This is a genomic window from Collinsella sp. LCP21S3_A3 (genome assembly GCF_052118905.1).
In the GTDB taxonomy this organism is placed as follows: Bacteria; Actinomycetota; Coriobacteriia; order Coriobacteriales; family Coriobacteriaceae; genus Collinsella.
The window spans coordinates 1-57,671 of sequence record NZ_JBQKGH010000009.1 but is presented as its reverse complement, the minus strand read 5'-3'; the positions used below and the strand labels follow the sequence as shown (position 1 = coordinate 57,671).

The 57,671-nt window shown below is 60.6% G+C and carries 46 protein-coding genes, 1 tRNA gene and 1 other RNA gene; 35 read left to right on the top strand and 13 right to left on the bottom strand.

The features are described 5' to 3' along the window. Window positions 1–569: 569 nt before the first annotated feature. Both larA and larD read left to right on the top strand, forming a co-directional pair. Complete coding sequence (larA, locus tag ACTQ0H_RS06220) at window positions 570–1,847, top strand: nickel-dependent lactate racemase (RefSeq protein ID WP_441064054.1); 1,278 nt, start codon at window positions 570–572, stop codon at window positions 1,845–1,847. A 49-nt stretch (window positions 1,848–1,896) separates the two neighbouring features. Beyond that, a complete protein-coding gene (larD, locus tag ACTQ0H_RS06215) occupies window positions 1,897–2,628 on the top strand; it encodes a D/L-lactic acid transporter LarD (RefSeq protein ID WP_441017382.1) in 732 nt (243 codons plus the stop codon). 304 nt (window positions 2,629–2,932) lie between these two features. On the opposite strand, the gene ACTQ0H_RS06210 is transcribed toward larD, so the two are convergent. The 4 genes from ACTQ0H_RS06210 to serB form a co-directional block, all read right to left on the bottom strand. Beyond that, entirely contained in the window at window positions 2,933–3,472 is a 540-nt protein-coding gene (locus ACTQ0H_RS06210) for a TetR/AcrR family transcriptional regulator (protein WP_304211247.1), read from the bottom strand. 2 nt (window positions 3,473–3,474) lie between these two features. Continuing rightward, window positions 3,475–4,404: a LarC family nickel insertion protein gene (locus ACTQ0H_RS06205; RefSeq protein WP_441547940.1), complete on the bottom strand. Its 930-nt coding sequence runs from the start codon at window positions 4,402–4,404 to the stop codon at window positions 3,475–3,477. A 10-nt stretch (window positions 4,405–4,414) separates the two neighbouring features. Continuing rightward, a complete protein-coding gene (gene larB, locus ACTQ0H_RS06200; protein ID WP_427719817.1) occupies window positions 4,415–5,197 on the bottom strand; it encodes a nickel pincer cofactor biosynthesis protein LarB in 783 nt (260 codons plus the stop codon). 117 nt (window positions 5,198–5,314) lie between these two features. Further along, complete coding sequence (serB, locus tag ACTQ0H_RS06195) at window positions 5,315–5,950, bottom strand: phosphoserine phosphatase SerB (RefSeq protein ID WP_427747576.1); 636 nt, start codon at window positions 5,948–5,950, stop codon at window positions 5,315–5,317. 257 nt (window positions 5,951–6,207) lie between these two features. On the opposite strand from serB, the gene aspS reads away from it, so the two are divergent. From aspS to ligA, 14 genes are all read left to right on the top strand, one after another. Further along, on the top strand, window positions 6,208–7,995 hold the full coding sequence (aspS, locus tag ACTQ0H_RS06190; RefSeq protein ID WP_441547939.1) for an aspartate--tRNA ligase: 1,788 nt from the start codon (window positions 6,208–6,210) through the stop codon (window positions 7,993–7,995). A 356-nt stretch (window positions 7,996–8,351) separates the two neighbouring features. Next, on the top strand, window positions 8,352–8,600 hold the full coding sequence (locus ACTQ0H_RS06185; RefSeq protein ID WP_441042500.1) for an HPr family phosphocarrier protein: 249 nt from the start codon (window positions 8,352–8,354) through the stop codon (window positions 8,598–8,600). Window positions 8,601–8,833: 233 nt separating this feature from the next. Continuing rightward, the gene (locus tag ACTQ0H_RS06180; RefSeq protein ID WP_427747574.1) at window positions 8,834–9,076 is read left to right on the top strand and encodes a FeoA family protein; all 243 of its coding nucleotides are present in this window, start codon (window positions 8,834–8,836) and stop codon (window positions 9,074–9,076) included. A 39-nt stretch (window positions 9,077–9,115) separates the two neighbouring features. Continuing rightward, the gene (locus tag ACTQ0H_RS06175; protein WP_006234774.1) at window positions 9,116–9,337 is read left to right on the top strand and encodes a FeoA family protein; all 222 of its coding nucleotides are present in this window, start codon (window positions 9,116–9,118) and stop codon (window positions 9,335–9,337) included. Between the two features lie 123 nt (window positions 9,338–9,460). Further along, window positions 9,461–11,788, top strand: a complete 2,328-nt coding sequence (gene feoB / locus ACTQ0H_RS06170; protein ID WP_441547938.1) for a ferrous iron transporter B — start codon at window positions 9,461–9,463, stop codon at window positions 11,786–11,788. A gap of 178 nt (window positions 11,789–11,966) precedes the next feature. Then, window positions 11,967–12,167, top strand: coding sequence for a hypothetical protein (locus tag ACTQ0H_RS06165; protein WP_427794175.1), 201 nt, complete (start codon window positions 11,967–11,969; stop codon window positions 12,165–12,167). Between the two features lie 102 nt (window positions 12,168–12,269). Beyond that, the gene (locus tag ACTQ0H_RS06160) at window positions 12,270–14,219 is read left to right on the top strand and encodes an FAD-dependent oxidoreductase (RefSeq protein WP_441547937.1); all 1,950 of its coding nucleotides are present in this window, start codon (window positions 12,270–12,272) and stop codon (window positions 14,217–14,219) included. 287 nt (window positions 14,220–14,506) lie between these two features. Then, window positions 14,507–14,911 (top strand): hypothetical protein, encoded by a 405-nt coding sequence (locus tag ACTQ0H_RS06155; RefSeq protein ID WP_441547936.1) that lies wholly within the window; start codon window positions 14,507–14,509, stop codon window positions 14,909–14,911. A 544-nt stretch (window positions 14,912–15,455) separates the two neighbouring features. Beyond that, the gene (locus tag ACTQ0H_RS06150) at window positions 15,456–16,148 is read left to right on the top strand and encodes a GntR family transcriptional regulator (protein ID WP_427719797.1); all 693 of its coding nucleotides are present in this window, start codon (window positions 15,456–15,458) and stop codon (window positions 16,146–16,148) included. Between the two features lie 124 nt (window positions 16,149–16,272). Then, window positions 16,273–17,295 (top strand): LacI family DNA-binding transcriptional regulator, encoded by a 1,023-nt coding sequence (locus tag ACTQ0H_RS06145; RefSeq protein WP_441537587.1) that lies wholly within the window; start codon window positions 16,273–16,275, stop codon window positions 17,293–17,295. A 134-nt stretch (window positions 17,296–17,429) separates the two neighbouring features. Then, a complete protein-coding gene (locus ACTQ0H_RS06140) occupies window positions 17,430–18,767 on the top strand; it encodes a glutamine synthetase family protein (RefSeq protein ID WP_427728639.1) in 1,338 nt (445 codons plus the stop codon). Window positions 18,768–18,817: 50 nt separating this feature from the next. Further along, entirely contained in the window at window positions 18,818–19,480 is a 663-nt protein-coding gene (locus ACTQ0H_RS06135; protein WP_427728642.1) for a response regulator transcription factor, read from the top strand. A gap of 208 nt (window positions 19,481–19,688) precedes the next feature. Beyond that, window positions 19,689–21,149 (top strand): S1C family serine protease, encoded by a 1,461-nt coding sequence (locus ACTQ0H_RS06130; protein ID WP_441547935.1) that lies wholly within the window; start codon window positions 19,689–19,691, stop codon window positions 21,147–21,149. A gap of 448 nt (window positions 21,150–21,597) precedes the next feature. After that, window positions 21,598–23,826: an NAD-dependent DNA ligase LigA gene (gene ligA, locus ACTQ0H_RS06125; protein ID WP_441538842.1), complete on the top strand. Its 2,229-nt coding sequence runs from the start codon at window positions 21,598–21,600 to the stop codon at window positions 23,824–23,826. 155 nt (window positions 23,827–23,981) lie between these two features. On the opposite strand, the gene ACTQ0H_RS06120 is transcribed toward ligA, so the two are convergent. After that, window positions 23,982–25,328: an MATE family efflux transporter gene (locus ACTQ0H_RS06120; protein ID WP_441538844.1), complete on the bottom strand. Its 1,347-nt coding sequence runs from the start codon at window positions 25,326–25,328 to the stop codon at window positions 23,982–23,984. Window positions 25,329–25,536: 208 nt separating this feature from the next. On the opposite strand from ACTQ0H_RS06120, the gene moaA reads away from it, so the two are divergent. The 9 genes from moaA (at window position 25,537) to ACTQ0H_RS06075 (ending at window position 35,366) form a co-directional block, all read left to right on the top strand. Continuing rightward, entirely contained in the window at window positions 25,537–26,592 is a 1,056-nt protein-coding gene (gene moaA, locus ACTQ0H_RS06115) for a GTP 3',8-cyclase MoaA (RefSeq protein ID WP_441547934.1), read from the top strand. A 4-nt stretch (window positions 26,593–26,596) separates the two neighbouring features. Beyond that, entirely contained in the window at window positions 26,597–27,901 is a 1,305-nt protein-coding gene (mobB, locus tag ACTQ0H_RS06110; protein ID WP_441538847.1) for a molybdopterin-guanine dinucleotide biosynthesis protein B, read from the top strand. A 265-nt stretch (window positions 27,902–28,166) separates the two neighbouring features. Then, window positions 28,167–29,453 carry an MFS transporter gene (locus tag ACTQ0H_RS06105; protein WP_441538849.1) on the top strand — a complete coding sequence of 429 codons (1,287 nt, stop codon included), beginning with the start codon at window positions 28,167–28,169 and terminating at the stop codon, window positions 29,451–29,453. A gap of 293 nt (window positions 29,454–29,746) precedes the next feature. After that, window positions 29,747–30,058 (top strand): Asp-tRNA(Asn)/Glu-tRNA(Gln) amidotransferase subunit GatC, encoded by a 312-nt coding sequence (gene gatC / locus ACTQ0H_RS06100; RefSeq protein ID WP_035136890.1) that lies wholly within the window; start codon window positions 29,747–29,749, stop codon window positions 30,056–30,058. After that, entirely contained in the window at window positions 30,058–31,572 is a 1,515-nt protein-coding gene (gene gatA, locus ACTQ0H_RS06095; RefSeq protein ID WP_441547933.1) for an Asp-tRNA(Asn)/Glu-tRNA(Gln) amidotransferase subunit GatA, read from the top strand. Before gatC ends, gatA begins: the two co-directional genes overlap by 1 nt. Beyond that, entirely contained in the window at window positions 31,572–33,248 is a 1,677-nt protein-coding gene (gene gatB / locus ACTQ0H_RS06090; RefSeq protein ID WP_368139013.1) for an Asp-tRNA(Asn)/Glu-tRNA(Gln) amidotransferase subunit GatB, read from the top strand. Before gatA ends, gatB begins: the two co-directional genes overlap by 1 nt. Window positions 33,249–34,136: 888 nt before the next feature. Continuing rightward, window positions 34,137–34,355, top strand: a complete 219-nt coding sequence (locus tag ACTQ0H_RS06085) for a hypothetical protein (protein WP_441547419.1) — start codon at window positions 34,137–34,139, stop codon at window positions 34,353–34,355. Window positions 34,356–34,473: 118 nt separating this feature from the next. Beyond that, window positions 34,474–34,854: a hypothetical protein gene (locus ACTQ0H_RS06080; RefSeq protein WP_441547932.1), complete on the top strand. Its 381-nt coding sequence runs from the start codon at window positions 34,474–34,476 to the stop codon at window positions 34,852–34,854. Continuing rightward, on the top strand, window positions 34,851–35,366 hold the full coding sequence (locus tag ACTQ0H_RS06075; protein ID WP_441547931.1) for a type II toxin-antitoxin system VapC family toxin: 516 nt from the start codon (window positions 34,851–34,853) through the stop codon (window positions 35,364–35,366). Before ACTQ0H_RS06080 ends, ACTQ0H_RS06075 begins: the two co-directional genes overlap by 4 nt. A 59-nt stretch (window positions 35,367–35,425) precedes the next feature. Here the strand turns inward: ACTQ0H_RS06075 and ACTQ0H_RS06070 are convergent, their stop codons facing one another. Then, window positions 35,426–35,860 carry a hypothetical protein gene (locus tag ACTQ0H_RS06070; protein WP_427719414.1) on the bottom strand — a complete coding sequence of 145 codons (435 nt, stop codon included), beginning with the start codon at window positions 35,858–35,860 and terminating at the stop codon, window positions 35,426–35,428. Window positions 35,861–36,099: 239 nt separating this feature from the next. On the opposite strand from ACTQ0H_RS06070, the gene ssrA reads away from it, so the two are divergent. The 9 genes from ssrA to ACTQ0H_RS06025 all read left to right on the top strand — a co-directional run bounded on the left by ssrA (window position 36,100) and on the right by ACTQ0H_RS06025 (window position 47,206). Further along, window positions 36,100–36,463, top strand: a transfer-messenger RNA (tmRNA) gene (ssrA, locus tag ACTQ0H_RS06065). Between the two features lie 789 nt (window positions 36,464–37,252). After that, window positions 37,253–38,419 carry an IS110 family transposase gene (locus ACTQ0H_RS06060; RefSeq protein WP_154518702.1) on the top strand — a complete coding sequence of 389 codons (1,167 nt, stop codon included), beginning with the start codon at window positions 37,253–37,255 and terminating at the stop codon, window positions 38,417–38,419. Between the two features lie 344 nt (window positions 38,420–38,763). Further along, complete coding sequence (locus tag ACTQ0H_RS06055; RefSeq protein WP_441547930.1) at window positions 38,764–39,642, top strand: patatin-like phospholipase family protein; 879 nt, start codon at window positions 38,764–38,766, stop codon at window positions 39,640–39,642. Window positions 39,643–39,799: 157 nt separating this feature from the next. After that, entirely contained in the window at window positions 39,800–40,243 is a 444-nt protein-coding gene (gene rplM, locus ACTQ0H_RS06050) for a 50S ribosomal protein L13 (protein WP_370450665.1), read from the top strand. Between the two features lie 2 nt (window positions 40,244–40,245). Then, window positions 40,246–40,641, top strand: a complete 396-nt coding sequence (gene rpsI / locus ACTQ0H_RS06045; protein ID WP_022094634.1) for a 30S ribosomal protein S9 — start codon at window positions 40,246–40,248, stop codon at window positions 40,639–40,641. A 122-nt stretch (window positions 40,642–40,763) separates the two neighbouring features. After that, entirely contained in the window at window positions 40,764–42,101 is a 1,338-nt protein-coding gene (gene glmM / locus ACTQ0H_RS06040; RefSeq protein ID WP_427795030.1) for a phosphoglucosamine mutase, read from the top strand. Window positions 42,102–42,201: 100 nt separating this feature from the next. Beyond that, a complete protein-coding gene (locus ACTQ0H_RS06035; protein WP_427719420.1) occupies window positions 42,202–42,669 on the top strand; it encodes a PTS sugar transporter subunit IIA in 468 nt (155 codons plus the stop codon). A gap of 272 nt (window positions 42,670–42,941) precedes the next feature. Then, window positions 42,942–43,670: a glucosamine-6-phosphate deaminase gene (nagB, locus tag ACTQ0H_RS06030; RefSeq protein WP_427747557.1), complete on the top strand. Its 729-nt coding sequence runs from the start codon at window positions 42,942–42,944 to the stop codon at window positions 43,668–43,670. A 617-nt stretch (window positions 43,671–44,287) separates the two neighbouring features. Beyond that, a complete protein-coding gene (locus tag ACTQ0H_RS06025) occupies window positions 44,288–47,206 on the top strand; it encodes an AfsR/SARP family transcriptional regulator (RefSeq protein ID WP_441547929.1) in 2,919 nt (972 codons plus the stop codon). A 61-nt stretch (window positions 47,207–47,267) separates the two neighbouring features. Here ACTQ0H_RS06025 and ACTQ0H_RS06020 read toward each other — a convergent pair whose 3' ends face one another. The 6 genes from ACTQ0H_RS06020 to ACTQ0H_RS05995 all read right to left on the bottom strand — a co-directional run bounded on the left by ACTQ0H_RS06020 (window position 47,268) and on the right by ACTQ0H_RS05995 (window position 54,631). Further along, complete coding sequence (locus ACTQ0H_RS06020; RefSeq protein WP_441547928.1) at window positions 47,268–47,567, bottom strand: YhbY family RNA-binding protein; 300 nt, start codon at window positions 47,565–47,567, stop codon at window positions 47,268–47,270. 157 nt (window positions 47,568–47,724) lie between these two features. Beyond that, complete coding sequence (locus tag ACTQ0H_RS06015) at window positions 47,725–48,612, bottom strand: methyltransferase domain-containing protein (RefSeq protein ID WP_441547927.1); 888 nt, start codon at window positions 48,610–48,612, stop codon at window positions 47,725–47,727. Between the two features lie 317 nt (window positions 48,613–48,929). Then, window positions 48,930–50,294, bottom strand: coding sequence for a PFL family protein (locus ACTQ0H_RS06010; protein ID WP_441068017.1), 1,365 nt, complete (start codon window positions 50,292–50,294; stop codon window positions 48,930–48,932). Between the two features lie 108 nt (window positions 50,295–50,402). Then, complete coding sequence (locus tag ACTQ0H_RS06005; RefSeq protein WP_441547926.1) at window positions 50,403–52,961, bottom strand: homocysteine S-methyltransferase family protein; 2,559 nt, start codon at window positions 52,959–52,961, stop codon at window positions 50,403–50,405. Between the two features lie 9 nt (window positions 52,962–52,970). Further along, complete coding sequence (locus tag ACTQ0H_RS06000) at window positions 52,971–53,759, bottom strand: hypothetical protein (protein WP_441547925.1); 789 nt, start codon at window positions 53,757–53,759, stop codon at window positions 52,971–52,973. Further along, window positions 53,759–54,631, bottom strand: a complete 873-nt coding sequence (locus ACTQ0H_RS05995; protein ID WP_441547924.1) for a methylenetetrahydrofolate reductase — start codon at window positions 54,629–54,631, stop codon at window positions 53,759–53,761. The genes ACTQ0H_RS06000 and ACTQ0H_RS05995 overlap by 1 nt, the downstream gene beginning before the upstream one ends. A 495-nt stretch (window positions 54,632–55,126) precedes the next feature. Here ACTQ0H_RS05995 and ACTQ0H_RS05990 point away from each other — a divergent pair, with 495 nt between their 5' ends. Then, the gene (locus ACTQ0H_RS05990; RefSeq protein WP_441547923.1) at window positions 55,127–57,214 is read left to right on the top strand and encodes a glutamine synthetase III family protein; all 2,088 of its coding nucleotides are present in this window, start codon (window positions 55,127–55,129) and stop codon (window positions 57,212–57,214) included. Window positions 57,215–57,409: 195 nt separating this feature from the next. Here the strand turns inward: ACTQ0H_RS05990 and ACTQ0H_RS05985 are convergent. Next, a tRNA-Glu gene (locus ACTQ0H_RS05985) sits at window positions 57,410–57,486 on the bottom strand. Window positions 57,487–57,671 lie beyond the last annotated feature (185 nt).

Here is a 57,671-nt window from a genome sequence, read left to right as displayed (position 1 = left end):
GAGGGTGGTGCCTGGGGCGACGTGCAAAAAACGGAGTTTTCAGCAGCCAAAGATCGATGCATAAGGCCATAGCCGGCCCTCGCTGCCTTTGTTGATGATTTTGCAAGACAATTGGGCCTTGGCGATGCTCATATATGGCTGGTTTCTCGCCGCATGTTATCCAGATGGGACGAGTCATGAGGACAATCTACCTTTTGAAAGACTTTTGACACCAAAATCTTATCTTGCGATGCTGAATATTCGCAAAAATGCACGCTCCGGAGGGGGCTACCATGTTGCGGTTCGAAACCCAATGCGTCATTCTATGCAGTATATTGACCTATTTATGCAAGATAGCTTACACGCGCATGCCACAGGATTGATGTTTGCCTCGGCGCTGCGTAATCCACCCTGCCCATAGCTTCTTTGACAGGAGGCCGCGGTCCCTCTTGGGATCGCGGCCGTTTTGTTGTGGGTCAAATATGAACGTTGTGTTAACGACTCGGTGGACGGTGGCGTTTTTCAGTGAGCGGCGTATCCTTCCAACGGTTTATCTAGTGTGTCAGTTGAAAGGAAGAGGGCGCTCGTCATTGTTTGAATGTGAACTGCCGTTTGACCACAAGACATTGCATCTGGAGCTCGAGGATAAGAACTTCGCGGGTGTGATGGAAGGTCACCAAAACGAGTTTAAGACTGCAAAATCGCAGGAAGAGCTGGTAGAGGAGTCGCTTGCCAACCCTTATGGATCGCCTTCGCTCGAGGAGCTTTGCGCTGGCAAGAAGGATATTGTCATCATTAGCTCCGACCATACGCGCCCCGTTCCCTCGCGTGTGACGATGCCTATTCTGCTGCATCACATCTACTCCGCTGCGCCTGAGGCGCGCGTTCGCATTCTGGTTGCTACGGGTATGCATCGTCCGTCGACGCACGAGGAACTCGTCAACAAGTATGGCGAGGAGATCGTTGCCAACGAGGAAATTGTCATGCACGTCGCGACCGACGACAGCATGATGGAAAAGATTGGCACCCTGCCTTCTGGTGGCGAGTGCATCATCAACAAGATTGCCGCCGATTGCGATCTACTGCTTGCCGAGGGCTTTATTGAGCCGCATTTCTTTGCCGGTTTTTCTGGCAGCCGCAAGTCCGTGCTGCCCGGCATCGCCAGCTACAAGACCATCATGTACAACCACAACGGCCAGTTTGTGAACGATTCCCATTCGCGCGCCGGCAACCTGTGCCACAACCACGTGAGCGAGGACATGTTTGCCGCTGCCGAGATGGCTCACCTTGCCTTTGTGCTCAACGTGGTGCTCAACGGCAAGCACGAGGTCATCGGCTCCTTTGCCGGCGACATTCACAAGGCGCACGAGGCCGGCTGCGAGTTCGTGAAGAGTCTTGCCGGCGTTGAGCCCGTCGAGTGCGAGATTGCCATCACCACCAACGGTGGCTATCCGCTCGATCAGAACGTCTATCAGGCCGTGAAGGGCATGTGCGCTGCCGAGGCCACACTTCCCGAGGGCGGCGTGATCATCGATGTCGCCGGTTGCGCCGATGGTCACGGTGGCGAGGGCTTCTATCACAACATCGCTGACAACGATCCGGCAGAGTTTGAGTGCGCCTGCATCGACCGTCCTAAGGACGAGACCCTGCCCGACCAGTGGACGAGCCAGATCTTTGCCCGCATCCTGGCGCATCACCCTGTGATCATGGTCACCGACCTGTGCGATCACCAGATGCTCAAGGATATGCATATGACGCCGGTCAACACCCTCGAGGAGGCGCTCAAGCTCGCCTTTGAAATGAAGGGTGCCGATGCCAAGGTAGCCGTCATTCCCGATGGCCTGGGCGTTGTCGTCGCTCAGCACTAGCGCGCGGCCTAAACGAATCGTTTGTAACCGACAAGAAAGATAAGGTTTTATGCTTACCAAGCTCCTCTGCGAATTCGGCGCAACGGCCCTCATGATCATCTTTGGCGTGGGCGTACACTGCGATACCGTGCTTAAGGGCACCAAGTATCAGGGCTCCGGCCACATGTTTGCCATCACCACCTGGTCTTTTGGCATCTCGGTCTGCCTGTTTGTCTTTGGCGGCGCCGTGTGCATGAACCCGGCTATGGTGCTTGCCCAGTGCATCGTCGGTCTGGTGCCGTGGAGCAGCTGCATCCCCTTCATGATTGCCGATATGCTCGGCGGCTTTGTGGGCGCCGTAATCGCTTGGTTTATGTATACCGATGAGTTCAAGGCTTCCGAGGGCGTCGTCGACCCCATTGCCCAGCGCAACATCTTCTCGACCAACCCCACCACCGAGGGCACGAACTATGCCCGCAACTTCTTCTGTGAGGCTATCTGCACCTTTGTGTTCATCAGCGCCATCCTTGCTGCCGCTAGCCGCGCCGGCGAGAACGTTCTGATGCTCGCTATCTGCGTCGGCCTGATCGTTTGGGCCGTTGGCATGGGCATGGGTGGCATCACCGGCTTCGCCATGAACCAGGCACGCGACCTTGGTCCTCGCATGGCCTATCAGGTGCTTCCGATCAAGAACAAGGCTGACAACAACTGGAAGTACGGCCTGCTCGTTCCTGGCATCGCTCCGTTTATCGGTGCCGCTCTGGCCGCGCTGTTTGTGCACGGTTTCTTGGGCATGTTCTAGTCCAAGGCCACATAGTTGTCCGCTGGCCGCATGGGGTAACTTCCCAGCGCGTCCTCGGACATGAAAGAACCCCCGCTGCGCACTTCGTGCGGCGGGGGTTCTTTCGTCCTGTGGAATGCGCTGGGAAGTCACCCCATGCGGCCAGCTGCGGGGTCTTTGTTGCGTTCGTACAAGCAACCCAACATATATATCTGAATTTGGATGGGAGGGGCTTGTCGCTGTTGGGGGGCGTTGAAGTGCGAGTGACACGTTGGGATGCGCGGGCGCCTTGGGTTGGGGCGATGCTTTGGGATGAGCCTCTTACTTAGGTGAAGAGGGGTTTTATGGCTGAGAGGTAGTCTTTGGCTACGTCGGCCTTATCTGCTTGAAAGTTGTGCCAGGCCCACCATTGGACGGTGGCTACGAAGCTTGAGGCTATGTGGTGGAGGAGGAAGTTGCGATCCATGGTGCTGGCGGGGCCTGCGGGGTCGACAGGGACGGTTTCGGCTGCGCGCGACATGATGGTCTTGCGGAGACAGTCGGCGAAGACGCGCGAGCCGGCGCCGGCTACGAGGGCGCGTACGCCCTGACGACGATCCCAGAGGTTGTTGAGGATATGCTCGACCTGTACGAGCGGGTCATTGAGGGGTGTACCGTCATCGTCGAGGGCATGGGTGCAGATATCGCACACGAACTCAGCGAGCAGGTCATCTTTGCTCTTGAAGAGGCCGTAGAACGTTGCCCGACCCACATGGGCGCGAGCGATGATGTCGCCGACGGCAATCTTGCCGTAGTCCTCTTCGCGCAGGAGCTCGGAGAACGCCGCAACGATGGCAGCGCGGCTTTTTGCCTTGCGGGCATCCATGGCTATGCGTCCGCGTGAACGAGCAGACAGCGGAGCGTGCCGGAGCAACCCTCGTAGGGGCGTTTGCCGGCGCCGTAGCCGACGGCTTCGATGTGGTAGCGTGAGGGCAGTTGGTCGGACGTGCGCAGCGCGGTGACGATGGCGGCGCCCGTTGGCGTCACGAGCTCGCCGGCGACCGGTGCAGGCGTGAGGGCGATATTGCCTGCCTGGCACAGGTTGACGACAGCGGGGACGGGAATGGGCATGAGGCCGTGGGCGCAGCGGATGGTTCCGTGGCCCTCGGAGAGCGACTCGACCACAACATCCTCAATGCCCAGGTCGTCGAGGCAGATGGCGACCGAGCAGACGTCGACGATGGAGTCGATGGCGCCCACCTCGTGAAACAGGACGGTGTCGGGCGTTTTGCCGTGAGCTTTGGCTTCGGCAGCAGCGAGTGCGGTAAAGATGGCGAGGGCACGACGCTTGGCGCCATCGCTTAGCTGCGAGCCATCGATGATGGCGGTGACGTCCGCCAAAGAACGGTGGTGATGGTGGTGGGCGTGGTGATGGTCCTCGTGGCCATGGCCGTGAGCCTCATGGTCATGCTCGTGCGTATGCTCGTGGCAGTGTTCGTGTTCATGTCCGCCATGGTCATGATGGTGGTGCTCATGCTCGTGCGTGTGCTCGGCAGCTGTTTCGTTGCCAAAGAGCCAGGCCATGTCGTGGTCGTGGTTCTCGAGCTCCTCTGCCAGCTGAACGTCAAAGTCGCAGGCGTCGATGCCATGCTTGTTTGCACGCGTGACGGCGATCGTAAAGCCGTCGACCGGCAGCGTGGCGAGCTGTTCGCGCAGGTGCTCCTCGCTGGCGCCCAGGTCGAGCAGGGCCGCGACGGTCATATCGCCGCTGATGCCCGAGGTGCCGTCGATGATAAGCGTATGCTGATGGTTGGACATGGAATGCTCCTTAACGGGCGCAGGGTGTTCCGGCGCTCAGATGATTGATAAGACTTGCCTGGTAGGCGGCACCAAAGCCATTGTCGATATTGACGACCGAAACGCCGCTGGCGCAGGAGTTGAGCATGGCGAGCAGCGCGGCTACGCCACCAAAGCTCGCGCCGTAGCCCACGCTGGTGGGAACGGCGATGACCGGACAGCTTACCAGACCGCCGATAACGCTCGCCAGCGCGCCCTCCATGCCGGCAATGGCGATGACCACCTGTGCCTGGGCAAGTTCCTCGGCATGCGCGAGCAGACGGTGCAGGCCGGCGACACCTACGTCGTAGAGGCGGTCGACCTCGTTGCCGTAGAACTCGGCCGTCAACGCGGCTTCTTCGGCGACGGGCAAGTCGCTCGTGCCGGCGCAGGCGACAACGATGCGTCCGTTACCGGTAGGGGAGGGCTTACCGCCTACGAGGGCGAGCTGGGCGTTCGGGACATATCCCAGGTCGATACCGTTGTCGAGGAGCTCCGAGGTACGGGTTGCCTTCTCGGCGTCCAAGCGCGTGACTAGGATGCGCTCCTGACCGGCATCGCGCAGCGCTTTGATAATGGCGGCAATCTGCTCGGCGGTTTTACCGGCGCCGTAGACAACCTCACCGGCCCCCTGGCGCACCCCGCGCGAAAGATCGAGCTGCGCAAAACCCAGATCGGCGGTTGGCGCCGTTTGGATGCGCGTAAGGGCGACTGCCGGGGTGACTGCTCCGTCGGCAACATCGCTCAGTAACTGCTCAAGATCTCGCTTATCCATATATCTTCCCTTCGACGGCGCAAAGTCTAGCACTCAAAGGGTATGTTTCCGAACACTAAGACAAAATTGTTCGGAAACTAGATATAGGGAATTTGATTCTGTTGTTAGATGGATCGGCTAGTCACGCAGGATGATATCCATGGCGAGCATCAGGTTGCGCTCGTCGATGGCAAACGGAGCGGCCTCGCGCGTCTTGGGCTTGGCGCAAAATGCGATGCCCGTGCCCGCGGCCTGAATCATGGGGATGTCGTTGGCGCCGTCGCCGATCGCCACGGTATGGGCCATATCGACACCGCACTCAACCGCCCAATCCAGTAGCTGGATAAGCTTGGATTCCTTGGTCACAATGTCTGCCGCCAGCTTGCCCGTGAGCTTGCCGTCTACGACCTCCAGGCGGTTGGCCAGGCAAAAATCGATGCCCGCGGCAGCTACGATCTTGTCGGCGACCTCGTGGAAGCCGCCGCTTACCACGCCGACCTTCCAGCCCTTGCTGTGCGCCGAGCGCACAAGCTCCAGTGCGCCGGGGGTAAACGTCACGCGCTCAAAGGTGCGCTCGAAAACGCTCTCGTCCAGGCCGGCAAGCAGGCCCACGCGCTCCTCGAGCGCCTGCTTAAAGTCGAGCTCGCCGCGCATGGCGCGTTCGGTGATCCGCGCAACTTGCCCGCCCACGCCTGCTTCCTCGCCCAACAGGTCGATGACCTCCTGGTTGATGAGCGTGGAATCGATATCCATAACGATGAGGCGTGCAGTCATGGTGGGCCTTTCCGAGTGCGGTTGTATTGTAGGCACATTGTCGCACGCGGCGCGCCTTGGCGACGGCCAGGCCGCGCCAATTGTTTCGTCTCCGTCAAGTCTTTGAGCGGGAGCCACTTTTTCGCGGTACATCGGCGCGGGTGCGATAAGATAGAACGCCATGTCCGGCTGCGCGGTTTACGCAGGCTGGGCAAATCTGTACGACGCCGCCCGGAACGACACGGGGCGGCACAGATCCATAAAGGAGGATCACTGGTATGAGCCAGACCCGTCCCATCGACGAGCATTCCATGCACACCCATACCTGCGGCGAGCTTCGCCGCGAGAACGTGGGCGAAGAGGTCACCCTCACCGGTTGGGTGAGCCGTCGCCGCGACCACGGCGGCCTTATCTTCTGCGACCTTCGCGACCGCGAGGGCATCACGCAGCTCACCTTCGACCCCGAGCACTCCGACGGCGATGCCTTTAAGATCGCCGAGACCATGCGTCCCGAGTGGCCCATCAAGATTCACGGCATCGTGCGCGCCCGTGGCGAGGAGACCACCAACGCCAAGCTCGCGACCGGCGAGATCGAGGTCCTGACCGACCACGCCGAGGTGCTCAACACCTCCGTCACCCCGCCGTTCCAGATCGAGGACGGCATCGAGACCAGCGAGGACACCCGTCTGCGCTATCGCTATCTGGACCTCCGTCGTCCCGAGATGATGGCCAACCTCAAGCTGCGCTCCGACTTCACCTTTGCCATTCGCGAGGCGCTTCACAACCGTGAGTTCATGGAGGTCGAGACACCCTCCCTGTTCAAGTCCACGCCCGAGGGCGCCCGCGACTTCATCGTTCCCAGCCGTATTCAGCCGGGTAACTTCTACGCCCTGCCGCAGTCCCCGCAGCTCCTAAAGCAGCTGCTCATGGTCGGTGGCGTCGAGCGCTACTACCAGGTTGCCAAGTGCTTCCGCGACGAGGACTTGCGTGCCGACCGTCAGCCCGAGTTCACCCAGGTCGATATCGAGATGTCCTTCGTGGACCAGAACGACGTCATGAGCGCACTCGAAGAGGTCTTGGCCGACGCCTTCGGTCGCATGGGTGTCGAGATGCCCACGCCGCTGCGTCGCATGGACTACTGGGAGGCCATGGACACCTATGGCTCCGACAAGCCCGATACCCGCTATGGCATGCATCTGGTCGATCTGACCGACATCTTTACCAACTCCAAGTTCAAGGTCTTTGCAACTGCCGCAAACGAGGAGGGCTCTGTCGTCAAGGCCATCAACGCCAAGGGCGCCGGTGCCTGGGCACGTGCCAAGATCGATAAGCTCGCCGGCGTGGCCTCCACGTTTGGCGCCAAGGGTCTGGCCTGGATCGCTTTCCGCGAGGACGGCTCCATCAACAGCCCCATCGTCAAGTTCTTCTCGGACGAGGAGATGGCGGCTCTGCGCGAGCGCATGAACGTCGAGCCTGGCGACCTCGTGATGTTCGCCGCCGGCCCGCGCCTGCTTTCTGACGAGATCCTGGGCGGCATGCGCTCTCACATGGCCAACGCACTCGAGATCAAACGCGAGGGTCACGACTTCCTGTGGGTCGTCAACTTCCCGCTGTTCCACTGGGATGAGGACCGCAAGGCCTATGCAGCCGAGCACCAGCCGTTCACTCTGCCGACCGAGACCGACATCGCCAAGATCGAGGCCGACCCGTTGGCTGCCGGTTCCTGCACCTACGACTTTGTCATGGACGGTTTTGAGGCCGGCGGCGGTGGCATGCGCATCCATAACGCCGAGATGCAGATGTCCATGCTCAAGCTCCTGGGCTTTACCGAGGAGCGCGCCGAGTCGCAGTTTGGCTTCCTCATGGAGGCGCTCAAGTTTGGTGCGCCCCCGATGGGCGGTTTTGCTCTGGGTCTGGACCGCGTGTGCATGCTGCTTACTGGCTCCGATTCCATCCGCGACGTCATGGCGTTCCCCAAGACGGCCAGCGGTTCCGACCTTATGTCGGGCGCCCCGAGTGCCGTTTCCGGCGCCCAACTCAAGGACGTCAGCCTGCGCTTGATGTAGACGAGCGGCTACATATTGTCTCTAACGAGGGAAGGACGCGTGCCTTCCCTCGTTTTTTATGCGCGGGCGTTGCGAGGGCATAGGGTGACCGGACGTCGGGGAAGTGCGTCCCGGAATCTGCGTCCAGAATGGGCCGCGCTTTCCCAAAGGGGGCCCTCTGGGAAAGCGCGGCCCAGAATTCGGCAAAATAATGGGGCACAGTTTCCGGTTGAGCCTTCTGGCGGAAACTGTGTCCCATCGTTGACACTCGAAGTGGGATGTGGTTTCCGTCCCGCTCTCGACAAGCATCTAACGCTACAATAACTACCACGTGGCTGGGTTTGGCCGGCCAAATGTGCGATGCTGCGGGAGGGGACATGGTCGAGTTTACAAAGACGATTAAAGATCCGTTGGGACTACATGCCCGCCCGGTTGCGCTGCTCTATGACATTATCGCCAAGCATCGTAGTGACGTGTCGGTCAGCATCGGCGATCGCCACACGGATGGCCGCGATATCATGGGACTCATGGCCCTCTATGGTGAGTGCGGTGAGAGCGTCGTCTTTCATGTTTCGGGCGTGGATGAGGCCTCGTGCGTCACGTCGATCAGAAACCTCTCGCTCTAAGCGTAACAATGTGAAAAAGGGAGAGTCCCCTCTGTTGCATACATTGGTATGACAAGGCACCGCAAAGAGACCGTCTTTGCGGTGCCTTTGTTTAATATGGGAAACTTTTTCGAAAACTGAATAGAGATTCTTTCCAAAAAGTTAACCGTATGTTAGTTTACTAGTTCGAACATAGACGCGGTTAACTTTTATCGCGTCGATGTTGAGGACGAACCGATGTTAGGAGCTCACTCATGTCTTGCGGACCGCAGATGCCGGCCATGCCGCTTTCGATGGTAAAAGCGGGCGAAACCGTGCACGTGTCTCGTGTAAAGGGCAATGAGGACATAAAGCACCGTCTCAAGGACCTCGGCTTTGTCGAGGGCAGCGAGATCCACGTGGTGAGCTCGAGTGGCGCCAATATCATCGTCACGGTGCTGGGCTCACGCTTTGGCATCGATTCCAAGGTTGCCATGCACATCATGACCGTCGGTTAATCTGCAGCATTTCATAAAAACCGAAAGGGGGATAAGAGGATGAAGACGTTGGGTGACGTTAAGGTGGGCGAGAGCTCTACCATCGTCAAGCTTCACGGTGAGGGCGCACTTCGCCGCCACCTTATGGACCTGGGGCTCATAAAGGGCACTTCGTTCAAGGTCGTGAAGGTTGCACCGCTCGGCGATCCGGTCGAGATCAACGTGCGCGGCTACGAGCTTTCCATCCGCAAGGAGGAGGCGGCCGTCGTCGAGGTCCAGTAAGGGCCCACGGCGTATATTTCTGCAGATTAAGTTAGAGTTTTCTAACTTGATGCAGCAACTTTGAAGCACATTATCCAGCCCGCGCGGAGAAAGCAGCGCGGGCGCACAAGGAAGAAGGATTGAATGGCGGATTCTCAGATCCATGTCGCGCTGGCGGGTAACCCCAACTGCGGCAAGACCACGCTTTTCAACCTGATCACCGGCGCCAACGGCTACGTTGGCAACTGGCCCGGCGTCACGGTTGAGAAAAAGGAGGCCAAGCTCCTAAGCGACAAGAACGTTACCATCACGGACCTCCCCGGCATCTACTCGCTTTCCCCCTACAGCCCCGAGGAGCAATGCTCACGCGATTACCTCATGAGCGGCGAGCCCGATGTCGTCGTTCAGGTGGTCGACGCCACCAACCTCGAGCGCAACCTGTACCTGGCGCTTCAGGTTATCGAGACCGGCCTACCCGTGGTCGTTGCCCTTAACATGGTCGACTTGGTCGAGAAGAACGGCGACAAGATCGACACAGACAAGCTCTCCAAGAAGCTCGGCTGTCCGGTCATGATGATTTCGGCCCTTAAGAACAAGGGTATTAAGGAGCTGTTCGAGCAGGTTAAGAAGTCCGCTGCTTCCAAGGGCCAGGTGCCGGAGCACAAGTTCGATTCCTCCATCGAGGACGTTCTGGACCACATCGAAAACAACCTGCCGGCGAGCGTTCCCGCCAACAAGCGTCGCTACTACGCGGTCAAGCTGTTCGAGCGTGATGCGGACGCCTGCAAGCTCATCAACCTCACCAAGGAGAAGGCCGCTCGCGTGGAAGAGCTGGTCGCCCAGTGCGAGCAGGACTGCGATGACGACGCCGAGTCCATCATCACCGGTGAGCGCTATGGCGTCATCGCGCACATCATCGACGAGTGCCTCACCAAGGCTCCGGCCAAGATGAGCACCTCCGAGAAGATCGACCGTGTGGTTACCAACCGTATCCTGGGCCTGCCGATCTTTGTGGTCATCATGTTCTGCGTGTACTACATCGCCGTTTCCACCTTAGGCGGCACGGTGACCGACTTCACCAACGACCAGCTCTTTGGTACCGACGGTTGGTATGTGCTCGGTCAGGGCCGCGACGCCTACGATGCAGCCGTCGAGGCTGCGGGCGACGATGCCGACTCGGTTGACCCGGCGCAGTACGGCCCCTATGTCCCGGGTATCACCACCGTGGTGCACGATGCCCTTGTGGCGGGTGGCACCGAGGACGGCGGCCTGGTCGATTCGCTGGTCTGCGACGGCATCGTCGGCGGTTTGGGCGCCATCTTTGGCTTTGTGCCGCAGATGTTCCTGCTGTTCGTCATGCTGTCCTTCCTGGAGGACTGCGGCTATATGGCCCGCGTCGCCTTCATCATGGATCGCGTGTTCCGCCGCTTTGGCCTGTCCGGTAAGTCCTTTATCCCCATGCTCGTGTCCTCGGGCTGTGGCGTTCCCGGCGTCATGGCCACCAAGACCATCGAGAACGAGAAGGACCGCCGCATGACGGTCATGACCACCACGTTTATTCCCTGTGGCGCCAAGCTGCCGATCATCGCCCTGCTCATGGGTTCCATCATCGGCGATTCTTCCACCACCGCCGCGTGGATCAGCCCGCTCTTCTACTTCCTGGGCGTCTTCGCCGTCATCGCCTCGGGCCTTATGCTCAAGAAGACCAAGCTCTTCGCCGGTCGCCCGACGCCGTTCGTTATGGAGCTTCCTGCCTACCACTTCCCGGCGATCCGCTCTTGGGCACTGCACGTGTGGGAGCGCTGCTGGGCCTTTATCAAGAAGGCCGGCACGGTCATCTTCGCATCCACCGTCGTTGTTTGGTTCCTCTCCAACTTTGGAAGCTACAACGGTTCCTTTGGCTTCCTGCCTGCAATGGACGGCATCCCCGAGGAGTTCATGGACTACTCCGTGCTTGCCATGCTCGGTAACCTGGTCGCTTGGATCTTCGCTCCGCTCGGCTTTAGCACCTGGCAGGCAACTGCGCTGACCGTCTCGGGCCTTGTGGCTAAGGAGAACGTCGTCGCCACCGCCGGCTCGCTGCTGTCCGTGGCTGATGCCGCCGAGACCGACCCGAGCCTGTGGACCGCGTTTGCCGGCATGTTCCCCACCATGGGCGCTTGCGTTGCCTTTGGCGCATTCAACCTGCTGTGCGCTCCGTGCTTTGCCGCCATGGGCACTATCCGCAACCAGATGGATTCCGGAAAGTGGACCGCGATTGCCATCGGTTACGAGTGCGCCTTCGCTTGGGTGATCGGCCTGTTCATCAACCAGTTCTACAACCTGCTTGTTCTGGGGCAGTTTGGTATCTGGACGATTGTGGCCATCGTGCTGCTGGTTGCGATGCTCTTCCAGATCTTTCGTCCTATCCCTGCGCATGCATGGACCGACGAGGACGAGACCAGCACTGCTTCCGCCGCAGTTTCCGCTTAAGTCCGAATAAGGATTAGCCCCTTTCCACGAGCCCGGGTGTCCCAGCGACACTCGGGCTTTTTGGCGGTGGGGGAGATGTGGCGTTTCCGCAGATAAAACCGACCAAAATAAACCTGTCCCTTTTTGGCAGGTGGAGAATGGGGTAAAGTAAGTTATGGTTAACTAGAGGAGGCTTGCTATGGCACCTATCGATATTGTTGTTCTGGCTGTTATCGGTATTGCGTTTGTTGCGGTATGCGTGCGCATCTACCGCAAGGGCACCTGCGCCGACTGTTCTCAGGGTGGCGTTTGCACGGGGCATTGCTCCAACAAAAAGACGTGCGCCGCACTTAAGGGCGTGGACAAAATTGCCGAAGACTTGGGCCGCGGTATTCATTAGCCGACCGGCGTTTGGGCATGTATGACTGCGGATACGGCAGTTGCTGATACGATAGGTGTGTTAGCAACTGCCGCCGAGCGGCTCAAACGAAAGGAACCCTGTATGGAGTCCTGTGCCTACCCGATGCTCTTTAGTCCGATCAAGGTCGGTACGACCGAGGTCAAGAACCGCGTCTTTATGCCGCCGGTGTCCACCAACTTGGCCGATCACGGCTATGTGACCGACGACTTGGTCGATCATTACCGTGCCCGTGCCAAGGGCGGCGTTGGCCTCATCATCACCGAGGTCGTGACGGTCGAGCCCACCTATACCTATCTACCGGGTGACATGTGCTGCTACGACGACACGTTTATCCCCGGCTGGGAAAAGCTCGCCGCGGCCGTCCACGAGTATGGCTGCAAGATCATGCCGCAGCTCTTTCACCCCGCCTACATGGCCTTTAACGTTCCGGGCACGCCGCGCCTGATCGCTCCGTCCTTTGTGGGCCCGTCCTATGCCCGCGAGGCACCGCGTCCTATCACGATCGATGAGATCCACGAGCTCACGCATCAGTTTGGCGACGCTGCCGTACGTATGCAGAGGGCCGGTGTCGATGGCGTCGAGGTCCATGCGGCACACGCCCACGGCATGCTCGGCGGCTTTTTGACTCCGCTCTACAACAAGCGTACCGACGAGTACGGCGGCTCGCTCGACGCTCGCATGCGCTTCTTGCTCGAGGTCATCGCCGAGATTCGCGAGCGCTGCGGCAAGGACTTTATCATCGACGTCCGCATCTCGGGCGATGAGTACACCGATGGCGGCCTGACCCTCAACGACATGATCTACGTCTCGCGTCGCCTGGAAAAGGCCGGCGTCGACATGATTCACGTGTCGGGCGGCACCACCATCAAGCGCGGCTCCGCGATTCCCGCCGCCGGCACGCAGCAGGCCTCGCACGCCGCCTGCTCGCGCGAGATCAAAAAGCACGTCAACATTCCCGTCGCCACCGTCGGACGCATTAACGAGGCCTGGATCGCCGAGGAGCTGATCGAGGACGGCGCTGCCGACATCTGTATGATGGGCCGCGCCAATCTGTGCGATGCCGAGTTCTGCAACAAGGCAGCCGCTGGCAACGCCGACGACATCCGCCCCTGCATCGGCTGCCTGCGCTGCCTGAACGGCATTATGTTTGGCAAGCGCATCTCCTGCACTGTCAACCCGGACGTGGAGCGCGACGAGGCTGGCTACGAGCCTGCCGCCGTGACCAAGAACGTACTGGTTGTGGGCGCTGGTCCTGCGGGCATGGAGGCTGCCTACATTGCTGCTAAGCGCGGCCACAACGTGGTGCTCGTGGATAAGCAGGACGAACCGGGCGGCGAGATGCGCATCGCAGCCGTTCCGCCGGCAAAGCAGGAACTCACCCGCGTGATCAAGTATCAGTACCGTCGCCTGGCCGAGGCCGGCGTAAAGTGCGTCTTTGGCACCGAGCTTACTGCCGAGGACATTCAGCGTGACTACGCCGACTACGAGGTCGTCCTGGCCTATGGCGCCGAGCCTATCGCCCCGGCCTTCATGCAGGGCTTTAAGCAGGTTATGACGGCTGACGACCTGTTGGGCGGCAAGGCTTTCCCGGGCAAGAAGATCGTCATCGTGGGTGGCGGCACCGTTGGCTGCGAGACGGCCGATTACCTGGCCCCGTTGGTCAACGACCTGTCGCCGGCCAACCGCGACGTCACCGTCATCGAGATGACCAAGACGCTCGCCGCCAACGAGGGTGGTGCCGGTCGCGCGGTGCTCATCACGCGCATGCTCTCAAAGGGCGTTCACGTGCTGACCGAGGCCAAGGTGACCGAGATTACCGAGGACACTATCAGCTACGAGAAGGACGGCGAGGTCCACACCATCGCCGGCGCCGATACGCTGGTGCTTGCTATGGGCTATCGTCCCAATACCAAGTTGGCCGACGACCTGGCGGCAGCCGGCGTTACCACTCACGTGCTGGGCGATGCCAACAAGTGCGGCAACATTCGCGACGCCATCGGCGATGGCTACAAGGTCGCCTGCGAGCTCTAGTCAACCCCTTGTTGCATGGGGACAGGTTGCTTTGCACCAACTTGGTGCATGTGAACCTGACCCCATTGCACCATTTGATAAAACGCAAGCGGCGGCCGTCCCGTGTTTGGGCGGCCGCCGCTTGCGTTTTATCAAAGAAAGATCATTGCCGAGCCTTAAATGCCTTTTGTCTGTGTGCCTTCCACAATCATGTTGCGGTTGTAGGCCAGGTGCAGATACATCGTATCGTGATCGATTGAGCCATACGAAAGCGAAATTATGCGTCTTAATTCCGTACGCAAATCAAGATGAAAACCGTTTGCGTCTCGGATAAATCAGTACGCAAACGGTTTTCGTCTTATATCTTGAAGGCCTACAGGCGAAACGATTCGGCAACGGTGGAGGTCGACCGGTTTGAGTATGGCAGGCTGACGCTCGAAGGCAGCAACGTAACGTTCGACGCGCTCACGTCGGCTCGCCAGGACTTGAGTTTTCACACGCTCGAGCATAAGTGTGTTGAACATCTCGGCATTTCTGAGCTAACGCCGGATATTATGCGCACGCTTCGCTTGCTCGGCAAAGACGGCTATACCAACGTTGCGGCGATTTTGGCGGATAAGAATAATTTTCCGGGCATCGACTGCGTCCGTTTTGGTGATACCGAGGATGTAATACTTGGATCGCGAGGCGGCGACAAATATATCCGCAATTGAGCAGGTGGACAGGGCGGTGGCTATGTTTGCACGCTACTACCGTTATGAGCGTATCGAAGGGATGGAGCGCGTCCAAACCGATCGAATTCCTCTCGAGGCGTTTCGCGAAGCTGTCGCAAACGCTTTGGTGCATCGGACGTGGGACGTTCGAGCTATAGCAACCCGCATAGCGCGCCTTGATCATCAACCGTCCGTATTTCGCAGCAACTTATAACAGGCTCGGGGTGCCAATTTGGGGTGCAGTAGTGCTGCGCCACGAAAAGGGCCTATCTACTACGTTTAAGCCTCAGGGGTCAACCATAGTCGGCTTTTTCGAAAATCGACAAGCTGCCTACCTGCGGTTTTGTTTCCACGGTTTTTGGTATGGCCGAGGCTATCCGTGTTAACGTAGTAGATGGGCCACTTTTGTGGCAAAGGGCCGATCTGCGGGCTAGGGCAGCTAAAAGAGCCCCGTCCCAAAAAGACTGATTGGGAGCTGGGACGTGTCGATGCGATAGTATTGCATGGTGGTATTCGACTAACCGAGGGTTTATCCGAGGGCTTTATGGAACAGCACCAGCATAATCAAAGCTTGCAAGATCAGGCATACAATGCACTGCGCTCCAAGATCATCTATGCCGAGCTCAAGCCCGGCACGCGCCTTTCGGCGATTGGTCTGGAAAAGGAGACGGGAATCGGGCGTACGCCCATTCGCGAGTCCTTTGTGCGCCTGCGTGAGCAGGAGCTGGTGGAAACGCGTCCCAAAAGCGGCACCTACGTCTCTAAGATCAGCATGGAGCGCGCCGAGAACGCCTGTTTCTTGCGCGAGAAACTCGAGCGAAGCGTACTCATTAAATGCTGCTCGGTCGCCACGCCCGAGCAAAAGCATCGGCTCGATCAGATTCTTGCCGAGTCCGAGTCGCTCGACCATGGCGAAACGCGTCGTTTCTTTGACCTGGACAACCTGTTCCATGAGACGTGTTTTGAGATTGCCGGCCGTCACATGTTGTGGGATTGGATGAAGAGCGTCAATACGCATTTTGAGCGATACAACTGGTTGCGTATGGTGTCGCAGGATCTAGATTGGGAGCCGATTCGTCGGCAGCATCGCCGGATTCTCGAGGCCATTAAGAGGGGCGATACCGACGCGGCGAGCTATCTGGCCGAGACACACCTGCACCTGATGCCCGAAGAGCAAGGTCCGGTTATCGCCTTACATCCCGATTATTTTGAGCTGTCCAAAGACTCGGCTATCTAGCCCATTATCGCATCTGCTCGAGACGCAAAAACGATGCTGCTCACCTACAGCGTTTTGCAACCGAGAATTTTAAAAAATGCCTAAAATGGCTCAGACTGCCGACAATGGGGAAACGGGGTGCGCTATGGCGCAGATGAGAATCAAGGACATTGCCGTCGAGGCGGGTGTGAGCCCGGCCACGGTCTCGCGCTATCTCAATAACCGCCCCGGGCAAATGACCGAGGAAACCCGTGCTCGCATTGCGGAGGTTATCGAGCGTACCGGCTATCGCCCACGTGCCGCCGCGCGCAATCTGCGCAGCTCGCGTACCAACCTCATCGGCGTGATCTTGGCCGACATCGCCAACCCGTTCTCCAGCGCCATGCTCGAGGGCCTTTCCGCCAGCGCCGCCGCGCGCGGCTGCTCGCTCATGACAGCCATTAGCGGCAACGATCCCGCCAAGGAGGCCGAGTCGCTCACCAGGCTTATCGACGCTGGCGTGGACGGCCTGGTCGTCAATACCTGCGGTGGTAACGACGAGGCGATCGTCGCGGCAGCGGGACGCCTGCCCGTTGTGCTGCTCGACCGCGACGTTGCCGACGGCGGTGTCGATCTGGTGACATCTAACAACCGTGAGCTGGTCGCCGGCTTGGTAGACGCCTTGACCGCCGCTGGCAGCGAGTGCCTGTGCCTGCTCACCGAAGCAAGCGACGACAGCCCCGTCCGTCGCGAGCGCGCCGAGGCCTTTACCGACGAGCTTTCGCGCCGCAGCCTTGCCGGCGAGGTTATCACCTTGGCCGATGGCGGCGCCACGGGCGTCGGCCGCCTGGACAAGACCATCCGCGGCTATGCAGGAAAAGAGCTCGGCCTCATTGCCGTCAACGGCCTGGTTTTCCTGCGCCTGACCGAGGCGCTGGCGCAGCTTGGTCCCTCGCTGCCGGCGGGGCTCAAGATCGCGACGTTTGACGACTATCCCTGGAACCATGTGCTCTTTGGCGGAGTCACCACGGCCGCGCAGGACACCCTCACCATCGCCGAGCGCGTGGTCGATCGCCTCTCCGAGCGTATCGACGTTGTTACCACCACCGTGGGCGATGCCGCAAAGCTGGCGCCTAAACGCATCGAGGTTCCCGGCCACATCGAACACCGCGCTTCGACCTCGCGCTAGCCGCTCGTTCGTAACTGCCTGTTCGCGCACGTTTTTTGGGCGCTTGATACGCTTTAACCCTGCGGAAACATTTTTCTGCGATAGTATCTGCGATATAGACCAGTCGAAACCCGCCCAAAAGAAAGGGGAGCGACATGAACCAGCAGAACATCGATTACGTACTCCGTTCCGTAGAGCAGCGTGACATCCGCTTTGTGCGTCTGTGGTTTGTCGACATTCTCGGCCGCCTCAAGAACTTTGCCATTAGCCCCGAAGACCTCGAGGTCGCTTTTGAGGAGGGTATTGGCTTTGACGGCTCCGCCATCGAGGGCTTTGCCACGCCCGAGGAAGCCGACATGCTCGCGTTCCCTGACGCCTCGACCTTCCAGATCCTGCCGTGGCGCCCGAGCCATAACGGCGTCGCCCGCGTGTTCTGCGATGTGTGCACTCCCGATCGCAAGCCGTTTGCCGGCGACCCGCGCGACGCCCTGCGCCGCATGTTCTATAAGGCCGAGAAGGCCGGCTACCTGCTCAACGTGGGTGCCGAGCTGGAGTATTACTACTTCCCCGACGAGCACACCCCCGAGCCGCTCGACAACGTGGGCTACTTCGACCTTTCGGTGAGCGATGCCGCTCGCGACCTGCGCCGCAACACGGTGCTCACGCTCGAGAAGATGTCCGTGCCCGTGGAGTACACCTTCCACGCCGCCGGCCGCTCGCAGCACGGCATGAGCTTGCGTCACGCCGAGGCCCTGAGCATGTCCGACGCCATCACCACGGCCAAACTCATCATTAAGCAGCAGGCCTACGAGAGCGGTTGCCACGCCTCCTTTATGCCCAAGCCACTGGCGGGCGAGGACGGCAGCGCCATGTTTTTGCATCAGTCGCTGTTCGACCACGACGGCAACAACGTCTTTTGGGGCGAGGACGACGAGAAGTACCACCTCTCCGATATCGCCAAGCACTATATGGCCGGCATTCTGGCACACGCGCGCGAGATCAGCGCCATCACCAACCCCACGGTCAACTCGTACAAGCGCATCACCACGGGCGGCGACTCCGTGCCACAGTACGCTACGTGGGGCCTGCGCAACCGCGCGAGCATGGTCCGCATCCCGGTCTACAAGCCCGGCAAGCAGCTGTCCACGCGCATCGAGCTTCGCAGCCCCGATCCCATGGCCAATCCGTACCTGGTCAACGCCGTCACGCTGGCGGCTGGTCTGGACGGCATCGAGCGCAAGCTGGAACTCCCGCCCGAGGCAACGGCCGAGACGCTCAAGCTTACCGACCGTCAGATGGTCGAGGCCGGCTATACGCCGCTGCCGCGCTCGCTCAAAGAGGCGCTCGACGTGTTTGAGGACTCGCAGTTTATGAAGGATGCCCTCGGCGAGCACATCCACAGCTTCTTCCTCAAAAAGAAGCGCGACGAGTGGCATAAGTTTGAGTCCACGATTACCGAGTGGGAGATCAAGCATTATCTGGCGAACTCCTAATCGCGCCGGCTTGTTCCAGTACGATTGAGCTCATTTCCTTGGAGGTCGATATGTCCGAAAAGAGTGCCCTGTTCATGGCGCGCACGACGCGCTTCCACGAGTTTGCCCGCAGCTTGACGACCACCCTGGGTGTCGAGGTGAGCCTGGCAACCCCCGATTCGCCGACTGCGGCGCATGACTTTGACCTGTTGATCCTCGATTCCGATGGCATCCGCAGCGACCGCATCGATCAGATTGCCAAGTGGCTTGACGATCGTGGCGGCGTCCCCATGTTGGTGATCGTCGACGACGAGGCGCTCGGCACCCTGCGCCTGCCCAATCACGCGCATGCCGACTTTGTATGCCCCACGGCGACGCCCAACGAGCTCAAGGCTCGTGCGCAGCGCCTGATGGGCGAGGAGGAGACCATCACCGCCGACGATGTGCTCAACATCGATAACCTCGAGATTAACCTGGCTACCTACCAGGTGACACTCGACGACGAGCCCATCGACCTGACGCTGATGGAGTACTCGCTGCTGAGCTTTTTGGCGACGCATCCCAACCGTGCCTACAGCCGCGAAGTGCTGCTGCACCGCGTGTGGGGTTTTGAGTACTGCGGCGGCACGCGCACCGTCGACGTGCACATTCGACGCATCCGCTCTAAGGTGGGCCCGCAGATTGCGGCGCACATTACCACCGTCCGCGGCGTGGGCTATCTGTTTAAGGACTAGCTTTTCACCGCAAAGGGGGCAGGCACCTTCGTGGTGGTTTTGCCGCATGCGTGGATCCCTTTCGAGTTTGCAGCAGAACTTAAGCATTCCTTAAAGATTGCGTTCTCATACACGTTCGCCCGCATATTGGGGTACAACTCAACGTGAACAATGATGGCCCGCCACATGTTTGGCGGGCCTTTGGTTATTAGACGAAAGGATCGCAGTCATGAGCGAGAACGATTCCCAGCGTCCCCAGGATGCGGGCAACGCCGGCGAGACCCAGCAGCAGCCGCGCGTGCAGGTGGAGTCGACGCCTGCCGACGGCAACATTCCCTACGTGCAGGCCTACGACACACGGACCGGCCAGCCGCTGGGCGGTCAGCAGGTTGTAAACAAGCACACGGTGGTCAAGACCAAGACCAAAAAGCTGCCGATCTTTATTACGGCGCTCGCCGGCTGCGCCTGCGGCGCCCTGCTGGTCATCGCGCTCATTATGAGTGGCACGCTCAACATTGGCGGCGGAAAGAATGTCGTGACGGCGGGTGCTTCGGGTTCATCGACGCAAAAGATTACGATCGACTCCGAGGACACCACGCTTGCCGAGGCCGTTTCTGCCAAGGCCCTGCCCTCCGTCGTTTCCATCACCGCCACTTCGAGCGGTAGCCAGAATGGCTCGCTTTCGCAGTCTGCCGACGAGTTGGATGGTTCGGGCAGCGTCGGTTCGGGCGTGGTGCTCGATACCGAGGGCCACGTCCTCACCAACAACCATGTGGTCGATGGCTATGACCAGTACGTGGTTACCATGGACGACGGTACCACCTACGAGGCCGAGTTCGTGGGCAACGACGCCTCGAGCGACCTGGCCGTCATCAAGCTCAAGGATGCTGACGCCTCCAAGCTCACGCCGATCGAGATTGGTGATTCCTCCAAGCTCAACGTGGGCGAGTGGGTCATGGCGATCGGCTCGCCGTTCGGCAACGAGCAGTCTGTCTCCACGGGCATTGTCTCGGCGCTCTATCGCTCCACGGCCATGAGCTCTACCAGCGGCAACACCATCTATGCCAACATGATTCAGACCGATGCTGCCATCAACCCGGGCAACTCCGGCGGCGCGCTCGTTAACGACAATGGCGAACTCGTGGGTATTAACTCTCTTATCGAGAGCTACTCGGGCTCCAGCTCGGGCGTGGGCTTTGCCATTCCGGTCAACTATGCCAAGAACATCGCCGACCAGATTATCGACGGCAAGACGCCGGTTCACCCGTACCTGGGCGCCACGCTTTCGAGCGTCAACGCGCTCAACGCCCGCACTAACAATCTCGGCACCGATAGCGGCGCATATGTGGCAAGTGTCGTCGAGGACGGTCCTGCCGCCAAGGCTGGCATCCAAGAGGGCGACGTCATCACCAAGCTGGGTGACGATGAGATTACGAGCGCCGATGGCCTGATTATCGCGCTGCGCAGCCACGAGGTGGGCGAGAAGGTCGAGATCACGCTCGTGCGCGGCAAGGAAGAGAAAAAGGTCACGGTCGAGCTGGGTTCTGATGAGGAGCTGCAGAACCAGCAGCAGAACGACAGTGCGACCGACACCGGCAACGGCGGCATTACCGACGAGCAACTGCGCCAGTACCTGGAAGAACTGCTGGGCCAACAGGGTCAGGGGCAAGGCTACGGTCAGGGTTTCTAACGAGCTGTATCGCACATATCGAAGCCAGAGGGGCTGTTCCGCCAGCGCGGGACAGCCCCTCTTCTCTTATTGATCCGTTGGGGACGGAGGAAAACGGATCATTTAGAAATGGCAAGGGCATGGTTCGGAAGGGCTTGGACAGTTAGTTCAGATTTGTATAAAACGGGTGCGGTCTGAGGCGTGTTTTGAACGGTTTTGAAATGAAAGACGGGCCGAGATGGGTGTCTCGAAGACGGAAGCAAACCTAATTCGCCGTCCAGAACGATTGATTGGGGCGAAAAGACGGTATTTCAGCTCGATTCGGCGCGCGTAATTATACAAATCTGAACTAACTGTCCAACCCTGGTCCGGTCGCTGCCAATTCGGTGCGGTTTGAGACCGCTATTCGGCCCCATTGCGACCGGTGGTACTCTAGTATCCGTTTGAAATCGAGCGAAGGAGTGCCGCTATGGAGCAATCGAGCCTGTTTGGTGACGGCGTGGACATCGATACCGAAACGCCAGCGAGCACGGATACCGCCGCGCCGGCCGATGACCGTGCCCAGGCGGCAGCGCGTGCGGCTGAGTTGCGCCACGAGCTCGATTACCACGCCTACCGCTACTACATGCTCGATGCGCCCGAGATCACGGACGTCGCCTTCGACAAAATGCTCGTTGAACTGCAAGAAATCGAGGCTGCCTACCCCGACCTGGTGACGCCCGACAGCTATACCCAGCGCGTGGGCGGCTACGTGAGCGAGCAGTTTACACCGGTCACGCACATGGCACGCATGTATTCCATGGACGATGCCATGGATCTGGACGAGCTCGACGCATGGCTCCAGCGCACCGAGGATGCGCTCGGTGCCGGTAGCGTTACCTATACCTGTGAGCTTAAGATCGACGGTCTGGGCGTCGCGCTTACCTACCAAAACGGCACCTTCGTGCGCGCGGCCACACGCGGCGATGGCACCACGGGCGAGGACGTGTCGCTTAATGTGCGCACTATCAAGGATGTGCCCATGCACCTATCCGAGCCGGCGCTCGCTCATATGGGCGCCGACCGCGAGCGCACCATCGAGGTACGCGGCGAGGTGTACATGCCCAAGGGCAGCTTTGTTCGCCTGAATGAAGAGGCCGATGCCGAGGGCCGCGACCCCTTCGCCAACCCGCGCAACGCCGCTGCCGGATCCTTGCGTCAGAAGGATCCCAAGGTCACGGCGCGCCGCGACCTGGCCACCTTTATCTATGCCATCGCCGATACCGACCCGCTGCACGTCCACAGCCAGCGCGAGTTTCTGGACTGGTTGCGTAGCGCCGGCTTTAGCGTCAACCCTAACGTGGCTCGTTGTGCCACGCCGGCCGAGGTCCACGAGTTCTGTGCCCAGGCGCTCGAGCACCGCGGCGACTTGGATTACGACATCGACGGCGTGGTCGTAAAGGTTGACAGCTTCCAGCAGCAGCTCGACCTGGGCTTTACCGCTCGCGCACCACGCTGGGCCATTGCCTTTAAGTTTCCGCCCGAGGAAAAGCAGACCATCCTGCGCGAAATTCGCATCCAGGTGGGCCGCACCGGTGTGCTCACGCCGGTCGCCGAGTTCGACCCGGTGACGGTTGCCGGCTCCACCATCGCGCGCGCCACGCTGCACAATATCGACGAGATCCGTCGCAAAAACGTGCGCGAGGGCGACACCATCATCGTGCACAAGGCGGGCGACGTAATCCCCGAGGTCGTGGGCCCGGTGCTCGATAAGCGCCCGGCCGATTCGGTCGACTGGCATATGCCCGAGGTCTGCCCCGTGTGCGGTAGCCCCGTGGTCCACGAGGATGGCGAGGTGGCTTACCGCTGCGTGTCCATCGACTGCCCCGCACAGCTCAAGGAGCGCCTGCTCCACTGGGTGAGCCGCGGTTGCATGGACGTCGATGGCCTAGGCGACGAGATCGTCGACAAGATGATCGCCGCCGGGCTGATTCACGACGTCGCAGACTTCTACCAGCTCACGGTCGACGACATCGCAGGCCTGGACACGGGGCGCACCTATGCCAGCTCCAACAGCAAAAAGGGCGTTAAGAAGGGCGACCCCATTCCGGTAGGCCTCAAGACGGCCGAGAAAATCATCGCCGAGCTCAACAAGTCCAAGAGTCAGCCGCTCGGTCGCGTGCTGTTTGCCCTGGGCATCCGTCACGTGGGCAAGAGCGTGGGCGAGGTCATCGCCGAGCGATTCCTGTCGATTGACAAGCTTATCTTGGCGAGCGAAGAGGATATTGCCGAGTGCGAGGGCATCGGCCTCAAGATTGCGGCGAGCGTCAAGCAGTTCCTGGCCGTGCCCGAGAACCTTGCCGTCCTGGAACGTCTGCGCCAGGCGGGCCTGTCGCTCGAGGTCGATTTGGGCGCCGCGCACGCGCAAGCCGCAGCCGACGCTGGCGTGGCAGGCGAGCTCGCCGACGCACAGCCGCTCGCGGGTCTGACCTTCGTGCTCACCGGCACGCTCGTCAACCGCACGCGCGACGAGGCGGGCGCGGCGCTCAAGGTGCTCGGCGCCAAGGTTTCGGGCAGCGTATCAAAGAAGACGAGCTATCTGGTCGCCGGCCCCAAAGCGGGCTCCAAGCTCACCAAGGCCGAGCAGCTGGGTGTGCCCGTGCTGGACGAGGACGCACTCGAGCAGATCCTAGCTACCGGTGAGGTGCCCCAGGCTTAAGGCATCAATAGTCAAATTGAAGAACCGCCCGAAAGTGCGATGCCTTCCGGGCGGTTCTTACTTTGTTGGGGAAACCGGCATCGTGATCTGCGTCACGTAGGTCGCGGGGTCGTCGCTGATGATGTCGTCAATGAGGGCGATTTCGCGTTGCCCCGCTACGCTGCTAACTTGTCAAAAGCCCCGCGCCGGTTGAGCACGGTAAACGCGACAACACAGATGACTGCCGACAGAATCGACCCGCACGGCGAGGCGATGCCCATGGGAAACAGCGTGTCGGAATAGGCGTTCGACAGCAGCCACGCGCCCGGCACGCGAATGAGTGCCACGGCCAGCACGTTGTGCGCAAAGCCGATGTAGCTCTTGCCATATGCAGCGAAAAAGCCGCTAAAGCAAATGTGGATGCCGGCAAAAATCGCGTCGAAAATATAGCTGCGCATATAGCCGGTGCCGGCAGCGACTACTGCAGCGTCCTTGGCAAAAAAGCCAATAAACGCCGGCGCCACCAGCCACATCAGCACCGTGATCAGGCAGCCGTACACCACCGAGATGGTCATGGCGTCTTTGAGCACCTGACGCGCGCGGTCGCCCTTGCCCGCGCCGGCGTTTTGCGCCGTGAGTGCGCTGACGGTGGCACCCATGGAGCTCGGAACAATGAACAAAAAGCTGATCATCTTTTCGACCAGGCCCACGGCGGCGGCGTCGACCAGTCCGCGATGGTTGGCGATGACGGTGATAAACATAAACGCCACCTGGATGCAGCCGTCCTGCACGGCCACGGGCACGCCGATCTTAAGGATGCCGCCGAGCACCTCGGGCTGGGGGCGCAGGTCGCTACGCTTAACGTGGATGTTCGTGCGGCGGCTCTTAAGCCACACGAGCGCGAGGGCAACGCTTGCCGTCTGGGCGGTTACCGTGCCGAGTGCCGCACCCACGGGGCCGAGTCCCATGTGGCCGATAAACAGAAAATCGAGCGCGATGTTGATGATGCACGCCACGCCGATCACGTACATGGGCGAGCGCGAATCGCCCAGCCCGCGAAAGATGGCCGAGAGGATGTTGTATGCGGCGATAAACGGAATGCCGACAAAGCAGATGCGCAGGTAGGCGGCGGTTCCTTCGACTGCCTCGGCTGGCGTGCCAATAAGTGCCACGATCTGCGGGCACAGTGCGAGCAGGATGACTGCCAGCACTACCGAGACACCCATAAACAGCGTGATGGTGTTGCCGATGGCGGTCTCGGCGCGATCGAAGCGGCGCGAGCCCACGGCGTGGCCGACGATAACCGTCGTTCCCATGGCCAGACCCACGAGCGTCACGGTAATGATATAGAGCGTCTGTGCGCCATTGCCCACGGCGGTGATGCCGGCGGCACCGCTAAACTGCCCCATCATGTACAGGTCGGCCATGCCGTAGAGCATCTGCAAAAAGTACGAGAGCATATAGGGCAGGGCAAAGACCGCGATGGTCTTAAGGACATTGCCGCGTGTGAGGTCGTGTTCCATAGGTGGGGCTTTCTGGCTGGGTCTGTTTCCATACCAGTGTAGTGAAAACCCTACAACGATTGTAGAGTCAAGGTTTGTGTGTTGAGGATGGGCTTGGAAAGCCGGTCTTATTCGAAGCGACCTGTCCTGTCGTACGGGTGTCGGCATGATTCTCTCGTGGGGTATTATGTTTTTCGAAGAATAAAACGCCGCGTGAGGGGAGGGCAGCGTGGACGGGCACGTGCAGCATGACGGTTTTGGCCGCGATATCAACTACCTGCGCATTGCCGTTACCGACAAGTGCAATTTCCGCTGCATTTACTGCATGCCGGCCGATGGCGTGGCGCCCCGTGCACACGACGAGTTACTCAGCGCCGAGGAAATCGCCCGCTTTGTGCGCTTGGTGGCGGGGGAGGGCATTCGCCGCGTGCGCCTGACGGGCGGCGAGCCGCTGGTCAGCCGCCGTATTATTCCGCTTATTCGCGACATCCGCGCGATCCCTCAGATCGAGGACATCTCGCTCACCACCAACGGCGCCCTGCTGCCCAAGCTGGCGCCGCAGCTCAAAGATGCCGGGCTTAACCGCGTCAACATCTCGCTCGACACGCTCGACCCTACGCTCTTTGGAAAGATCACGCGCCTGGGTCGGCTCGAGCAGACCATGGCCGGCATCGACGCGGCGCTGGCTTGGGGCTTTGAGCCCGTTAAGGTCAACTGCGTTGTTGTGCGCCGGCTCAACCAGGATGTGGCGGCCCTCGCGCGGCTCACGCTCGACCGTCCCATCCACCTGCGCTTTATCGAATATATGCCCATCGGCGACGAGCGCACGAGCTCGCATTGCGCTGTGGACCCGCGTGCGCCCGCGCTCAATCCCGAGCTGTGGGACGCGAGCGATACCGTGCCGAGTGACGAGCTGCGGGCGCGCATCAATGCCGGGGCCACCGCGACGGGACTGGGCGAGCTCGAGCCGCTCGACATCAACGATGCTCCTGCCGGCGCGGGCCCTGCGCGCTATTGGCGCTTTCCGGGCGCGGCGGGAACGGTTGGCTTCATTAGCGCCATGTCCAACCATTTTTGTGCGAATTGCAACCGTCTGCGCCTGACGGCCGATGGCAACGTGCGTCCGTGCCTGTTTAGCGATGCCGAGTATTCGGTGCGCGACGCCCTGCGCCGTGGTGATGATATGCAGGTACTTTCGATTTGGCGCGATGCCGTGGCCCACAAACCGCAGGAACACGCGATAATTGAGGGCACGCAACGATTTATGTCCCAAATCGGAGGATGATCATATGGCCAAGAGCAGGTACGCCGACGCCACCAAGGCCGCTCGCAGGGCCGCGATGTCTGCCCACAAAGTCACGGCCGCGGCGAATGCTGGCAACGCCGACGCGTCCGCGCAGCCGACTTCCAGCGCGGCCACCGAACCCGCCCGTGACGCACGTCGCAACGAGCTGACGCACGTGGACGCCAAGGGCGAGGTGCGCATGGTCGATGTGTCCGACAAGGCCGAGACCCATCGCATCGCCATCGCCGAGGGCACCATCCTCATGCATCCCGAGACACAGGCCATGGTGCTGCAGGACCGCGCCAAAAAGGGCGACGTGCTTGCCTGCGCGCGCGTGGCGGGCATCATGGCCATCAAACGCACGAGCGACATCATTCCCATGTGCCATCCGTTGCCCATTACCAAGAGCAAGTGCGACATTGCTCCCATCGCTCCGGCGGGGACGCCGGCCGAGGACGTGCCCGAGGGCTGGGCGCCGGCGCGCGCGGACGGGCAGGTTGGCTTTCACGTACTGGTTACGGCCGGCGTGACGGGCAAGACGGGTATCGAGATGGAGGCCCTGACCGGCGCGAGTGCTGCGTGTCTAACGATCTACGACATGTGCAAAGCGGTTGATCGCGGTATGGAGATCGTCGACGTGCGCCTGTTGCACAAGGAGGGCGGCCGCTCGGGCGTATGGGACCGCGCAGAGCGTCAGGCCGCTGCTGTTGAGGCCGTGGCCACTGACGGTGCCGCACCCGCGAGCGCACCCGTCGCCGTCGCGCCCGCAGCTCCGACCCCGGCCGTCCCCGCGATCGCGTTTATCGGCTACCAAAACTCGGGCAAGACCACGCTCGTCGAGAAGGTCATTGCCGAGCTCACCCGCCGTGGCCTGCGCGTGGGATCGCTCAAGCATCACGGGCACCACGGCTTTGATATCGACGTGCCCGCTAAGGATACCTGGCGCCATCACCAGGCCGGATCCAAGCACGTGGGCCTCATCTGCGCCACGCGCTGGGCGGAGTACGCTGACACGCGCGAGGGGGACGAGATGCCCGCGCGCGAGCTGCTGTCGCGCTACAACGATGTCGACGTGGTGATCATCGAGGGCTACAAGACCGAGGGCTTCGACAACATCGTGGTCGCGCGCTCCGGTGTCGACCGTCTGCGTGGCAAGAGCTCGCTCGACCTGGTCGACGGCCGCACGCTGGCCCTTGCCTGCAACGAAGCCCTGGCACGTCAGGCCTTCGACGCAGGCTTTGCGACCCGAGCCATCAACATCAACGACGCCCGCGCCATCTGCGACCTTATCCAAGACCATCTGGCCTAAAACCTGCCAAAAAGGGACAGGTTTATTTTGGCAGGTTCTATCTGGGCAAACGTCATTTCCACCACAAAGGGTCCAGGCATCTTTGTGGTGGTTTTTGCTTTGGTAGATTTTTGTGACATGCCTTACAATCTACCAAGTAGTTCATGACGGGCGAAAAACGGAGAGAAGGGTCCTGATGCGTCCTTAATGTTTCATGCGGATAGATTGATTTGACAGACGGCGGCGAATGTCCACCGCCCGTATTCGTATGAAACGAGGAGTCTCCGTGCTCGTATCTCTTCTCTCAAAACCTCACCCTTCGTTGTCCGCGCAGGCTAAGCACCTGGTGGCAATGCGCTTCCTCATATATACCGGCTTTCAGACCAGCTACTTCATCGGCGTCATCGGAACGCTCACCTATGCAGACGATGCCTCGGTCGTTGCGACATCGCTGGCCGTCCTGTTTATGAACGTCTTCGTGATCCTGGGATCCTTTGCGGGTGGAGCGGCGCTTGACGCTTGGGGTCCGTGCCGGCATTTCCGGGCGAGTATCTTCGGCACGTTGGCAACCGGCGCGGCGATTATCGCCTTTGGCAGCGCGACCGGAACAGTCCTTGCCGGCGCGGTGCTCCTGGGCTTTGTGATAGGATTCGCCCAGCCCGTCGCCACGTCCTATCCGGCGTATCTCACCGACGACCCCGTCGAGCTCAGAGACATCAACTCCGCCATCACCATGTCCTCCAACGTGAGCATTATCGTCGGCCCCACGCTGGGCGGCTTTGTCGCGGCGGCTGCATCGTCACACGCGGTGTTTTTGCTCATGATGATCTTTACCGTACTGGCGCTCGTCGCCGGTTGGGGCTTTAGGCCGCAAGCAGGTCGCGTCGCCGCGCGCGAAAGTGCTCCCGCGGATAGCAGCACAACGGCAAGTACTGCCGATCAAAGCTCCGACTCCAATAAATTCACCCGCGTCACCTTCGTGACCAGCATCAAGACAGTCTTTACCAACAGCGTCCTCGCCCTGCTGTTCTGCATTATTTTCCTTTCGAACTTTGGCTATGGCGCCTTCGATCCACTGGAGTCATTCTTCTACCGTGATGTTCTGCATGTCGGTGTCGAGTGGATGGGCTGGCTCTCGTCTGCCTGCGGCGTGGGCGCGGTGCTGGGCGCCGTGGTCGCGCTCCGCTTGCCGCCGCACCTGGTCAACCTTAAGACGCTGCTTGTGGCGCTTCTGTCCGTGGGCCTGGGAAGCCTGCTCTACGTGGGAACGCCGTACGTGGGCGTATCCCTCGTCGGCCAGATTGCCCTGGGCGTGGCCTGGGGCTTCGTCAACCCGCTCCACAACACGATCGTGCAAACGACGGCCCCGCTCGAACAGCTCGGTCGCGTCAACTCGGTCATGGGCTTTGGCAACATGTTCGCCGGCGTGGCGCCGCTGGCGATTGCCCCGTGGCTGGCGGCGACGTTTGGCGTGCAGCAGACGCTCATCGGGGCGGGTATGGTCGTGACGGCGGTTCCCGCGGCACTGCTGCTGTTTGGACGCCGGCATTTGGATCGTGCCGCAAAGCAGTAAAAACCATCACAACATTCGATGAAAATCGCGATTTTGCCGAATAACGTCGAATGTTGTGACGGTTTGCGCTCCGGGTCATGCCATCCTGCGGATCCGGCCACCACAACGGGGCCAGGCACCTTTGTGGCGGTTTTCGCTATGGACGGTGCGGTTTCGCTGCAGAACCGCCGGCCCGCCGCCTGCCAACCGCCGCCCTCGTTACGTTTTCGCTGCATTTGGGTAAAGCGCCTGCTCCAAGCCGGCGTTGCCTTGTATACTAGAGCGGTTTAACTGTTATGCGGAAGGGAGCGCCTATGGCACTCAGCGAGAAAGACGTGCGCGGTATCGCCGAGTACGCAAAGATCGCACTGACCGATGACGAGCTCGCCCAGATGACGTCCTACATGAACGATGCCGTCCAGATGCTCGAGCCCGTCTTGCAATATGACTTGCCCGACGTGGAGCCCACGTTCCATCCCATCGGAAGCCTGTCCAACGTGATGGGTGATGACCTGCGCGAGCCCGAGCGCGACCTGCCGCTCGACGTCGCGCTCGAAAACGCCGGCAGCGCGCGCGACCGTTACTTCCGCGTGCCGTCCATTTTGGGAGAGGGGGAGAGCGAGTAATGGCGCAGAGCTTCGATTCCCTTACCGCTGTCCAGATTGCCACGGGCGTTGCCGCTGGCGACTTTACCGCTACCGAGGTGGCCCAGGCCTCCCTTGCCGCCATCGAGGCGCGCGAGGGCGGGGTCCAGGCATTCCTGCAGGTGGCGCCCGAGCTTGCGCTCGAGGCCGCCGCGCGCGTGGATGCCGATCGTGCCGCAGGCAAGCCGCTGCCCCCGCTCGCGGGCGTGCCGCTGGCCATCAAGGACAACATGAACCTTGTGGGCACGCGCACCACCTGCGCTTCCCGCATGCTCGAGAACTACCAGAGCGTCTACACCGCCACCTGCGTCCAGCGCATGCTCGATGCCGGCTGCCTGCCCATGGGCAAGGCCAACATGGACGAGTTTGCCTTTGGCAGCTCCACCGAGAGCTCGGCGTTCCACCGCACCAACAACCCCTGGGATACCGAGCGCGTGCCCGGCGGCTCCTCGGGCGGCTCCGCTGCCGCCGTCGCCGCGGGCGAGGTCGCGCTCTCGCTGGGCTCGGACACCGGCGGCTCCATTCGCCAGCCGGCGTCGCTGTGCGGCGTGGTGGGCTTTAAGCCCACATATGGCGCCGTGAGCCGTTACGGCGTGGTTGCCTTTGGCTCGTCGCTCGACCAGGTGGGCCCCTTCGGCCGCACGGTCGAGGATGTCGCGCTGGCCATGAACGCGCTTACCGGCGCGGGCCACGATCCCTACGACTGCACCAGCCAGGATTGCGCCGTCGATTTTACCGAGCATCTCAACGACAGCATCGAGGGTAAGCGCGTGGGTATCATCCCCGCGTTTATGGAGGCCGAGGGCCTGACGCCCGAGGTCAAGTCCGCTGTTCAGCGCGCCGCCCAGGAGCTGCAGAACCAGGGCGCCGAGCTGGTCGAGGTCGACCTGCCGCACCTGGATGCCGCCATCGCCGCCTACTACGTCATCGGCCCGGCCGAGGCGTTCTCCAACCTGGCCCGCTTCGACGGTATTCGCTACGGCTATCAGGAGGAGGGCTGCGCCAACCTGTCCGACCAGAGCTCGCTGTCGCGCGCCCACGGCTTTGGCGCCGAGGCCAAGCGCCGTCAGATGCTCGGCGCCTACCTGCTGAGCTCGGGCGTGTACGACAAGTATTACTACGCTGCGCAAAAGGCCCGCACGCTCATCACGCAGGACTACGACACCGCGTATGCCAAGGTGGACACCATCCTCATGCCCGCCTCGCCGCGCACGGCCTTTAAGTTTGGCGAGATCAGCGACCCCACGCAGATGTACCTCTCCGACCTGTACACCATCTCGCTCAACATTTGCGGCAACGGTGGTATCTCGGTGCCGCTGGGCTTGGGCGAGGATACTCAGCTGCCCGTTTCTGCCCAGCTGGTGGGTCCGGCGTTTAAGGACCGTCAGCTGCTCACGTTTGCCCGCGCCCTGGAGCGCGGCTTTGCCGATGCCGCCACGGGTGCGCCCGCGCTTTCCGTCGCACCCGATTTTGCCGGGAAGGGAGGCGAGCTGTAATGAAGGAGCTTTCCGAGGTCCTGCAGGATTGGGAGGCCGTGATCGGCCTGGAGATTCATACCGAGCTCACCGCACTCGATACCAAGATGTTCTGCAACTGCAAGCTCAGCCACGATGACGAGCCCAACGCCAACGTGTGTCCGGTGTGCTTGGGCCTGCCCGGCGCCCTGCCGGTGCCCAACAAGCGCGCCATCGAGAGCATCGTTAAGGCCGGCCTCGCCACCAACTGCGAGATCCAGCGCCACTCGATGTTCTACCGCAAGCACTACTTCTATCCCGATATGGCCAAGAACTTCCAGACCACGCAGGGTCCGGTCGCCTTTGCCATGTACGGTCACCTGGACCTGGACGTGACTGGTCGCGGCGCTGCAGAGCGCCCCGATTGCGCGTTTGGCGAGGCCGAGGCCCAGAGCCTGGCGAGCGCCTCGGCCAACGCCGAGGGCCTGTCCACGTCCATGACGTCGACCATGCGCGAGGGCAATCAGCGTGCCGGCCATCTGGCCAGCTATGACGCGTCCAACCTGCAGATGCCCGAGCGTCGCGAGGACGGTTCCTACACGGTGCCCATCCGCATTCTTCGCATCCACATGGAGGAGGACGCTGCCAAGATGGTGCACGTGGGCGGTGCCGAGGGCCGCATTACCGCCGCGGCCGAGTCGCTTGTCGACTACAACCGCTGCGGCACGCCTTTGATCGAGCTCGTCACCGAGCCCGACTTGCGTACGCCTGAGGAGGCTCGCCTGTTTATGGAAAAGCTCCGTCGCATCTTTGTGACGCTGGGCATTTCGGACTGCTCCATGGAGAAGGGTTCTATGCGCTGCGACGGCAACGTGTCGCTGCGCCGTCGCGGCGAGACCAAGCTGGGCACCAAAACCGAGCTCAAGAACCTCAACTCGTTTAAGAGCCTGCACGACGGCCTTGCCTACGAGATTTGCCGCCAGGCCGAGGTGCTCGAGGAGGGCGGCATTATCTATCAGGAGACCCGCCACTGGGAGCCCAGCCGCAAGCGCACCGTGGTCATGCGTGTGAAGGAGACGGCCGACGACTATCGTCTGTTCCCCGACCCCGACTTGGCGCCGTTCGATCTGGACGACGAGTTCATCGATCGCTGCCGAGGTGAGATTCCCGAGCTGCCCGATGCCAAGCGCGCCCGTTTTGAGGCCGATTTTGGCATTAAGGCGGCCGATGCCGAGCAAATCGCCGGTGACCCGGAGTTTGCCGAGTTCTTTGAGGCCGCCGCTGCCGGTATGGCTGGCAAGGAGGCCCAGACGGTTGCAAACTTGCTGGTGAACGAGATGATCGCCTACCTTAAGGGCGCGGGCGTGTCGCTCGCCGAGTCCGGCATCGCGCCGGCTCAGGTGGCAGCGCTTGCCAAGCTGCTGGCGACCGATGCCATCAGCTCCAACCAGGCTCACGAGGTCTTTGAGGCCATGGCCCAGACCGGCGACGACCCCAACAAGATCGTCGACGAGCGCGGTATGCGTCAGGTGAGTGATGCCGGCGCGCTGCAGCCGATTGTGGACGAGGTGCTGGCAAACTGTGCCGAGCAGGCACAGCAGTATCGTGACGGCAACCAGAAGGTCATCGGCTTTTTGGTGGGCCAGTGCATGAAGGCGAGTCGCGGCAAGGGTAACCCAAAGCTCTTCAACGAGTTGCTGAGAACCTCGCTCTCGTAAGCGGGAACCGAGGGGCCGGGCGCAGGGCCTTGCCTCTCAATTTCGGACAGTCCTGACTCACGACGGAGGCGCCACTGGCGCCTCCTGTTCGTGCGGAACTCATTGAGAGGCAAGGCCCTGCGCCCGGCCCCTCGGTTCCGTGGCGACTCGGCCGTTCTGGTCAGTCGGGCTGAATGGAATTTGGTGAATGAGGGTGCCGTTTGCACCCTCATTTTTTTGTGGATGTGGCGCAGGGACGGTCCCTTGGTCACATTTTTGGGCTGTGGAAAGCGAAGCTTAATACTTTTCCCGAGAAGTGAACGACCTTATTTGGACCTCTGAAGCATCGACACAATTTGGACGCTGTTTCCTGCGGTTTTGCCGAGTTTTCCCTGCGGTTTTGTTACTAAAAAATGCGGATGCTTCAGGGGTCCGATTTTGCTCGTTCACTTCTCGGGAAAAGTATTAGACCTCGATTTGCTGGGACGGGGGAGAGTCTTTCTTGGATGCCGGAGATGTACGTTGCGGCAGACCGATTGTCGAAAGTCGGCCGGTCTGCACCCTAAGATTTCCAGAAAGTTAACCATTTTTGACCTTAATAGTTAGTCCTACTTAACTATTATCCAAAAGTGTGCTCATGCAAACTTATTCACTTGGGTGCTGAGGCACCGTGCCGTGTCCAATGCGGCAAAAGGAAGAAGCAACATGTAGAAGTCGACGTTTAACACCCTGCTTGTCGGTGGCGGTTTTCTGCTTGGTACGGCTGGCATCAAGCTGCTCGCCAGCGCTCCGGTAAAGAATGCCTGCGTGCAGGGCATTGCGTGCGGCATGCTGCCGTCGAGTACATCGTGGCGCACGGCATCACTTCGTCCATCGAAGGGCGTCGCGCCATCATCGGTTCCGCGCACTTTGACCGATACGGATCTTGCTGCGATCGTGCGCCTGCGCCGTATGAGCCAGGGCCTCGTTGATCGTCTGACGAGCTCCTACTCTAAGGTGATGCTCACCAACTCGGCGCTCTTGGCACTGGGCAGTACCGGCGCGATTGCCTCGCAGGCATCGTCGCTGCTGCACAACGGCTCGACGATCGCCTACAGCCTGAGCAACGCGAAGGCTTACTTGCGTTAGCAGACGTGTTTGCCCACGTTATCTGGCCTGCGCCCAGACGGCATCGGTGTCGTCCGGGCGCAGGCCTTTTGCATTTGACCCCAATTGATAGCGTCTCTATATAGTGTTGCTATCGAGGATGGCAATTGAAGGGAGCGAGATCGACGTGGGCGCTGCTAGCGGCATGGCGCAGGTGAACGTTTGCGTGGATCGCCAGGTCAAGAACCGTGCCGAGGAGGCACTGCGGCTTTCGGGCGGGACACTGCCCGAGCTCATCAAAAAGGTGGTGGCCAAGGTAGCGCAGGGTGGCGGTTCGTGCGAAGAGGTGTTGTCGGCCGTTGACGACCAACCGCCTAGTGCTGGTGGCACCTCGCCGTTTGTCGCATCATGGGCGGCGGTGGATCAGCTTTACGCGGACCTGGGCATCGATACATCATCTGCGTCTGATGACCGCAGCTGGGACACAGTCTATCCCGAAGCCATGGATGAGCATTATCGCCAAAAGGGGATGATCCTGTGAGTGGAGGCCCCCTTAAGATTATGGTGGACGCCAACGTATGGGTCGATTCGTTTTGCGCCGAGCATACCGAGTCGCTTGCCGCGTGCGCGTTTATTGGGCAGGCGACGGAGACGGGGGCGTTGCTGTTCTTTCCGGTGCATATCGCCAAGGACGTGCTGCACGTTGTCCAACACGAGCCGAAGCGTAGCGTTCTTGCCGGCGGGGGAGCGCTCGACGAGGCATCTGTCCGTGCAATTGGCGATGCGGCGTTGGCGTTTGTTCGGAACATGACCGAAAACGCTACGGCCGTGGGCGCTGATGCATCCGAACTGTGGCTAGCCGACAAATATCTGACGCTCCATCGCGATTACGAGGACAACTTGGTGCTCGCCGCGTGCAAGCGCGCGCAGATCGATTACTTGGTGACCAACAATCGCAAGCTGCTCGAACATGCCGATCTTGCAGCAAAGACCCCGCGCCAAATGATGCCGATTCTAGCTTTGGCCGAACGTGGTGGCGCGGCTATCGGTTAGCGCGAACTGTTTGCGTGGCCTTCGGAACGTCGGCGCTCAGAAGGCCACGCATCCTTTAATTACAAAAGCGCTGCCTTGATGACGGGAGCTTCGACGAGCTTCTCGGCGGCCTTTTCGTCGGAATCGTTTAGTGCTGCTAGACTGCGGTAGACCCACTCGTTGACCTGGGTGTTCTTGACGCCGGCGGTCTGCATAAGGGCGCCTACCTCGCGGATTGCTGCAAGCAGATCGGCTTTGGGACCCGCGAGCTCGACCTCGATGCCGTGGTAGGCGGCCACGCCGCGGTTCTCGCTCACGTGGTCGATAAAGCCCGCGACGGTCTCAAACTGCTGGGCGAGAGCTGCATCATCGTCAGCGTCTAGCGCGACGAGTGCGTTTGATACCGTGAGGGCGGGATGTCCGCAGGGGACAAAGCCTTCGATGACATCCATAGCTTCGGTAATGGTTGAGCCCAGGCCTGCGAGGGCATTGACGAGTTGCTGCTTGGTATCCATAACGGTCCTTTCGACGGGTCAATTTTGCTTGGGGAAAATATACGTGACGCGTTCAGTGGCAAAAATGCGAAGTATGGTGCACATTAGGGTCTTCACAGCTCGTGCATAGAGCAGCTGTCTGCCTTTAGAACGTGGTAAGATAGCTATCCACGAGCGGGGTTTATCCCGCGTGTTCCTTGAAAAGTCGACGGTTATCGGGTGTTTGCAGGCCCGATACCATCCAGACTTTCCCAACATTCGGGGGCGACTGGTTTCGACACGATAGCTCTGAGAGAGGAAGCAAGCCGAGGTCTCCTCGCCTCGTTAAACAGGGGTACCGTCAAATTGAATTGACAACAACTCTTCTTTTGAGCCTATGGCTCTCGCTGCTTAGTTTATAGCGGCGCGTCAACCCGGTGATTTCCCCGACACCGGCGCGACGTCATGTTAGGGGAATGCTCCCGCGCACGTAATCGGTATGGCGCGGGCTAAGACCGAACCGGTTGGGATGCCGCGAGCGTGTCGCTGCGCGCAAAGCGTCCGAGACTAAACCAGCGACTGAGCTTGGAGATGCCAATCAGGGGGCTTTCGTGGACCGGAGTTCGATTCTCCGCGCCTCCACCAATAGCTACAGGCAGGTAGGTAAACGCACCTACCTGCTTTTTTATTACTTATAGATACCGCGGAGAACCGAACTCTGTGCAGGGCGCGGGCGTAAAGAAAACGCGTAAGCGTTTTTAGCCCGCGGGCGAGGACGCCGGCAGGCGGCCGAAGCCGGCGCGTATTTGCGAAGCAAATACGCGGATTCTCCGCGCAAAGCCTCGACCCTATATAGATGCGATGCCGATCGGATGACAGCCGGCAACGCCCTGCGCCAGCGTCATCCCCGCACCGCGGAGAATCGAACTCTATACAGGGCGCGGGCGTAAAGAAAACGCGTAAGCGTTTTTAGCCCGCGGGCGAGGACGCCGGCAGGCGGCCGAAGCCGGTGCGGATTTGCGAAGCAAATACGCGGATTCTCCGCGCAAAGCCTCTACAAGGTGGAGCAGTCAATTTGGGACGGGGCTATTTTAGCTACCCCTATAAGCCAGTCGATATTAGTTCCGGTTCCCAATAATTCGTCGACAGTCAAAGGGCAGCTAAAATAGCCCCATTACAGTTTGAGTCGTCCGAAAGGGCGGCTCTTTTCCGTTGCACGGCTATACGATTGAGCCGTACCGGTGGTCGCTGGCCGACCGCCCCGGACGGCCGTCAGCCCCTGCCCCGTAGAGGGCCCGGGACGTGTTGCCGCCGGGGCGGGAGGGGCCGCGGGGAACGACTGATAGAGATGTGCCGGGCCCGGACCGGGCCACGGCCGGGTAATGTGGGTGTCGCTTCCGCGGCTAACGGCCGGCTCAAGGGAGAGGATACACCATGCCTGCAGCAGAGACGCCCGTGGCGTACCTGGGGATCGACGTCGGGAAGAGCTCGCACAGCGCGTGCGCGCTCGATGCGGGAGGGGGCGTCGCCTTCAGGGCCGAGCTGGCAAACAGGCCCGACGACATCGACCGGCTGCTCGAGCGGGCCGGCTCCGGCGCGCTGGTCGTCGTCGACCAGAAGCGAAACATCGGCGCGCTGGTCCTCGCGCGCGCCCATGCGCACGGGAACCCCTGCGCCTACCTGCCCGGATATGCCGAGAAGCAGGCCCGCGGGATGTTCCCCGGCACCGCGAAGACCGACGCCATCGACGCCGAGGTGATCGCGCGCACCGCGCTCGGCGTGCCCCGCGCCCTCAGGCCGGCGCCCGAGGAGCCCGAGGGGGCCGCCTCGCTGCGGATCCTGTCGTCGCAGCGCGAGTTCGCGTCGTCCGCCAGGACCCGCGCGAAGAACAGGCTGCGCGCGACCCTGCTCGAGGCCGACCCCGCGCTCGAGGGCGCGGTCGACCCTTCGAGCCGCTGGCAGGTGTCGATGCTGGCCGAGTTCGGCGGGGCCGCCGGGTGCTCGGCCGCCGGCTGGCGCAGGTTCTCGAACGCCGCCAGGCGCGCGGGCGCCCCCGCGGCGGGGGCCAGGAGGCTCTGGGAGGCGCTGCTGGCCTCGTCGCGCTCGGGAAGGCGGCTCCCGGCCGGCGAGGACGTCGCGGTCCGGATGCTCGCCCGGGAGATAGCCTCCCTCGACGCCGACATCGAGGAGCTCGACTCGCTCGTGGCCGACTCGCTGGCGGGCGACGAGGTCTACGAGTGCCTCCTCACGGTGCCCGGGATCGGCCCCAAGACCGCCGCGGCGCTGGTGACGTCGATCGACATATCCGCGTTCAGGGGGCACGACGAGCTCGCGAGCTATTGCGGCGTGGCGCCGTCAGACAGGCGCTCCGGGAGCAGCATCAGGTCGACGTCGCCGCAGCGCGGCGGGAACAGGCAGCTCAAGAACCTGCTCATATTCAGCTGCAACTCCCTCATCGGCACGGACAACAGGTTCGGGAGGTACTACGGGGAGTGCAGGGCGAGGGGGATGAGGCACAGCAAGGCGCTGAAGGCGGTCGCGAGGAAGAGGCTCAAGGTCATATACGCGATCATGCGCGACGCCGTCCCGTACGCGGCCTAGCGGGCGGCGGGATCAACCGAAGAGGAAACCGAGCGGGGGCGCCAGGCGCCCGGATGCGTCATGCCGAAATGGCGCGAAGCACGCGGTTGACAAAACTATAGAGACACGTCCCAAATTGACTACTCACGTTGACGCCTCAAGCGGAAGTTGCATCCCAGAATCTACGCTCAGAATGGGATGCATTTTCCGTATAGGTTGTTGGCGGAAAGTCCATCCCGGAATCGCCCCCCAGAACGGGACGTGCTTTCCGCCAGTCGCCCCGTCCTCCTCAACTCCAAAACCCATGCGCTCTCCATCTCAAAACTGGGTAGAAGAAGGCCAAAACGAAACAGTAGGAGGTCAACATGACGGCAGAAGATAAGGCAAAGAACGCCGGCAAGGTCGCGCTCGTCTTGGAGGGCGGCAGTTTTCGCGGGCAGTTTACCGCGGGCGTGCTCGACATCCTCATGGAGGCTGGCGTCGAGATTCCGGCTGTCTACGGTGTATCGGCCGGCGCCCTCAACGGCGTGAACTACAAGTCGCACCAGATCGGCCGTGCCAACCGCATCAACCTGGCTTTCTGCAACGACAACCGCTTCATGGGCGCCGCATCGTTTGCCTCCACGGGTTCCATCGTGGGTTACGACTTCATCTTCAACGATGTCCAGGACCGCTTGGATCCCTTTGACAACGAGGCATTCGACGCGAGCCCCATCGAGATGTACGCCGTCGCGACGGACATGCTCTTTGGAACCGCTGCATACCTGCCGGTCAAAAGCGCCGTGCTCGACCTCGATGCCGTGCGCGCCTCGACGTCGCTGCCGCTGGTGACGCCGCCGGTCGAGATCGACGGGCACAAATACGTCGACGGCGGCGTAGCCGATTCGGTTCCCATCGAGCACGTGCTGGAGGAGGCCGGCTTCGATCGCGCGGTTGTCATTGTCACGCAGGACCGCTCGTACGAGAAAAAGCCCTACGAGTTTATGCCTGCCGCACGCGCCCGCTATGCCGACTACCCCTATCTGCTCGAGGCTATTGAGACGCGCCACGACCGCTATAACATCCAGCGCATGCATCTGTGGAAGTATGAGCGCGAGGGCCGCGCGCTGGTCGTTGCCCCGCAAAAGCCTGTCGAGGTCGGTCACGTCGAGCACGATCCGGCAAAGCTTCTCGACCTGTATATTCAGGGTCGTCAGGAGGCAAAGCGTCTGCTAAGTGATATCAAGGCATTTGTCGAGCGCTAGCGTCGCGACATCATTACCGATGGACGACATGTGCAGAAAGTCTGGTCAGAGCCAAAATACCTGTTGACTCGGGCGACGGGCGGGGTAATATGGACGGGTTACTTGCAGAGCCCCGTGAATCTCTGTAACAACACGTACTGTACATGGAGGAGTCTAAGTGATTTCGAAATCGACTCACTACGCCAAGCAGGGCGAGGTCCAGCGCAACTGGGTTCTCGTCGACGCCGATGGTGCTGTCCTGGGCCGTCTTGCCACCCAGATCGCAATGATCCTGCGCGGTAAGAACAAGCCCCAGTTCACGCCCAACAGCGACTGCGGCGACTTCGTTGTCGTCATCAACGCCGATAAGGTCCAGCTTACCGGTAACAAGGCCGACACGAAGACCTATTATCGCCACAGCGGCTACAACGGCGGCCTCAAGGCTGAGAGCTTCCACCAGGCTATGGAGAAGCACCCGGAGAAGGTCATCGAACGCGCCGTTCGCGGCATGCTGCCCAAGACCACCCTCGGCCGTGCCCAGATGACCAAGCTTAAGGTCTACGCTGGTGCCGAGCATCCGCATGCTGCCCAGAACCCCACGAAGATTGAGCTGGAGGCTTAAAGATGGCTGAGAACACCGTTGTCTACCAGGGTACCGGCCGTCGTAAGAACGCCGTCGCCCGCGTCCGTCTCGTCCCCGGCACCGGCAAGGTGACTATCAACAAGCGTGACGCCGAGCAGTATTTCGGCCGTCATCAGCTCGTTGAGAACGCCCTTGCTCCCTTCAAGGTGACCGATACCGCCGGTCAGTTCGACGTTATCGCTCTGTGCGATGGCGGCGGCATCTCCGGTCAGTCCGGCGCTCTGCGCCTGGGCATCGCTCGCGCTCTTCTGAACGCTGGCGACTACCGTGCTGACCTCAAGAAGGCCGGTTTCCTTACGCGCGATGCTCGCGTGGTCGAGCGCAAGAAGTACGGCCTCAAGAAGGCCCGCCGCGCTCCCCAGTTCTCCAAGCGTTAAGGTTTTTCTCCTTACGAGATACAATGTACAAGCGGGGCCTGCCGATTGCTCGGCGGGTCCCGCTTTTCTTTATCGACTAGGGTGGGCGAGTGCGTTTTGCCCACTTGGGAAGGAGCGATCCTATGCCCCAGAACATCTTTGGCACCGACGGCGTCCGTGGCGTCGCCAACGCCGACCTCTCGTGCGACCTCGCGTTTCGCCTTGGCCGTGCGGCGACCAAGTTCCTTGGTCCGGACATTTGCGTTGGCCGCGACACGCGTCTTTCGGGCACCATGCTCGAGAGCGCTCTGACCGCTGGCATTATGGCCGAGGGCGGTCGCCCGCACTGCTGCGGCGTTATCCCTACGCCGGCCGTGGCGCTGCTCACCGTCCAAAACGAGCTCGACGGCGGCATCGTCATCTCCGCTTCGCACAATCCGCCGGAGTTTAACGGCATCAAGTTCTTTAGCCGCAAGGGCATGAAGCTTCCCGATGCCGTTGAGGAAGAGATCAGCGCCTGGGTCATGTCCGAGGAGGCCATGGCTGCCGACACGCTGCCGACCGGCGCCGGTGTGGGCCACATCATCAAGATGAAGGATGCTCGCAAGGCATACGTCGACCACGCTATCAGCACCCTCGACGGCCTTAAGCTCGACGGCCTGGTCGTTGCCGTTGACTGCGGTCACGGTGCTTCCTGCCAGACCACGCCTGCCGCGCTTCAGCGTCTGGGCGCCACGGTCCACGCCATCAATACCGACTACTGTGGCACCGACATCAATGTCGAGTGCGGCTCCACTCATCTTGAGCCCCTGCGCGAGCTCGTGCTGCGCACCCACGCCGACATCGGCCTGGCCCACGACGGTGACGCCGATCGCGTGCTGTTCGTGGACAGCGAGGGCAACGAGATCGATGGTGATTACATCCTGGCCATCTGCGGCTCTGACCTCGCCGCTCGCGGCAAGCTCGCCAACTCCGAGATCGTCTCGACCGTTATGTGCAACTTGGGCTTTTCCATCGCTATGAAGGAACAGGGCTTTGAGATGGTGCAGACCGCCGTGGGCGACCGCTACGTGCTGGAGCGCATGCTCGCGGACGGCGCCGTTATCGGCGGAGAGCAGTCCGGCCACATCATCTTCCTGGAGCACAACACCACCGGCGATGGCCTGGTGACGGCGCTGCAGCTGCTGGCCGTGCTCAAGCGCACTGGCCGCACCCTCACCGACCTTGCCGGCATCATGAAGAAGTACCCGCAGGTGCTCGTCAACGTGCATTCCGACAACAAGGCCGGTCTGGACGATTGCCAGCCCATTTGGGACGCTGTCGCTGCCGCCGAGAAGGAGCTTAACGGTCGCGGCCGCATTCTGGTGCGCCCGAGCGGTACCGAGCCGCTGGTTCGCGTGATGGCCGAGGCCGAGACGCACGAGCTGACTCAGCGCGTCGTTGACGACATCGTCGAGGTTGTCAAGCGCGAACTTCCCTAATGGTCAAAAACCAATGCCAAGTGGTAAACTAGTAAGCTGGTTTTGATTATTGGTATGTCCAAGGGGGAGCATGTTCACTAAAGTCCTAAGGTCTTTTGGTATGCGTGGTCGAGTCCTTACGCTGGATGCTCCCATCTCGGGCGATGTCATTCCGCTTTCCGAGGTTAACGACCAGACGTTTGCCACTGGCCTTTTGGGCCAAGGCGTTGCCATTCGGCCTACGGGCACGCGCGTGATTGCACCTGCGGATGCCAAGATCGAGGCGATTTTTCCAACGGGACACGCCGTTGCGCTCAACACGGTCGATGGCTTGGATGTTTTAATCCACGTTGGACTCGATACCGTTCAGCTTGAGGGCAAACACTTTACCGTGCATGCACAGGTGGGCGATATCGTCCATAAGGGCGATGTGCTTATCGAGTTTGAACGCGAGGCAATCGAGGCCGAGGGCTACGATGTGACGGTTCCCATTTTGGTGTGCAACTCTGTTGAGTTCTCGAGCATCAAGGGCTCCGTCGGCGAGCATGTCGAGGAGATGGATCAGCTCATCGTCGCTCGCGAGCGCTAACTCGTTCGCTTGCCCTTTGGCCTACAATTCAAACACGTTTACGGAGGGCGCCCTTGAAAGAGGGCGCCCTCCGTGGCAAGATGAAAAATGTCCGAGGCTAAAAGGCTTCGGGTCACCGTGGACGGGCAGGGGCCTCGACGCGGCTAGACACGAGATACATACATTACGCGACCTCGCCCTGGTGGCCGCACACGTTGGTTGCGGCCGACGCAGGCCGCGGGCAAGTGCTTGTAAGGGGAGCCTTGCCTCTCTTCTACGAGAAAGGATGCGTAATGAAGATCATTAAAGCTAAAGACTACGAGGATATGAGCCGCAAGGCCGCCAATATCATCTCGGCGCAGGTTATCCTTAAGCCCGATTGCGTGCTCGGTCTTGCCACCGGCTCCACTCCGATTGGCGCCTACAAGCAGCTCGCCGATTGGTACAAGAAGGGCGATATTGACTTCTCCGAGGTCAGCACCTATAACCTGGACGAGTATCGCGGCCTTTCGCACGATGATCCCCAGAGCTATCACTACTTCATGCGCGAGAACTTCTTCGATCACATCAACGTCGATCTGAATAACACGCACGTGCCCGATGGCTCCAACCCCGATGCCGCCGCTGCCTGCTCCGAGTACGATAAGATCGTCGCTGCCGCCGGTTACCCGGATCTGCAGCTGCTCGGCATTGGTAATAACGGTCATATTGGCTTCAACGAGCCCGATGACCACTTCTCCAAGGGTACGCACTGTGTCGACCTCACCGAGAGCACCATTCAGGCCAACAGCCGCCTGTTCGATAGCATCGACGACGTTCCCCGCCAGGCTTACACCATGGGTACCCAGACCATCATGTATGCCCGCATGATCCTGGTCGTCGCCAACGGCGAGGCCAAGGCTCAGGCTGTTCACGATATGTGCTATGGCCCGGTTACGCCCGAGTGCCCGGCTTCGATCCTGCAGCTGCACACCAACTGCGTCGTCGTTGCCGACGAGGCTGCCCTTTCGCTCTGCGAGTAGTACAATCCGAGCGATTTGTTATTACTTTGTTACAGGCTCCCGTTCTGCGGGGGCCTTTTTTATTATGCATATGCGGGATGGCGGCTAGCTTATAGACTCATGGGCCCTTATGCTGCATCCGTCCGCAATATCTGCCAGCGGAATCAGAATGAGCGCGGGCTTTATGGTGTGCATAACATTAGCTTGCCAAAAGCTTGACGGTGGTGCCTCGTATAGTGTGATGCATTCTCTAGCATATTCTATTCAAAAATGCTACTAATGAGTCGCAAACGGTAGCAGCGCGTAGGCGAGTTGCGCAACAAAATATTACAAGCCCCATTGCGTTACACTGCCAAATGAGTGGGACATGCTGGCAAGCGCATTGACCTGCGCAAAGACCGGTTGGTTGGGGGAAAAGTTTCAATCGGCGCTCGCTGAACAAAAACTTGCCAAATGCGAACCGAAAGACAACCTAAAACTCTGCGTCGTTCGATTTACGGGATGGCTTGGGCTGTCTTGCGATTACGGTGTCCATGTGGCCGAGGTAAGGAGCGAGCATGATGAACGGGCTGAACGATACGGACGATCTCGAATTGGCGCCATTGGGCACAGGTTATATGGTCCGACGTGATCGCCTGATGAGCGAGTTGATTGTCAAGGGCCGCAAGGCGGGCATTGTGTTGCTCTATGCACCAGATGGGTTTGGGAAAACATCGATATTGCTTCAGTACACTCAGGAAGTCAAAAGCGACCCGACGCGCGGTCTGGTACGAATCATCGAGGCTGACCGCGCGATTGCCCGCGAGGTGTTTATGCAGCTCGAAGTGGTCACAGATGAACTTGAGGACAAACCGCGATCGTTGATTGCGATTGATAACGTCCCCAACCTCGATCAGCAAGATACCGAGGAGCTTATCGATCGAATTCGAGGCCTGCGCACTATGGGGATCGGGGTCTTTGTCACCTGCCGCCCCTCAAATCGCCAGTTGATTCGCGGGCTGGGTGACTCGGTCAAGATCAATGCGCAGATGCTCAAGGTGCATGCCTATGAGTATTCGGCTTGGGCATCGGCGTTCTCGATTAGCACGTCGCTCGATTTTTACCAGCTCACACAGGGTGTTCCCGAGTTGGTTTCGGCTATGCAGACGGGGCTGTACGGAGAGGGCGACGTTGCCAGCTTGCTCGAAAACGAGATTGTCAACGTATACGGTGCGGCACTTGCCGATATGGCATCAATCGATAACGGCGCCCTATTTAACGTGGCGTGCGTGATGGCCCTGATGGGCGAGGGCAAGATTGCGGAACTTGAGGCATGCGGTGTCAGGCTCTCCATGATCGATCAGTCCTATCTTGTTCGTGATTATCCGATTTTTGGTGTCGATCCGGTCGACCGAAGCTTTACGTGTATGGGCACCGAGGATAACGCGCGCCTGAGATTACGAAAAATGGTTGCGGAAATTCGTCCAGAGCTCGTTATGCGCGCGGCACGCATTCTGCTCAAGGCGGGCCGATGCGATGCTGCGATGGATTTGGCAGATGCCTTTTTGGATCGCGACGCCGTCCTTGAGCTTGCTGGACAGTATGGTGTCGATTTGGCTCTGACTGGGCATGGAGGGGATGTCTGTCGCGCGGTACTGAGGACGACGGATGCCGACAAGCCCGCGTTGGAGCCGACGCCCACCGAGGCACTTGGTGTCTATTTGGCGGCGGTAAGCGTTTCGAATACTAAACTGGCCCGGTATATGGCCTCGATTGTCGAACATGCGAGCGCACAGTCGGTCCGCGAGATTGATTTGGTTTCTTGGAAAGTCGCCCAGGTGCTTACGGTCGTCTGTTATGGAGATTGCGAGCTTGGGCTTCCAGCCAATCCTGCGCTTCCAAAAAATGAGGCATCTTGTGCTGCGCTCGATATGCTGTCGGCGCATATCGAGGTTAAGAGCCGGCTGACCGAACAGGCGAAAGACGGCGCAGCACTTTCGGGACTCAAGGCGAACAAGGTATATGATTGCGAACTCGATATTGCAGAGATTCTCATACGGGCAGATCGGATGTTGGCGGAGCTCTTCGATGGGTCCTTTATGGGAATCGATGAGCGTGACGACGAGATGTCTCGAACACGGGAGGCACTCGATGCTCGTGGGCTTAAGGCACCGGCTGTCTGGGTGCGTATGGTGCTGGCGGCACGGCGTCTGCTTGCAGGCCTGCCAATGACTGACGATACGGCGTTTAATGAGCTCGATCGCTTTGCCGTGCGCGTGCGTGACAATCAAATCCAGCTGTTTGGCCTGCTACTCGAAGGCTGGCAGGCGCTCGCCGAGGGGCGCCCGGTCAACGCGAAGTTCCGCGCGGTCCAGGTACTCAAGCTTGCTGACGAGTCGATCGCATACATGCGCGACAACGCGTTGCTGTTGGAGCGTGCATCAAGCCTTCGCAATACGTCGATGGTGTCGGTACGAGAAGAGGCAGAGCTGCTCGACCTAAGTCGGACACAAGTCGGCGGCGCGGAGGCTTGGGCCGTAGCGCTGCATTTGGCGTCTGCGGGCCGTGACAGCGATCTTGCCGCCTGGATGTCTATGAATCGTTCTGGGATTCTGGAGCCAGCGTATCGGCTGTTTGCACGCCTTGCGATGCATTGCCTGGGCGAGCCTGCTGCCAAGATTCGAAAGAAGCTCCCGGTGCGTGAGCTATCGCGATATTCGCTGCGCGACGATTTGGAGGGAGAGAGCGAGCGGCTGTTCCAGGTCGGCGAGGTCGAACCCGTCGACGCTATCGATCATATCGAGATTCGCATGTTTGGCGCGTTTCGTGCCGAGCGCGACGGATTTCCCATCACAGACAAGATGTGGCGTCGTAAGAAAGCGGCAACGCTTGCCGAGCGGCTTGCGTTGGGTATCGATTCGTTTGTCGATCGCGAGACCTTGGCTATGGAACTGTGGCCACATGCCGAGTACAGTAGCGCCCGTAACAACTTGTATTCGACTGTGTCACGCTTACGATCCGCTTTGGGACCCACGCCAGATGGCAAGTCGTGCGTCCTGATTCAAAACGACTGCCTTGGCCTCAACAGGGATTACGTTAAGACCGATGTGAAGCTATTTGAGCAGATAAGCCGCGAGATTTTGGGTAATCGCACAAGAGTGCGTGGGCCTCACCTGGTCGAGCTGTGTCTTAAGATCGAACAGCTCTATACCGGACCGCTGTATATCCCCAACGGTTGCAATCCGACGTACTTTTTGCGCATGCGCCGCATCATGCAGTCGAAGTTTATCGACTGCATGATAGTGGGAGCAAGCGCTGCCTTGGAAGAAAACGACCTGCAGTCGGCAATCTGGCTGGTAGAAGCGGGGCTACGTCAGGAGACCGCACGCGAGGACATGGTGCGATGCGCCATGCGCGTGTACGGAGCGGCGGGGAGACGCCGCGATATCGTCGAGCTCTATAGCGGGCATATCCATCATCTTAAGGAACAGGTCGCAGGCGTTCCCGAGCCCGAGACCAAGCGTCTCTACGAGCGTCTGGTCGAAAGCAGGGTCAACCGACCGTTCATTGAGCGATAAAAAACGGGCGCCCGCATCATTCGGACGCCCGCAGGCTTGCTCTGTGTGAACCGATCGGCCCTTAGACGAGCTTGATCTTCTCGATATCCTTGCGCGAGGACTCTCGATACAGCGAGAACTTGCGGCCGATAACCTGAACGACGTCGGCGTGGCAGCGCTCGGCGAGTTCCTCGGCGGCCTCGCGGGCAAAAAGGCTGGAGCCGTCCAGCACGGAGCACTTAACGAGCTCGTGCTTTTCCAGGTAGGCGGCCGTCTGCTCGACGGTACCCTCGTTGACATCGGACTTACCGATGATGATGGCGGGGTTGAGGTGATGGGCCATGCTGCGAAGCTGCTTGACCTGGGCTCCTGTCAGTGCCATGGGATCTCGCTTTCTATGTATGGGGCGCCCCGCGATGGGGCCTTAATCTACGTGAGCTGTCCCACGATAGCGCAGGAACGGCGCGGTGTGGAGCGCGTTTGCCAGTTCGCAAAGAATGCGGATGCCGGGCGGGTAGACGATGCATGCTTTAGATGGGCTACGGTCGGGGCGCAGAGACCGGCTCCCAGGCAATGAACGCCCATCGGACCTTGCGGATGTGGTCGAGCATGTAACGTCCCTGCGGCACGCCCTTGGATCCCGGCTCGCCGGCATGGGGGTTCTCGATCATATGTTGGGCGATATAGTCGCGCAGACGATCGATCTTATCCTCGTTGCCATGCTCGAGCATACGGGAGAGGTCTGCCACGGCGGCCTCGAGGCTATCGAAGGTGTCACGACGGGGCGATTCAAAATACGTGACCTGCGGTAGTGCACCCATCTGAATAAGGATGTTAAAGGCGTACACAAAACCATTGCTACGGGTAACCGAGGCGCCGATGGCATTCATCACGTGCAGGTCATAGCGCGGGCTGGAGTTGGCGACCATCGTGACAGCACAACGCCGCCGAGCCGTACGGTCGAGCTTGGCAAGCGCGCCTTTTAGGTCGTTCGTAGTAACCGAGCGACTCGCAAAGGCAACATCTACCGCTTTCGCGACCGGTCCAACCAAATCCCAGTCATCATCCCAAGCAAGCTCAAGCGGTGTAATGCGATCCTCGAGCCCATAGTACTCAATGCCGACATCAAGCGTGCCCAACATAGCAGGGGAAAAATCAGCGGCAATCACGGGATGTCCAGCCTGAGCAAGCGGAATAGCAATCGACCCAGCCCCACACCCCATATCGAGCACCGACTCGCCGGGCTCAAGCGCCAGCAGCTTTATAAAATCTCGGGCGTAGGGGGCAGTTTCCAGTGGACGAAAATGCCGAGCACGTTTGTCCCACTCAAAAGAATCATCAGCCCGCCGCCGAGCAGCCTGTAGACGCATCCATTCGCCATTCCAATCCGCAGAAAGAAGCTCAGATTGAATTACACCATCAGCCACGGGCCATCCCCCTTACAACAAAAAAGCGGCCCCTCCCAAAAGAAGAGCCGCAACAAGCATATATCAGAAAAAGAACCGTTCCAACGCCAAACCGCCGCACCAGCCAAGTGGTGCAGGAGCGAAGCAACTGCAACCGGGATAGAACCCAACTGAGGTCCCGTTGTGCGGGAGCCCCGGTGAGGGCAAATATATAAGGTCGATCGCGAGTTCCGCACGAGCCGGAGAGCACTTAATGTGCTCTCCGTGCGAGTCAGGACTGTCCGAGCAGGCGACCTTATATATTTGCCCTCACCGGGGCTCCCGCCCGAACCCTTCAGCTAGTTCTTGAGCGAGTTCAGCGGTGCCGGGAAGCGTCCACCGCGGTGGGCAAGCACGGTGCCGGCGTTGGGGTTCACCGGCATGATGGGCGCACGGCCAAACAGGCCGCCATACTCGACGCAGTCGCCCACGCCCTTGCCGATGGCGGGGATCACGCGCACGGCCGTGGTCTTATTGTTGATGACGCCGATGGCCATCTCGTCGGCGATAATGCCGGCGATAGTCTCGACCGGGGTGTCGCCGGGAATGGCGATCATGTCCAGGCCAACGGAGCACACGCAGGTCATGGCCTCGAGCTTCTCGAGCGAAAGCGCGCCGGCCTCGACGGCGGCGATCATGCCGGCGTCCTCGGACACGGGGATAAAGGCGCCCGAGAGGCCGCCCACGCTGGAGCTGGCCATGACGCCGCCTTTCTTGACGGCATCGTTGAGCATGGCGAGCGCGCAGGTCGTGCCGGGGCCACCGCAGGTGCCCACGCCGATGATCTCGAGGATGCGCGCGACGGAGTCGCCGACGGCAGGCGTAGGCGCTAGCGACAGGTCGACAATGCCCTTCTCGACACCTAGGCGACGGGCAGCCTCGCGACTCATGAGCTCGCCGGCACGGGTGATCTTAAAGGCGGTCTGCTTAATCTTTTCAGCGACTTCCATCATCGATGCGGAATCGGGCAGCTTCTCCAGGGCTGCGGCCATAACGCCGGGGCCCGAGACGCCTACGTTGATGACGGCGTCGGCCTCGCCACCGCCGTGAACGGCGCCCGCCATAAACGGGGAGTCCTCGACCATGTTGGCAAAGCAGACAAACTTGGAAGCACCGACGGAATCCTCATCTGCCGTAAGCTTGGCGGCATCGATGATGGTCTGAGCCGCCATGAGCACGGCGTCCATGTTGATGCCGGCGCGCAGGCTGGCGACGTTGACGCTGGAGCAGACGCGGCTGGTGGTAGCGAGCGCCTGGGGGATGGACTGGATGACGCGGCGGTCGGCGTCGCCGATGCCCTTCTGGACGAGTGCGGAGAAGCCGCCCAGGTAATCGATGCCGAGCGTCTCGGCCGCGCGGTCGAGGGCATGCGCGATGGGGGTGAGGTCCTCATCCTTGCAGCACGCGGCGATCTGCGCCACCGGGGTGACGGAAACGCGCTTGTTGACAATGGGGATACCGTACTCGCGCTCGAGGTTCTCGGCGGTCTCGACCAGATGCTCAGCCGTGTGCGTCACGTGGTCGTAGATCTTCGTGCACATGCGGTCGAGGTTCTCGTCGCCGCAACCCATGAGCGAAATACCCATGGTGATGGTCCTGATGTCGAGGTTCTGCTCCTCAACCATGCCGCGGGTTTCCGCGATTTCTGCGGGCGTGATCGCCATCCTTGCACTCCTATCTGCCAAAACGAGCATAGTCTTGTCTATTCTAACGTGCCGCACGTGCCAAGTGGCGCATGCGGCACGTTTTGGTGCTCGGTTGTTTCCGTTGTGTTACTGCCCAAAGACCTCTTCGGCGATACGAGCGCTTTCGGCGGCGTCCTTGGCGTAGTAGTCCGCGCCGATTTGCTTGGCGTATTCGGGGGTGAGTACGGCGCCGCCTACGATGATCTTGACGCCCGGCACCTCGGCATGAAGCAGTTTGATGGTCTCCTCCATAGCGACGACCGTGGTGGTCATAAGCGCCGAGAGGCCGACGAGCTTGATGTCGCGCTCCCGTACGGTCTTGAGCACCTCCTGCGGGTCGACGTCGCGGCCTAGGTCAAAGACGGTATAGCCGTAGTTATCGAGCAGCATCTTGACGATGTTCTTACCGATGTCGTGGATGTCGCCTTTGACGGTGGCCACGCAGATTTTGCCCTTGTCGGCAATCTCGCCGGCGGGCATTAGACGCTTGATGGTGTCAAAACCCACGCGCGCGGCCTCGGCCGAGGCCATGAGCTGCGGCAAGAAGAACTTTCCCTGGTCAAAGAGGACACCAACCTCGTCGAGGGCGGGGATAAAGTGGTTGTTGATGAGGTCCATGGCGTCGTGGTCTGCCAGCAGACGCTCGGTCTCGGCCGCAATCTCGCCTTTGCGGCCCGAGACGACCATGCGACGAATCGGGTCGTCGTTGCCGTCGGTGCCGGCGGTGCCAGCGGCGGGCACAGTGTCGGTCGATACTGTCTGAGCCGCCGCCGGGTTCGCGGCGATCTTGTACGGATCGGTCCAGCCGGCGTAGCGCTCGATGTACCCGGTCGAGCCCTCGTCCTCAACGCTCAAGACGCGATAGCTGTAGACGGTATCCATAAAGCGCTTGGAGCCCGGGTTCATGATGGGGGCGTCCAGGCCCGCGCCAAAAGCGGCAGCCAAAAAGACCGAGCCCAGCAGCGGGCGGGCGGGCAGACCAAAGCTGATGTTCGACACGCCGAGCGCGCATTTGACGCCCAGACGCTCCTTACACAGGGACATGGCGCGCAGAATCTGTTCGGCTTGGCGTTGATTGGTCGAGGCGGTCATGACCAGACAGTCGATGAGGATGCGGTCCGGTCCGATGCCGTAGCGGGCGGCCTCGGCCACGATGCGCTCGGCGATGGCGAAGCGAGCCTCGGCGGTATCGGGAATGCCGCCTTCGTCGAGCGTGAGGCCGACGACGTTGGTGCCGTAATGGGCGACCAGCGGAAAGATCTCATCCATGATCTGCTGCTTGCCATTGACCGAGTTGATGATGGGCTTGCCGGCGTAGCGGCGCACGGCGGCCTCGACGGCTGCGGGGTCGGTGGAGTCGATCTGCAACGGCAGCAGCGTGGAGCCCTGGAGCTGTTCGGTCGCCTGTTGGATGATCTTGACCTCGTCGATCTCGGGCAGGCCCACGTTGACGTCCAGGATGTCGGCGCCTTGCTCCTGCTGGCTGATGCCCTGGCTTACGACGTAGTCCAGGTCGCCGTCGCGTAGGGCCTGCTGCAGGCGCTTTTTGCCGGTGGGGTTGATGCGCTCGCCGATGACGGCGATCTTGTGGCCGTCACAGGGGAGGTCCACCACGGTCTGGGCGCTTGTGACCGACATGCTGGGCTTGCGGCGGCGCGGACTGGGCGTGTGGTTATCGATAAGCGTGCGCAGCGCTGCCATGTGCGCCGGCGTGGTGCCACAGCAGCCGCCCACGACGCTTACGCCGTCGGCGATCATGCCGGCGACGGCGTGAGCGTATTCGGGGGCCTGGATGTCAAAGACGGTGTTACCGTCGTCGTCCACGTGGGGGAGTCCCGCGTTGGCCTGCACCATAACGGGCTTGTCGGTAACGGTGAGCATGCGTGCGGCGAGCCCTCGGAGCTCGGCCGGTCCCTGGCTGCAGTTGATGCCCAGGACGTCGGCGCCGATGGCGTCGAGCGTGATAGCGGCAACCTCGGGACTCGTGCCCAGGAAGGTACGGCCGTCCTCCTCAAAGGTCATGGTGGCAAAGACGGGCAGCTCGGAGTTCTCGCGGCAGGCAAGGACCGCCGCCTTGATCTCGGCAAGATCTGTCATGGTCTCGATAATAAAGAGGTCCACACCCGCCTCGACGCCAGCGCGCACTTCCTCGGCAAAGAGGTCATAGGCCTCGTCGAAGCTGAGGGTACCCAAGGGGCGAAGCAGCGCACCGATGGGGCCGATATCGCCGGCGACGTAGTGTGCGCCGGCCGCGCGGGCGCAGGCGACGGCGGCGGCAAAGACATCTGCCACGGTGGCGGCACCGTCGAGCTTGTGGGCGTTGGCGCCAAAGGTGTTGGCGGTGATCACATCGCAGCCGGCCTCGACATACTGACGCTGAATATCGGTAATGACCTGGGGCTCCTCAAAGTTGAGCAGCTCGGGCAGGGCGCCGGCCTTCATGCCGGCCGCCTGCAGCATGGTGCCCATGCCGCCGTCGAACAGCAGGTGCCCCGTGCCCTCGATGGCGGCGCGCAGGCGATCGTCCTTAATGCAAAGGTCGTCGATCGTGCGCGTCTTGTACGTGGCGCCCTTGCGGCGGGCGGCATCAACGGGCGCCGCCAGCGCGGCGCCGTCCAGATCATGAGTGATAAGCGGAGTAAACATCGGGGGCTCCTAATGGCTGGAATAGCAGGTGGTGTGGGCGGCGCGGAAGCGGCAGTGCTCGCGCATGCGGCAGATATTGCAGGTGGGGCGACTCTGGGCGTCGTGGACCTCGCCGTCAAACAGGCCGATCACCGCGGTCACGCTCTTGGTGGGCATGAGCAGGCTGGTAGGTGTGACGGTAAGCCCGATGAGCCGCGTGGCGTTGAGTGCAGCCACGATTGAACGCTGAGCCGTAAGCGGGCAGTCGCCGTAGCCGGGACTGAAGCGCCAGTTACCGGCGAGTCCGTGTGCGGCGGCCGCAGCCTTGACCTGCTGGTCCATCTGCTCGACGGCAGCTTCCACATAGGCGGAGCACGCGGCATCGAGCACGGCTCCCTCTAGGGGCTGCTGGGCTCCCGTGGTGCGCAGACGACGCTCGGCGTCCATGCCGAGGGTGCATGCCATGAGCGCGGCAAAGCGGGCGTCTTTGAGATGTCGATAGATATCGCGACCGCGCAGCTCAACGTTGGTTCCAACCAGACGGATGCTGGGCTCTCCCTGCTCGTCCACGCCCATGGCATCGACGGCAAATACGCGGCGCACGCCACGGGGCTCAATGTCCAGCTCAAGGCGCTCGACCACAAGCTCAATACGTCGTGACAGCTCGGGCTCAATCTGCTGGCCGCCGTAACCCAGATACCGCAGCATCTCGGCACGATTGACGCGGGGATGGTGGGCATCATCGATACGGTAGAGCGCCGGCGACGCAAGGTCGGCCGGCACTTCACCAAAAGCTGTATCGATGTGCGGTTTTTCCATTACCCCAGGCGCTCCATAATGGTTGCGGCGATCGCAGGACGATTCATAGTGTACAGGTGCAGGCCGTCGGCGCCGTGCTCCTTAAGGTCGCAAAGCTGACGGGCTGCATAATCTACACCGGCTGCCTGCAGGCTCTCGGGGTCATTCTCGTACTTGGCGAGAATCTTGATGACGGGGGAGGGCAGCGACGCGCCGCACATAAAGACCATGCGGCTGATCTGCGACTTGCCCATAAACGGCATGATGCCCGCGGTAATGGGCACGGTGATACCGGCCTTGTCGGCAAGCTCGCGAAAACGGTAGAAGCACTCGTTATCAAAAAAGAGCTGGGTCACAAAGAAGCTCGCGCCGGCGTCCTGTTTTTGCTTGAGGTATTCGACCGAAGCGTTGAGATTCTCACAGGCAATGTGGCCTTCGGGGTAGGCTGCGGCGCCCACGCAAAAGCCGGCGTCGACAAGCTCGGGGATGAGGTCGCGGGCGTAGGCGTAGTCCGAGGCGGGCTTGTCATCCTCGCTCGCGCCGGCGGGAAGATCGCCACGCAGGGCCAGCACATTTTCTACGCCGGCGGAGCGGTATTCGTCGATCTTGGCAGCGATATCGGCATGCGTGCGACCAACGCAGGTGAGGTGCGCCACCGAGGGCGTATCGAATTCGCCCGTAATCATATGCGCGATGGGGGCGGTGGCGGAGCCGTTGCCCGAGCCGCCGGCCGAGCAGGTGACCGAGACAAAGCTCGGCGAAAGCTTGCACAGATTGCCAGCCAACTCGCGGGCCGTGTCGAGGGTAAGCTCGCCCTTGGGCGGGAACATCTCAAACGAAACGGGCGTGGTGCCCTGGGATGCTGCCTGCTTAAAAACCGCGTCGACGCGCATATCGTGCTCCTTTAGATACATTAGCGTGATGTGTTGTAAGGATTCTACAGCACCGCTGCGCTACGGTGGAGTTTTACTCGCTATTTGGAAATATCAATCGAAGATGCTTCGCTATCGGCATTCCCTATAATAGCGTAGCTAATTTGGAGCTTTTTTACCCCATCAACCAGGTACGCAGGGTAGTCTTTTTGGGACGGGGCTTTTTTAGCTACCCAATCCGGCGCCTCCAAAGCTTGAGACCATATTTAAATAGGGCAGCTAAAAAAGCCCCGTCCCAAAAAGACTACCCGTAAACCATGCGGAGAGGTCTGCAATTTATACAGTTGATTGACTGTTGAGGGTGGCAACATTGCCGCGATGCGGTAACCTCATTGATTAGTTTCGCGACGGCAACATAACGGTAATGTCGCGGAAACACGGCGAGTCTAAGCTATGACTCGTTCGTTAGTAATCAACACCGCTTCTCACGCGGTGCCGATACGAAGGGAGTTCCGTATGGCCGAACTTACTGACCGCTTCGGGACCATGGTGTTCTCTGAGGAAGTCATGAAGGACTACCTCCCCAAGGACATTTGGAATCGCCTTGCTGCAACCCTCGAGGACGGTGAGCCGCTCGACCTGGATGTGGCCAACGCCGTTGCCCATGCCATGAAGGTTTGGGCCATCTCCAAGGGCGCGACGCACTACGCGCACTGGTTCCAGCCGCTTTCGGGCATTACTTCCGAGAAGCACGACAGCTTCCTCGAACCCAACCACGACGGTACCGCTATTACCAAGTTTACGGGAAAGAACCTCATCCAGGGCGAGCCGGACGCCTCCAGCTTCCCCAACGGCGGCCTGCGTGCCACCTTCGAGGCCCGCGGCTATACCGCTTGGGATCCCACCAGCCCCGCCTTTATCAAGGACGATGTCCTGTGCATCCCCACGGCTTTCTGCTCCTACACGGGCGAGGCCCTGGACAAGAAGACCCCGCTGCTGCGCTCCATGACCGCGCTCTCGCGTGAGTCCAAGCGCGTATTGGCGCTGTTTGGTAAGACCCCCAAGAAGGTCGTTCCTTCCGTGGGCGATGAGCAGGAGTACTTCCTGATCAAGAAGGACGCTTACCGCAAGCGCAGGGACCTGGTCATCACCGGCCGCACCCTCTTTGGTGCTGCTCCCTGTAAGGGCCAGGAGCTCGAGGAGCACTACTTTGGCGCTATCCGCCCCACCGTCTCGGCTTATATGAAGGACCTGGACGATGAGCTGTGGGCGCTTGGCATTCCCGCCAAGACCAAACACAACGAGGTCGCTCCCTGCCAGCATGAGCTCGCCCCCGTCTATGGCGAGGTCAACGAGGCCATCGACCAGAATCTGGTCATGATGGAGAAGATGAAGCTCATCGCCTCCCGCCACGATTTGGTCTGCCTGCTGCACGAGAAGCCCTTCGAGGGCATCAACGGTTCGGGCAAGCACAATAACTGGTCGCTTGGCACCGAGTCCGAGAATCTGCTCGATCCGGGCGACACCCCGCTCGACAACCTGCAGTTCATCGTCTTCCTCACCGCGGTGATCGAGGCCGTCGATAACTACCAGGAGCTCCTGCGTGCCTCCGTTGCCTCGGCCGGCAACGACCATCGTCTGGGTGCCAACGAGGCTCCTCCGGCGATTATGTCCATCTTCCTGGGCGACCAGCTTACCGAGGTCGTCGAGAAGATCATCGATGGCAAGGCTTCCGTCCATGCCACGCGCGGCGTGCTCGACCTGGGCGCCGATACCCTGCCCAAGCTGATGCAGGACAACACCGACCGCAACCGCACCTCTCCGTTCGCCTTCACCGGCAACAAGTTCGAGTTCCGTGCCTGCGGCTCCGAGCAGAACGTCTCCGACTCCAACCTGGTGCTCGATGCCGCCGTGGCCAAGTCGCTCAAGTCCTTCGCCGATGCACTCGAGGGTACGCCCGAGGATAAGTTCCAGGACGCCGCGCTCGAGTACTGTAAGAAGGTGCTGACCGATCACCAGCGCATCCTGTTCTCCGGCGACGGTTACTCCGACGAGTGGCCCATCGAGGCCGAGAAGCGCGGCCTTGCCAACAACAAGACCACGGCCGACGCTCTTCCCGCTTTTGTTTCCGATAAGGCTATCGCGCTCTTTGAGGAGACGGGCGTTCTGACCAAGGCCGAGGCTCAGTGCCGCTACGACTGCAAGCTCGAGAAGTACAACAAGCTCATGAACATCGAGGCTACCACGATGATTCGCGAGGCACGTCGTACCTATCGTCCGGTCATTACCGCCTATGCCACCAAGGTCGCTAAGGGCCTTGAGACAATTCGTGCCGCCGGTGCTGAGGCCGCCATGCAGTGCGAGCAGAACACGCTCAACAAGCTCTGCAACGGTATCACCGCCATCAACGACTCCATCAAGGCGCTCGACGCCGTGCATCAGAAGGCCGAGGCTCTCGATGGCCAGGAGCAGGCCAATGTGTATGCACACGAGGTCGTTCCCGCTATGGATACGCTGCGTGCCGCCGTGGATGCCATGGAGGAGATCGTGGCCGCCGACTACTGGCCGGTTCCGACCTACGACGACATTCTGTTCTACGTGTAGGGCATAGCCAACATATCGTCACGGTATTAAGCCGGAGTCCGCATCGCGCGGGCCCCGGTTTTTTGATTGCGAAGGACGCTTTGGAGTCCGTTTTGCCGCCGATTTGCCGGGGTCCGCAACCTGTCGGGTTCGAATCCCGGCATATCGGTAACAAAAAGCCCGCTACTGAATTGGTAACGGGCTTCTCAGATTCTGTGGTGCCCCCAGCGGGATTCGAACCCGCGATATCCACCTTGAAAGGGTGGCGTCCTTGGCCGCTAGACGATGGGGACAGCGGGAAAGAGTATAGCAGACTTTTTTGTCGGCGCGTATATCGTTGGCAAACTGGAAAACCACCACACAGGAGCCTTGATTATCAACTTCATCCGAACACCTCCCACATTCATCCGTACATGTGCGGATGAATGTGGGAACCCGATACCCTGAGGGCCGGATCGGCCGGCCCCGGGAGATCGGA

Coding starts and splice junctions, on each gene's coding strand:
- gatC (WP_035136890.1), top strand. CDS start 29,747: ATGGCACTCAGCGAGAAAGACGTGCGCGGTATCGCCGAGTACGCAAAG.
- ACTQ0H_RS05995 (WP_441547924.1), bottom strand. CDS start 54,631: ATGCGCGTCGACGCGGTTTTTAAGCAGGCAGCATCCCAGGGCACCACG.
- ACTQ0H_RS06120 (WP_441538844.1), bottom strand. CDS start 25,328: ATGGAACACGACCTCACACGCGGCAATGTCCTTAAGACCATCGCGGTC.
- ACTQ0H_RS06000 (WP_441547925.1), bottom strand. CDS start 53,759: ATGGAAAAACCGCACATCGATACAGCTTTTGGTGAAGTGCCGGCCGAC.
- ACTQ0H_RS06205 (WP_441547940.1), bottom strand. CDS start 4,404: ATGTCCAACCATCAGCATACGCTTATCATCGACGGCACCTCGGGCATC.
- nagB (WP_427747557.1), top strand. CDS start 42,942: ATGAAGATCATTAAAGCTAAAGACTACGAGGATATGAGCCGCAAGGCC.
- ACTQ0H_RS06025 (WP_441547929.1), top strand. CDS start 44,288: ATGAGCGAGTTGATTGTCAAGGGCCGCAAGGCGGGCATTGTGTTGCTC.
- ACTQ0H_RS06080 (WP_441547932.1), top strand. CDS start 34,474: ATGGCAATTGAAGGGAGCGAGATCGACGTGGGCGCTGCTAGCGGCATG.
- aspS (WP_441547939.1), top strand. CDS start 6,208: ATGAGCCAGACCCGTCCCATCGACGAGCATTCCATGCACACCCATACC.
- rpsI (WP_022094634.1), top strand. CDS start 40,246: ATGGCTGAGAACACCGTTGTCTACCAGGGTACCGGCCGTCGTAAGAAC.
- ACTQ0H_RS06155 (WP_441547936.1), top strand. CDS start 14,507: ATGAAAACCGTTTGCGTCTCGGATAAATCAGTACGCAAACGGTTTTCG.
- gatA (WP_441547933.1), top strand. CDS start 30,058: ATGGCGCAGAGCTTCGATTCCCTTACCGCTGTCCAGATTGCCACGGGC.
- ACTQ0H_RS06140 (WP_427728639.1), top strand. CDS start 17,430: ATGAACCAGCAGAACATCGATTACGTACTCCGTTCCGTAGAGCAGCGT.
- ACTQ0H_RS06130 (WP_441547935.1), top strand. CDS start 19,689: ATGAGCGAGAACGATTCCCAGCGTCCCCAGGATGCGGGCAACGCCGGC.
- ACTQ0H_RS06020 (WP_441547928.1), bottom strand. CDS start 47,567: ATGGCACTGACAGGAGCCCAGGTCAAGCAGCTTCGCAGCATGGCCCAT.
- ACTQ0H_RS06135 (WP_427728642.1), top strand. CDS start 18,818: ATGTCCGAAAAGAGTGCCCTGTTCATGGCGCGCACGACGCGCTTCCAC.
- ACTQ0H_RS06070 (WP_427719414.1), bottom strand. CDS start 35,860: ATGGATACCAAGCAGCAACTCGTCAATGCCCTCGCAGGCCTGGGCTCA.
- ACTQ0H_RS06010 (WP_441068017.1), bottom strand. CDS start 50,294: ATGGCGATCACGCCCGCAGAAATCGCGGAAACCCGCGGCATGGTTGAG.
- ACTQ0H_RS06175 (WP_006234774.1), top strand. CDS start 9,116: ATGAAGACGTTGGGTGACGTTAAGGTGGGCGAGAGCTCTACCATCGTC.
- feoB (WP_441547938.1), top strand. CDS start 9,461: ATGGCGGATTCTCAGATCCATGTCGCGCTGGCGGGTAACCCCAACTGC.
- gatB (WP_368139013.1), top strand. CDS start 31,572: ATGAAGGAGCTTTCCGAGGTCCTGCAGGATTGGGAGGCCGTGATCGGC.
- ACTQ0H_RS06035 (WP_427719420.1), top strand. CDS start 42,202: ATGCGTGGTCGAGTCCTTACGCTGGATGCTCCCATCTCGGGCGATGTC.
- ACTQ0H_RS06165 (WP_427794175.1), top strand. CDS start 11,967: ATGGCACCTATCGATATTGTTGTTCTGGCTGTTATCGGTATTGCGTTT.
- ACTQ0H_RS06055 (WP_441547930.1), top strand. CDS start 38,764: ATGACGGCAGAAGATAAGGCAAAGAACGCCGGCAAGGTCGCGCTCGTC.
- glmM (WP_427795030.1), top strand. CDS start 40,764: ATGCCCCAGAACATCTTTGGCACCGACGGCGTCCGTGGCGTCGCCAAC.
- ACTQ0H_RS06185 (WP_441042500.1), top strand. CDS start 8,352: ATGGTCGAGTTTACAAAGACGATTAAAGATCCGTTGGGACTACATGCC.
- larB (WP_427719817.1), bottom strand. CDS start 5,197: ATGGATAAGCGAGATCTTGAGCAGTTACTGAGCGATGTTGCCGACGGA.
- larD (WP_441017382.1), top strand. CDS start 1,897: ATGCTTACCAAGCTCCTCTGCGAATTCGGCGCAACGGCCCTCATGATC.
- ACTQ0H_RS06060 (WP_154518702.1), top strand. CDS start 37,253: ATGCCTGCAGCAGAGACGCCCGTGGCGTACCTGGGGATCGACGTCGGG.
- ACTQ0H_RS06145 (WP_441537587.1), top strand. CDS start 16,273: ATGGCGCAGATGAGAATCAAGGACATTGCCGTCGAGGCGGGTGTGAGC.
- mobB (WP_441538847.1), top strand. CDS start 26,597: ATGGCCAAGAGCAGGTACGCCGACGCCACCAAGGCCGCTCGCAGGGCC.
- serB (WP_427747576.1), bottom strand. CDS start 5,950: ATGACTGCACGCCTCATCGTTATGGATATCGATTCCACGCTCATCAAC.
- ACTQ0H_RS06005 (WP_441547926.1), bottom strand. CDS start 52,961: ATGTTTACTCCGCTTATCACTCATGATCTGGACGGCGCCGCGCTGGCG.
- ACTQ0H_RS06210 (WP_304211247.1), bottom strand. CDS start 3,472: ATGGATGCCCGCAAGGCAAAAAGCCGCGCTGCCATCGTTGCGGCGTTC.
- ACTQ0H_RS06150 (WP_427719797.1), top strand. CDS start 15,456: ATGGAACAGCACCAGCATAATCAAAGCTTGCAAGATCAGGCATACAAT.
- ACTQ0H_RS06180 (WP_427747574.1), top strand. CDS start 8,834: ATGTCTTGCGGACCGCAGATGCCGGCCATGCCGCTTTCGATGGTAAAA.
- ligA (WP_441538842.1), top strand. CDS start 21,598: ATGGAGCAATCGAGCCTGTTTGGTGACGGCGTGGACATCGATACCGAA.
- ACTQ0H_RS06160 (WP_441547937.1), top strand. CDS start 12,270: ATGGAGTCCTGTGCCTACCCGATGCTCTTTAGTCCGATCAAGGTCGGT.
- ACTQ0H_RS05990 (WP_441547923.1), top strand. CDS start 55,127: ATGGCCGAACTTACTGACCGCTTCGGGACCATGGTGTTCTCTGAGGAA.